This is a genomic window from Rathayibacter sp. AY1E8, assembly GCF_002931415.1.
GTDB lineage: Bacteria > Actinomycetota > Actinomycetes > Actinomycetales > Microbacteriaceae > Rathayibacter.
On record NZ_PSVI01000001.1, the window covers coordinates 1 to 54,179 of the forward strand.

A 54,179-nucleotide genomic window follows, 5' to 3' on the forward strand; every position below is an offset into this window, starting at 1 on the left:
GCGCTCGGGATCCGCGAGTACGCCGGCCCGTTCTGGCAGTTCGTCTTCGCCGTGCCGCTGGTGGGTCTGCCGATCGCGTTCCTCATGATGATCGCGATGAACATGTAGGCGAGCGTGCGCTCCGCGCGTCCGACGCCCGCCGGCTCCTGTGGCTTCACTCGTCAAGGATAGGGCGGCCCCGGTCGACTAAACTGATGGCTGCTTCATTTCCAGGAGGGGTCTGCATGCCTACCGGCAAGGTCAAGTTCTACGACGAGGAGAAGGGCTTCGGCTTCATCAGCACTGATGACGGCCAGGAGGTCTTCCTGCACGCTTCCGCGCTGCCCTCCGGGACCGCGGTCAAGGCCGGCACCCGCCTCGAGTTCGGCATCGCCGACGGCAAGCGCGGGGCGCAGGCGCTCTCGGCGCGCGTCCTCGACGCCCCGCCGAGCCTGGTGAAGCTCAACCGGAAGTCCGCGGACGACATGTCCGTGATCGTGGAGGACACGGTCAAGCTGCTCGACGGGATCGGCGCCGGGCTCAAGCGCGGCCGCTACCCCGACAAGGCCCACGGGCGCACGATCGCGGCGCTCCTGCGCCGGGTTGCGGACGAGCTGGATGCCTGACGCCGACGGCACGACCGACGAGCAGCGCCCGGTCGAGGAGACCGTCGCCGCTCCGACCACGGAGGACGCTCGCGTGGAGCAGTCCTCGGAAGAGGGCGACTCCGGCGAGCCGGACACGACTCCTGCCGAGGAGGACTCCTCCGCCGAGGACGCGAGCGGAGCCGACGAGGAGATCGCCGCTGACGAGGCGGCTCCTGTCGACGAGGCTCCCTCCGGCGAGGGTGAGAGCGACGCCGCCCTCCCGGTGACCGAGGCTCCTGGCGAGGACTCCGCCTCTGCGGAGGAGACTCCTCCGGCCGACGACGTCGCCGCGGAGGCGGGAGTCTCCGGCTCGGGCACGGCTTCTGCTGCAGTGCCGGCTCCTGCTGAGAACGCGGCCACTGCTGACAACTCGACTCCTGCTGACGACGCGGGAACACCTGAGGACTCGGCTCCTGCTCAGGACCTGGCTCCTGCTGACGACTCGGCTCCTGCTGAGGATGCGACTTCTGCTGAGGATTCCGCCCTCGTCATGGACGAACCTTCCGAGGCCGATGGCGCACCGGCGGCGGACGCGACGTCAGCCGACGACGACGCTTCCACGGGGGAGGCGGACGAGGCCGCCGCGGACGAGGCTCCCGAGCCCGTCTACGAGGCGGACGCCGTGCTTGCCGGGTCTCTCGATGTCGCGCGCGCCGCGCTCGCCGAGATCGCCCCCGAGGGGACGATCGGCGAGCTGGTCACGACTCTGGCGCAGGGCGAGCACGTCGTGTCGCTGCAGTTCGCGAACCTCATGCGCGGGTACCCGGGTTGGCTGTGGACGGCGACGCTGTCCCGGATCGACGAGACCGAGGACGTGAACGTCCTGGAGGTCGAGCTGCTGCCGGGTGAGGGCGCGGTCCTCGCTCCGGACTGGGTGCCGTGGTCCGTGCGTCTCGCCGACTACCAGACCGCGCAGGACGCGCTCGGCGAGGAGGTCGAGGACGCGGACGACGACGAGCTCGAGGACGCCGAGGAAGACGACCTCGACGACGAGTCGGACGACGACTCCGACGAGGACGAGGACTCGGACGAGGACGAGGACTCGGGCGACGACTCTGATGACGACGAAGACTCGGACGACGAGGACTCGGACGAGGACGACTCCGACGACGACGACGACGACCCGGACGACGACTCCGACGACGAGGACTCCGACGACGTCGAGCCCGAACCCGCTCCCGCCCCCGCCACCCGTCGCCGTCGCCGTCGCCGCTGATCCGGTCCGGCGCCGCCCGATGAGCATCGACTCCGACACCCGCATCGCCTATCCCGACGGCACCGTGCGCTCCTCCGGGCGCGTGCAGCACGTGGGCCGGCTGCAGGACGGCCGCTTGGCGGTCGTCCTCGATGCGACCTCCGCTCACCCCGTCGACCCGACCTGGCCCGACCAGGGGCCCGACCGCGGTGCGCTGGTCGTGGCGGGGGAGCGGCTTCCCCTCATCGACTGCCTCATCGGGGCGTGGCAGGGCGGCGAGCTGCACGTCGGCGAGCGGCTCCCGGCGCGGCTCGGTACTCCGGAGTGGAGCTTCGTCGTCGTCCACATCGTCGACGACGCCTCCTCACTCCACGTGGACGACGAGGTCGACGTCGAGGTCGACGCGGAGCACCGGCACGAGCTCTCCCGTGGGCACACCGCCTGCCACCTCGCCTCCCTCGCCCTGAACGCCGCTCTGGCCTCGTTCTGGTCGAAGCCGGCGCGCACCGACGCTCTCGGGAACCCGGACTTCGACCAGGCGGCGATCCAGACCTCGCGGATCCGCGAGTCCGGCTCCACCGACGTCTACCGCCTCGGCAAGTCCCTCCGACGCAGCGGAATGGACACCGCCCGCCTGCTGGCGGAGATCCTCGAGGTGCAGGAGCGGGTGAACGCCCTCCTTGCCGAGTGGATCGCCTCGGACGCGGAAGTGCGCATCGAGCGCGATGACGACCTCCTCAGCACGCGGCGGACATGGCGCTGCACCCTCCCCGCGGGGGACACCGCGATCGCGTGCGGCGGCACCCACGTCGAGCGCCTCGGCGAGTTCACCGGCCTGCGCGTCCGTCTCGAGCCCGAGGCCGACGGCACCGCACTCCGGATGGAGACCGACGCGGTCTAGAGGCGGTTGCGGCTGTAGAACAGCCCGATCGTGCCGAGGACCAGTACGATCACGACGGTCGACAGGACGACCGGCTCGACGACGGCTCCGACGGCCGCAGCCACGAGCACGGCCACGAGGGCGACGGCCCAGACGGCGCACCCGACCAGCAGAGCCGTCGCGTCGTCGCTCGCGTAGGGCGGCGGCGCGGGCCGCCGCTCCTCCTCGCGCAGCCACAGCCGCATGGCGTGCCTCAGACCGCCAGGCGCTCGAGGACGTGGTCGATGCAGCCGAGCAGGGAGCGGACGTCGTCCGGCTCGATCGCGACGAACGTCGCCACGCGCAGCTGGTTGCGGCCGAGCTTGCGGTACGGCTCCGTGTCGACGATCCCGTTCGCGCGGAGGATCCTCGCGACGAGAGCGGCATCGACGGAGGCGTCGAAGTCGACGGTCGCGACGACCTGGGAGCGGTGCTCGGGCACCTCGACGAACGGGGTGGCGAGGCTCGAGGCCTCGGCCCAGTCATAGATCGCGGAGGAGGACTCGGCCGTGCGCGCCGACGCCCAGGCCAGGCCGCCCGAGGCGTTCATCCACTCGAGCTGCGACTCCATCAGCAGGAGGGTCGAGAGCGCGGGAGTGTTCAGCGTCTGGTTCAGGCGCGAATTGTCGACGGCGTTCTTGAGGCTGAGGAACTCGGGGATGTAGCGGCCGCTCGCCGCGATGCGCTCGATCCGCTCGATGGCGGCGGGGGAGAAGAGACCGAACCACAGTCCGCCGTCGGAGGCGAAGTTCTTCTGCGGGGCGAAGTAGTAGACGTCGGCCTCGGCGATGTCGACGTCGATGCCGCCCGCCGCGCTGGTGGCGTCGATGACGGTGAGCGCGCCCTCGTCGCCGCGGACCCGGCGGACCGGGGCCATCACTCCGGTGCTCGTCTCGTTGTGGGGCCACGCGTACACGTCGATCCCCTCGACGATCTCGACCTCGCTCCGGGACCCCGCGGGGGCGGAGACGACGTGGGCCGGCTCGAGGAACGGCGCGGAGGCGGCGGCCGCGAACTTCTGGCCGAACTCGCCGAACGTGAGGTTCTCGGCGCGGCGCTCGATGAGGGAGAAGGCGGCGGCGTCCCAGAAGGCGGTCGAGCCGCCGTTGCCCAGCAGGACCTCGTAGCCGTCGGGGATGCGGAACAGCGTGGCGAGGTGCTCGCGCACGCGCCCGACGAGGTCCTTGACGGGCGCCTGGCGGTGCGAGGTCCCGAGGAGGTGCGCGCCCTGCGTCGCGAGGTGGGCGAGCTGGTCGTGCCGCACCTTGGACGGGCCGCAGCCGAACCGTCCGTCGTGGGGGAGCAGCTCGCGAGGAATGGTGAGGTCCGGCATGCGTTAATACTAGGGTTCCCGGCCCGCACCCCTCCTCCGAGCGACGGAGGCCTGCGTCGCGCCGCAGCGCCGATGCTGCGTCGAGGCGACCACTAGGGTGGAGCGCGCCGAGACGGGAAGGCTGAGATGACGGATCTGATCGACACCACCGAGATGTACCTGCGCACCATCCTCGAGCTCGAGGAGGAGAACATCATCCCGCTGCGCGCGCGCATCTCGGAGCGGCTCAGCCACTCCGGGCCGACCGTGTCGCAGACCGTCGGTCGCATGGAGCGCGACGGCCTCGTCGTCGTCTCGGGCGACCGCCATCTCGAGCTCACCTCCGACGGTCGCCGCAAGGCGATCCACGTCATGCGCAAGCACCGCCTCGCCGAGCGGCTCCTCCACGACGTCATCAAGCTCGACTGGGAGTTCGTGCACGAGGAGGCCTGCCGCTGGGAGCACGTGATGAGCGAGCAGGTCGAGCGCCGTCTCCTCGAGATGCTCGACCACCCGACGGAGTCGCCCTACGGCAATCCGATCCCGGGCCTGGACGAGCTCGGCGACACCCCCGCCTCCCGCTTCGCCGACGGCGTCATCAGCCTGCCGCGCTTCGTCGCGGGGTCGAGCGAGCCCCGCCGCGGCGTCGTCCGACGCCTCGGCGAGCCGGCGCAGGTCGATCCGGAGCTCCTCCTCCAGCTCAAGCAGGCCGGGGTCGTGCCCGGTGCCGAGGGCGAGTTCTCGGCCCTCAACGGCTACGTGCTCGCGCGCATCGACGGAGCCGAGGCGGGCATCGAGCTGCCCAACGAGGTCGCTGCGCACATCTTCCTCGTCGTCTGACCCGCGCGTCCCTGGGAGTGGCCCGTACGGGCCCTTACCGCATCCGGTGACCGGAGGCGAACGGGAGAGCGGTCTCTTTCCGCCGAGAAGGTGACAAATCGGTAACGGTCGCTTACGCTCTGTGGAGCCCTGCGGCCGAGCCTCGGTCCCAGGGCGCGGGATCCGACGCCCCCACACCCGTCTCGGATCCTGTGCACACCGATGCTTCGTGCATGAGACGGGACAGCTGCCTGGGCTGAGGGGACGTCGGAGGATCTCCCCCTTGCCCCAGAACCCCCTCACCCCGAACGAGGACGCCGGCTCACCCGACCGGTTCCGCTCCAACCACCCCGACCGCTCCGGCGACGCGACCTTCGAGAACCGGCCCCCGGTCATCCGCGCCCGGATCCACGGGGACGCACCCGTCTCCCGTCGCGCCGTTCCCGCAGCTCCTGCCCGCCGCGCGGACATCACCGACTTCGTGCCGTCGCCGGCCGGGACCCCGCGCAAGCGCCGGGGCCGTGTCGTCGGCAAGGTCGCGATGGTCGGCTTCGCCGGCGCGCTGGTCGCGACCATGGCGCTCCCTGCCTACGCCTTCACTCCGGGCAGCCAGGACGACGGCCTGTTCGCGGCGTCGCGAGCCGACCTCCTCCGCCAGGGCTCCGCGCAGACCGTCGCCGTCGACGGCGGAGTGGTGCAGGCCGCGATCGCCCGCGACGGCTTCTCGGCCGAGGCGGCGCCCCCGCCGCCCGCACCGGAGCCCGAGCCCGTCGTGGTGGCCGAGCCCGTCGTCGACACGAGCGACGTCGCGGAGGCGCGCGCCGAGACCGCCGAGGAGTTCAACTCCTACTCCGGCGCCTCGGCCAGCGAGATCGCGGCCGCCGCCCCGACCACCAGCTACAGCCTCCCGGCGGTGTTCGATACGGCGATGCAGTACCAGGGCGTGCCCTACGTCTTCGGTGGAGCCGACCCGAGCGGCTTCGACTGCTCCGGCTTCGTGATGTACGTCTTCGCCCAGTACGGCATCTCGATGCCGCACTCGGCTGCGGGCCAGGGCGCCATGGGCACCCCCGTCTCGCTCGCCGACGCGCAGCCCGGCGACCTCGTCATCATGGACGGCCACGACGGCTTCTACGCGGGCAACGGCAACATCCTGCACGCGCCGTACGAGGGCGCGAGCGTCCGCGTGCAGCCGCTGTGGACCTCCGACTACCGGATCGTGCGCATCAACGGCTGACCCGGTCGATCCGCTCGAGAGCCCGTCCCCTCCTGGAGGGGGCGGGCTCTCGTCGTCCCGCCGTGTGAACGCCGCGTGACGAATCCGGACCGACCCCTGGTGTTCCGGGCGTGAAGGGTTAACCTGAACCCCAGTCCGCTCGCGTGGCGAGCGGATCGATTCGTCGAGGGACGGAGTGCCGGGATGGCCGAGCGGAGCGGGCGCCACAGCGTGGGGCTGCGCTCGCGCGTGCGGCCGGCCGATTCGATACGCGCGCGGGTCCTCACCGCGGCGGTGCACTCCTCCGACACGCGGATACGACTCCACGTCATCGCGCGGCACTCCGCCGCGGCCTCGCAGGGCGCCGTCATCACGACGGCGCCCTTGCTCGTGGTCGCGGCGCTTTCGCGTGACGGCGTGCGACAGCACGGAGGTCACTGATGCGCACTCTGGTTCTCAACGCCGGCTACGAGCCGCTCGCGGTGGTGTCGTTCAAGCGGGCCCTGGTCCTGCTGATGACGGAGAAGGCGACCGTGATCGCCGCGGACGAGGGCAATCCGGTGCACAGCGCGCACGGCGACCACGTGCGGCCCTCGGTGATCGTGCTGACCCGGTACGTGCGCATCCCGAGCGGCCGGAGCGTGCCGGTGTCGCGCCGGGGCGTGCTCCGCCGGGACAACCACCGCTGCGGCTACTGCGGTCAGCACGCGGCGACGATCGACCACATCCAGCCCAAGTCGCGCGGGGGCCGGGACACGTGGGAGAACCTCGTCGCCTGCTGCCAGCGCTGCAACAACGTCAAGAGCGACCGCACCCCGCACGAGATGGGATGGCGTCTGCGCACCGTCCCCCGGATGCCGCGCGCCGGCTCCTGGCTCGTGCGCGGCGCGGAGCGGACGCAGCCCGACTGGGACGACTACCTGGCTCCCGCCGCCTGACGGGCCGCGGTCGCGCCGCTGGCGGCGTTGTCGTCGGGCGCGATACCGCCGGTATCGCTTCCTCCTCCGCCTTGCCAGCGACACGACCGCGACCCGTCAGTGGAGGGCGTGGTGCGCGACCCGGCGCTATTCGTTGTCGTTGCCGGTGCTCTGGCTGGCGTTGCCGGAGCGCTCGCCGGCCCAGGTCCAGTTCGCGACCTCGGGGATGTCCTCGCCGTGCTCGCGGGTGTAGGCGCGGGCGCGGATGCGGGCGTCCTGCATCTCCTGGCGGAGACCGGCGGCGCGGGCGCCTAGGCCGGGGGTCCGGTCGATGACGTCGATCACCAGCGAGTAGCGGTCGAGGTCGTTGAGCATCACCATGTCGAACGGAGTGGTGGTGGTGCCGTTCTCCTTGTACCCGCGCACGTGCAGGTTGCCGTGGCCGGTCCGCTTGTAGGTCAGGCGGTGGATGAGCCACGGATAGCCGTGGTAGGCGAACACGATCGGGCGGTCGGGAGTGAAGATGGCGTCGAACTCGCGGTCGGAGAGGCCGTGCGGGTGCTCCGACTCCGACATCAGACGCATCAGATCGACCACGTTGACCGTGCGGATCGCAAGGTCCGGCAGCGTCTCGCGGAGGATGCTCACCGCCGCGAGGGTCTCGAGGGTCGGCACGTCGCCCGCGCAGGCGAGCACGACGTCCGGGGACTCGCCCTGCCGCTCGCTGCTCGCCCACTCCAGGATGCCGAGGCCCCGCGTGCAGTGCGCGACCGCCTCCGCCATCGTGAGCCACTGGGGCGAGGGCTGCTTGCCGGCGACGACCACGTTGACGTAGTCCACGCTCCGGAGGCAGTGGTCGTAGGTCGAGAGGAGCGTGTTCGCGTCGAAGGGCAGGTATACGCGCACGACCTCGGGCTTCTTATTGACGACGTGGTCGATGAAGCCCGGGTCCTGGTGGCTGAAGCCGTTGTGGTCCTGGCGCCAGACGTGGCTCGAGAGCAGGTAGTTGAGGCTCGCGATCGGGCGGCGCCACTCGATGTCGCGGGTGCCGTCCAGCCACTTCGCGTGCTGGTTGAACATCGAGTCGATGATGTGGATGAACGCCTCGTAGCAGGTGAAGAGCCCGTGGCGGCCGGTGAGCAGGTAGCCCTCCAGCCAGCCCTGGCACTGGTGCTCCGAGAGCACCTCCATGACCCGCCCGGCGCGGGCCAGGTGGTCGTCGAGGGGGCTGAGCTCGGCGTCCCACTGCTTGTCGGTGGCGGCGTAGACGGACTGCAGCCGGTTGCTCGCGACCTCGTCCGGCCCGAAGAGGCGGAAGTTGGTCGGGTTGGCGCGGATGACGTCGGCGAGCCATTCGCCGAGCACCTTCGTCGCCTCCGCGACGGTGCCACCCGGCTGCTCGACGACGACCTCGTAGCGGCGGAAGTCGGGCAGGTCGAGGGTCTGCCGCAGCAGCCCGCCGTTCGCGTGCGGGGTCGCGCTCATCCGCAGCTCGCCCTCGGGGGCCAGCGAGCGGACGCGGTCGACCACGCCGCCCTCCTCGGTGAAGAGCTCCTCGGGCCGGTAGGAGCGGAGCCAGTCCTCGAGGAGGCGGGTGTGCGCCTCGGTGTCGCGGGCGTTGGGCAGCGGAACCTGGTGCGAGCGGTAGGTGCCCTCCACCTGGACGCCGTCGATCTCGGTCGGGCAGGTCCAGCCCTTCGGGGTCTTCAGCACGATCATCGGCCAGGCCGGGCGTGAGAGGTCGCCGGCGGCGGCGCGCTCCTTGATCGCCGCGATGCGGTCGAGCACCGTGTCCAGGACGTCGGCGAACCGCTCGTGCACGCGCATCGGGTCCTCGCCGTCGAAGCCGCCCTCGACGAGGAACGGCTCGTGGCCGTACCCGCGGAGGAGGCTGTCGAGCTCCTCCTGCGGGATGCGGGCGAGGACGGTCGGGTTCGCGATCTTCCAGCCGTTGAGGTGCAGGATCGGCAGGACGACGCCGTCGGTGAGCGGGTTCACGAATTTGTTGGAGTGCCAGCTGGTGGCGAGCGGGCCGGTCTCGGCCTCGCCGTCGCCGACGACCGCCGCGACCAGGAGGTCCGGGTTGTCGAAGGCCGCTCCGTACGCGTGGCTCAGCGCGTACCCGAGCTCTCCGCCCTCGTGGATGCTGCCCGGGGTCTCGGGGGCGGCGTGGCTGGGGATGCCCCCGGGGAAGCTGAACTGGCGGAAGAGGCGGCGCAGCCCCTCCTCCGACTCGTCGATGTGCGAGTAGATCTCGCTGTAGGTGCCGTCGAGGTAGGCGTTGGCGACCATGCCCGGTCCGCCGTGGCCGGGACCGGTGATGTAGAGGGTCGGCTGGCGGCGCTCGCAGATCGCGCGGTTCAGGTGCGCGTAGATCAGGTTGAGGCCGGGGGTGGTGCCCCAATGGCCGAGCAGGCGGGGCTTGATGTCCTCCCGGCTCAACGGGGTCCTCAGGAGCGGGTTCGCGAGCAGGTAGATCTGCCCGACCGCGAGGTAGTTCGCGGCGCGCCACCAGGCGTCGACCGTGTCGAGAGTGTCCTGGGTCAGCTCGGCGTCGGGGGGTCGCGCGATCCAGCCGTGCTCGGGGACGGGCAGGAGAGACGGAGCGGGGGAGTCGGCCATGTGCCCACGCTGGCATCCGGACGCCCGGGGCGGAAGGGCCTTGCAGGCCCGGCTCCGGAGGGGGTCAGCCGCGCGGCGTCGCCCGGCGGAGGACCAGCGAGCCCACCACCGTCAGCAGCGCGGCGGGGACGAGGAGCAGAGCGGCGGCTCCGGCGGTCCCCGCGCTCTCGAGGACGTCCGCCACGATCGGCCGGCCCCCGGCGAGAGCGACGACGACGACCACCGCGAGTGCCGCCGCTCCGAGGGCGAGGAGGAAGGCCGTCACCCCGCGCTCCCGCCAGCGGAGGAAGACCGCTCCCGCTGCTCCCCCGAGGGCGAAGGCGGCGAGGAGGGAGCAGAGCAGGACGACGAAGCGCTCGTGCCACGGACCGTCGAGGGGGGAGGCGAGGAAGAGCGCGCCACCCAGCCCCCAGCCCCCGGTCGCCTCCTCGAGCACCCCGAGTACCACGACGATCGCCGCCCAGAGCACCGACAGGGCCGCGAAGGCGAGGGCGCTGCCGAGGACGTGGTCGCGCCGGGTCGCTCCGTAGCTCAGCGCCAGCCCGAAGGTGGCCGTCGTGGCCTGGATGGAGCCGATGAAGAGGAAGACGACGATCAGCATCCCCGGCCCCACGAGGAGGATGCCGGAGTCGCCGCCGCCCCGCTCGGCCCCGATCCCGCGGAGGACGAGCCACCCGATCACGAGGTTGCCGGCGAGGACGGCGAGCAGGACGAGCAGCGGCCAGCCGAGGACCGTCCCGGGGTGGGCGAGGTGGAGCCTCAGGACGGAGAGGATCCTCCGCGGGGAGGCGGAGCGGCGGGCGGGGGCGGTCATGGTCGGTCCTCTCGGATCGGTGGCGGTGGTGTCAGCTGCTGCGCGGGGTGGCGCGGCGGAGGATCGCCCAGCCCGCGACTCCGGCGATCGCGGTCGGGATGAGCGAGAGGGCGTAGCCGCCCGCGTATCCGACGCTGCCGAAGAAGGAGCCGACGGCGGGCCAGTTCTCGGTGAGCGTGAGGAGGGTGATCACGGCCAGCAGGAGGGCGCCGAGGATCCCGAAGAAGAGCAGCATCCCGCGCTGGCGCCAGCGCACGTAGACCGCCGCCGTCGCCGCTCCGATGAAGAAGAAGAAGAGCAGGGCGCAGAGCACCGCGACGGCCTGCTCGCCCACGGAGTCCCCGCCGAAGTAGATCGAGCGGAAGAAGCTGCCGCCGAAGCCCCAGCCGTCGGTCGCCCGCTCCACGATCCCGAGGACCACGAAGACGCCGGTGTAGAAGACCGAGAGGGCGACGAAGGTGAGGGCCGTGCCGAGGGAGAAGTCGCGGCGGGTGGCGCCGTAGCCGAGGGCGAGGCCGAAGGTGACGTTCACCGACTGGACGGCCACGACCATCATGTAGACGAAGAGGAAGAAGGACGCGCCGGAGTAGGTCATCCCCTCCTGCGCCTCGAGGCGCTCGCCGGAGTCGAGCCCGCGGAGGATCAGCCACCAGACGACCAGGTTGCCCGACAGGATGACGGCCGTGATGATCAGCGGCGTGTAGAGGATGGTGGCGGGGTTCGCGAAGTGCAGGCGGACGATGCTGCCGAGGCGGCCGGCGGCGGTGTCGTGGCGCGCGGGGGCGCCGGTGAGAGCGGTCATTCCGAGGCCTTCCCGGTGGTGAGCTGGACGACGAGCTGCTGGAGGGGGACGGACTCGAGTTCGAGCCCGTGGCGGGCGGCGGAGGCGCGGCCGGCGTCGTCGAGCCGGGGGAGCGTGGCCGAGGCGCGGCTGCCGAGAGCGGAGCGGGCGATGACCTCGCGGCCGGCGGTGAACGACTCGACGGCCTGCCGGGGTCCGATGACCGTCGCCGCGGCACCCCGCAGCTCCTCCGCGTCGCTGTCCACGACGAGGCGGCCCTGGTCGATGACGAGGACATGCTCGAGCAGGCTGCTGACCTCGTCGATGAGGTGGGTGGAGAGGACGACCGTGCGCGGGTGCTCGGCGAAGTCCTGGAGGAGGCGGTCGTAGAACAGCTGCCGGGCGACGGCGTCCAGCCCCAGGTACGGCTCGTCGAAGAACGTGAGCGGGGCGCGGGAGGCGAGACCGACGATCACTCCGATCGCCGAGAGCTGTCCGCGGGAGAGCTTCTTGATCTTGCGGTCGACCGGGAGGCGGAAGTCCTCGACGAGCTCGCGGGCGAACGCCTCGTCCCAGCCGTCGAAGAACCAGGGGGCGCTGCGCAGGACGTGCTTCACCTTGAAGTCGTCCGGGTACTTCTGGCTCTCCTTGATGAAGCAGGTGCGGGAGAGGACGGCGGCGTTCTCCACCGGCGACTGCCCGAAGACGCGGATCTCGCCCGAGCTGGCGAACTCCTGGCCGGTGAGCAGCGACATCAGCGTCGTCTTGCCCGCGCCGTTGCGGCCGAGGAGGCCGTGGATGCGGTTCTCCTCCAGCGCGAAGCCGATGCCGTCGACGGCGCGCATGCGTCCGTAGTGCTTGGTGAGGTCGTGGACCTCGATGACCGCGCTCATCGCGATCCCCCTTCTGTGATCATGTCGGCGAGCTGCTCGGTGCTGAGGCCGAGCTTGGCGGCCTCGGCGAGCAGCGGAGCGACGAACTGGTCGCGGAACTGCGTGCGGCGCTTCTCGACCAGCCGGTCGCGCGCCCCCTCGGCGACGAACATGCCGATCCCCCTCTTCTTGTAGAGCACCCCGTCGTCGACGAGCAGGTTCACGCCCTTGCCGGCGGTGGCCGGATTGATGCGGTGGAACGCGGCGAACTCGTTGGTCGACGGGACCTGCGACTCCTCCGGCAGCGCGCCGTCGATGATGTCGTTCTCGATCTGCTCGGCGATCTGCAGGAAGAGCGGGCGGGAGTCGTCCACGCGGGCTCCTTCGGTGCTGGGTTGGGTGGTTAGTTGGTGTTGTAACTAACCATGGAGGCGGGAGGCCTTCGTGTCAAGAGGGGTGTGCCGCGCAGTCGCCGCGACGAGGGCCGTGGCGTGCTTCGCTGGCGTTGTGGTGGGGCCCTGTCGTCGCTTCGCGGGGGGCGGGGCACGGCGGGTACACTGGCTCGGCCAGCCTCTGTAGCTCAATGGAAGAGCGACTCCGTCCTAAGGAGCAGGTTGGGGGTTCGAGTCCCTCCAGGGGCACCACGATCCGCAATCGGGATCAGTCCATCGGACGACCGCCGCTTTCGCTCCGTCTGACGCCAGCGTCCGCCCCCCGCCCAGCACTCCGAGCTCTGCTCGTCGAGGCGACGACGGTCCGAGTCCTCGATGGTCCTGCCCGGGTGGGGACTCCTCGGCGGCAGGGAGGCACGACCGAGGAGCTCCTTCGCGGCTTCGCGGCCGTCCTCGTCCTGAGCCTCTCCGTTCAGCGGAACGCGTTCGCGAAAAGCCGACTCGCGGGATTCAGCGCGCTGCTCGCGATAGCCGGTCGCATGGCGGCCGTCCGCAGGCGGTCGCTGTCGGAATTCGAGACCCCCTTCCTCGGCTGGATGTGGCGGGCCGTCCTCCGCCCGCGGTGCGTGCGCGAGCTCCTCGATCAGGCGAGGGCGGAGAGGACATCTTGGAGCGACGCCCACCGCCCGACCGCTCACGGCCTTCTGAGGGCGTCTCGCGGGCCTTCGCTCAGGCGGCGCCGCCATGATCAAGGCTGGTACTCGACGGAAGGTTCTCTGTGAGCATGTTCAAGCGCGTTCTCGGCATGGCGTCGAAGGCGCTCGATTCGAAGAGTGGCTCGGGCTCGTCCTCGAGCGGGACGACCGATTGGCGCGACCTCGTGCGCTCCGCTGCCGACAAGGTGACGGGCGACTCGCGGAGCGGGCAGGCCCAGCCGCCTCAGCAGTACGGGTCGCCGCAGCGCCCCTCCGCGCGCCCTCAGGACGCCCGGCCCGGGCAGCAGCCGGTCGTCACCAAGGAGGACCGCGCGGCGATCGCGCGCTACGACTACCTCCTCCGGACCGCCGACCCGGAGCAGCTCGAGCAGGTGCACCGCGACGCGTTCACGAAGCTGTCGCCGGCTCAGCGAGCCCAGGTCGAGGCGCGGCTCCGCGACGAGCTGCCCGCGAACGAGCAGCCGCGGTCCTCCGCCCCGGACGACCTCGCGCGAGCGGCGACGCGCGGCGAGGCGAACGCCCCGGGGTTCCTCAAGAAGATGTTCTCGAAGCCGGGGACCCGCGGCGCCCTCGCGGGTGCCGGCGTCGGAGCGGCGGCGGGCATCGGGCTCGGCGCGGCGGGCGGACTGCTCGCGGCGGTCGCGGGCGGCGCCGTGATCAGCAGCGTCGCCGGTCCGCTGCTCGCGCAGGCGTCCGGCCTCGGCGTGGACTTCGAGAACCTCGCCGGCGGGTTCGGCGACCTGGGCGACTTCGGCGACATCACGGGCGGCGCGGGAGAGTTCGTCTCCGGTGCGGGTGAGCACGTGTCCGGGCTGGGCGAGCAGGTGTCGGAGTTCGGCTCCGACTTCCAGCTGCCGGGGCTCGGCGACCTCGGGAACCTCTTCGACCGCTAGACGGACGTGACCGGAGCGCGCCGGCGGAGGAGCGGCGACGCGATCGCGAGCGCCGCGCCGACGACGAGCAGCACGGCCCCCACGATCGCGACGGCGGTCGTGGACCAGTCGGGGAGGTCGACCACCGTCGTGCCGTCGAGCAGCGTCCATTCGCACGCCGCGCCCAGCGGCCACCACGACCAGAAGCCGCGGACCAGGTCGCCTGCCTCGGGTGGGACGCCGCCCAGGCTGACGCTGCAGACGTCGTCGAAGCCCTGACGGTCGATGTTCGCGTACTGCAGCGGTACGAGCGCGAGGGCCGCGAGTCCGGCGACGGCGAGGGCGAGGCCGGCGAGCAGGGCGAGACGCGCGGCGGTCAGGCGCTTCCTCGCCGGCGTCGAGGCGGGGGTGGGCGGCGTCTCGGTCATCGTCCGATGGTGGCACGCCTTCGTGGGGAGCAGGCGTGTGCCCGGGATCGGCGCCGAACAGCGCGGAGGCACGGGGCGGATCCGTCGGAGCCGCTCCTCGACCGCAGGCGCCACGGACGTCGGCCGGCACAGCGGCGACGGGGAGCCCTCGGCGTCGTACCCTCGACTGCATGGGGTTCGTCTTCTCGCTGGTGATCATCGTCCTGACCGTGCTCGCGCTGGTCGACGTCGTACGGCAGCCGGACAACGTCATCAAGAACCTGCCCAAGATCGTGTGGATCCTGCTGATCTTCTTCCTCCCGCTCATCGGCGTCTCGCTGTGGTTCCTGCTCGGGCACGACTGGAAGCGTGGCGACGGCGGATCCTTCGTGCCGGGCGGCCGAGTGCCCCGCCGCCGGAAGCAGGCGCCGCCGACGGTGGTGGTGCGGCCCGCTCCGAAGAGCACCGAGGAGCAGCTCGCCGACCTCGAGCGCGAGGAGGCGCACTACGCGCGGCTCGCGGAGGAGCAGCGTCGCCGCCGCGAGGGGGAGCGGCCGCTCGACGCGTGAGCGGCCGCTCCGGAGGCCGCTACTTCGAGAAGTTCGACGCCGTCCACTGGATCGAGGCGATCTTCGCCTGGCCCGCGACGCTCGGGTGGAAGTAGTCGGTGGTCCCGATCAGGCCCTTGGTGACGGGGGTCGCGGTGAGCGCTCCTCCGTCCCAGTCGCAGAGCTGACCGGCGGCGCTGCACGCCGTCTGCAGTGCGGTGTTGTACTGCGTCGTCCGCGTCTTCGCGGCAGCGGCGGAGGCGGCAGCGGCGGTGCTGCTGAGCCTGCGGCCGGTGGAGCTGACGCCGCGCGTGGTCCGGCAGAGGTCGCCGCCCGCCCAGACGAGCGCGCCGACTCCGGTCTTCACGACCGACCACTCGGAGGCCACGTTCGGCATCGACGAGAGGACGATGCGGGCGGAGGGCCACGTGGTGCGGATCTTCGTGATCGCGGCGGAGGCTCCGGTGCGGAACGTGCTCGCCGGGGTCATCGTGTAGCCGTCGGAGGCGACGCGGTTGTCGGGCGAGCAGAGGTCGTTGCCGCCGATGAGCAGGGTGACGACGTCCGGCCGCACGCCGGCGGCGACCGCGGCGTCGATCCGCGAGGGGACCTGCGCGACGACGTCGCCGGTGGTGGCGAAGTTCGCGGTCGTGACGGTGGTGCCGGGGAGCGCGGTCCGCAAGCGCGAGGCGAAGGAGTTCACGGAGGAGCTGGTGCCGGTGGACCAGTTGTTGCGGGGGCAGTCCGCGAAGGAGCCGCAGGTCCCGTAGGCCTGGGTGATGGAGTCGCCGAGGCTCAGCACCGAGAGGGTGGCGGGAGTGGCGGCGGCGGCGGCCTGCGCCGGGAGCAGCGCGGCGGCGAGGGCGAGCGCGGCTCCGACGGCGAGGGCGCGGACGCGGCGGCTCGGGGTCGGCGGGCGGGAGGAGGAGAGGCTCATGGGGGACCGTTCTCGAGGGGGAGGACGGTGGGGGAGCCGTCGGTGCTGACGCTAGGGGAGCGGCGCCCCGGATGACCCCGAACGGGTGACCCCAGAACGGGCCGGATGTGCGCGACGGCAGCGGATCCGGTCGTCCGGCGGGCGGAACCGTCTGGAAGGCGAGCGTCCTCTCAGCCGCCTGCCACCGGCACGATCCGCAGCCGGCTCATCGCCCAGACCAGCGCCCCCGACGCGAGGAACGCGACCGCGATGCCGACGACGAATACCGACACCTGCCCGTACCCGGTCGCGGGATCCAGGAACGGATACGGCACCCAGCCGTCCGTCGCTCCGCGGATCAGCACCACGACGAGCCAGACGATCGGGTAGACCACGACCAGCCAGAGCCTCCGCCACGGCAGCGGAGGGCGATCCGCGAGCAGCAGCCAGTCGAGCAGTCCGTAGACGGGGAACAGCACGTGCATGACGGTGTTGGCCCACGGCAGCGCCACTCCGCCCGCCACATCGGTGAGGAGGGTGTTGTAGACGAGGCCGACGACGATGATGTATCCGGTGAAGGCACCCCGCACCAGTACGAGCCCGTCGGGCGCGGGGCGGCGGCGGAGCGCGAGCACGGCGGTGGCTCCGAGCACGACGGCCAGCACGATGTTGCTCTGGATGGTGAAGAAGCCGAAGAAGTTGAACGGGTTGAGCGGCGTCCGAGAGGCGGTGTCGACGGCCGTCGCGATCACGGCCGCCAGGACGGCGGCGGCCACGAGGAGGCGGAGGAGCGCGACCGGCACGCGGGCCGACTCCGCCCGGGAGGAGGGAGCGGGCGGCGTCATCGCTCGAGCGTAGCGCCGGAGCGCCTACCCTGTCCCCGTGCTCACGATCGGTGTCGACCTCGCTGCGGAGCCGGTCCGCACCGCTCTCGCCGCCCTCGAGTTCTCCGGCGGCCGGGCCGTCGTCCGCTCGCTCGCCCTCGGCGCCGAGGACACGGTGATCGTCGAGGCGGCACGGGACGCGGCGGTCATCGGGATCGACTGTGCGTTCGGCTGGCCGGTGGAGTTCGCGGCGTTCGTGTCCGCGCACACGCGGCGGGAGGTCTCGCCGCGGACGCTCGCGGGACGCGACTGGCGCCGCCGCCTCGCGTACCGCGAGACGGACCGGGTGGCCCGCGAGGTCACGGGTCGGTGGCCGCTCAGCGTCTCGACCGACCGGCTCGGGATGACCGCGATGCGCTGCGCGGAGCTGCTCGACGCCTTCGCCGCGAGCGGAGAAGACGTCGACCGCTCCGGGCGCGGACGGCTCGTCGAGGCGTACCCGGCGGCGGCGCTGCGGCTCTGGGGAGTGGACACCACGGGGTACAAGACGCGACCGGAGGCCGTGGCGCTCGCCGTGGAGTCGCTGCGACGGGCCGCGCCCTGGCTCGATGTGCCGGCGCCCGCGCTCGCGCTGATGAGCCGCTCCGACGACGCGTTCGACGCCGTCGTCGCCGCTCTCAACGCCCGCGCCCACGCACTGGGCGCGACCCTGCCGGTGCCTCCCGAACTGCAGGAGGCGGCGGAGGCCGAGGGGTGGATCGCGGTCCCGACCGGATCGCTCGCGGAGCTCGCGGGTTGATCCGAACCGTTCCGACGGGTGTTCGCTCAGGCCGGGATCTTGGCCCCCAGCAGGCCGGCGGCGACCTCGGCGGCCCGCTCGGCCTCCTCGACGGTCGAGAAGGGTCCGGTGGGGACGAGGGAGGGCGCGGTGGTCAGTCGGGCGTCGATCTCGAGTCGGAACCGGGGCAGCTCCGCCCCGGGAACGACGACGATCCTGACTCCGTTCCGGCTCCATCGCGCGGGTTGGATAGAAGAAATCTGTGTCATGGTGCTCTCCGCTTTCGCGATCATCCGCACGGGTGGCTGACGCCTCGACCGTGCACGCTTCACGCTACGTCCGGTGCCCGTCTCTCCGAACGGGCTTGACCTCTCAGGCTCGTCGGGCGTAGCGCGTCACTGCAGTCGGTCGAGGGTGTCGCTGATCCGCCGCAGGCACTCAATGAGGACCGACACCTGCGCGGCGTCCAGGTCGGCGAGCACCTCGCCCTCGGCGGCGACGAGATTCCGCATCGCCTCGTCGACCCGCTTCGTGCCCCGCGGGGTGAGCGAGACGATCTTGCTGCGCGAGTCGGCGGCGTTCTGCTCGCGGACCACGAGCCCGCGGGCCCCGAGGCGGTCGACGCGGCTGGCGAGGTTGCCGCTGGACAGCGCGAGGTGCGTGGCCAGGGCCGAGGGCGTCATCCCGCCCTCCCCGCGCTGCCGCAGCAGCGAGAGGAGCTCGAACTCCCACGGGGCGAGATCGCTGACGGCGAAGGACTGCCGCCGCACCTCCTGCACGCGCGGGCTGAGCCGGCGGAGGCGGGAGACGACGTCCAGAGGCGCGAAATCGAGGTCGGGCAGGGCCCCGGCCCACGCGTCGATCACCAGATCGACATCGTCGTCTTCGCGCATGCCCCGATTATCCCCGGACGGCGCGGGCGCCGACGACGGGTGGTCCGGGGAGGCCGGCGGGCCTAGCCTGTGCGGACGACGGGCGGACCGGTCAGGCGCGGGCGGCCCGGACGTAGGCGACGATCGCGTTGGCGTGGCCGTGGCCCAGGCCGTGCTCGGTCTTCAGCCAGGTGACGACCTGCATGTGCGGCTCGGAGCGCAGACGCTCGTCGGCGAGGTCGAGCCAGTCCTGGACGGGACGGCCGTAGGTCTTCTCGATGCTCGGGAAGTACGAGGCCGGTCCCTTCGGCTTCGCACCGTCGGCGGGCGGTTCGGGAGCGAGCACGCGGTCGGTCATGCGGTCACGATAGCGAGCCGCGGTCAGGTCGTGTAGGCCGAGGGGTCGAACCGGCCGAGCTCCTCGCGGAAGGCGAAGGCGAAGTCGGGCCAGAGCAGGGTGAGTCGCCGGTTGTCGTCCAGGTACCAGCTCTCGCAGCCGCCGTTGGTCCAGACGGTGTCGGCGCTGAGGGCGTCGAGGCGGGCGACGGAGGCGGCCTCGGCCTCGGCGGTGACCTCGAGCCGGTCGGCGCCGGAGACGGCGAGGTGGTCGAGCGCGGCGAGCACGTAGTCGATCTGCGTCTCGATCATGTGCACCGCGGAGTTGTGGCCGAGGCTCGCGTTGGGGCCGTTGACGACGAAGAGGCTCGGGAACCCGTGGACCGCGGTCGACTCGTACGCGACCATGCCGTCGGCCCAGCGGTCGGCGAGGAGGACGCCGCCGCGGCCGCGGATGCGCCGGGCGAAGGGCGGCCGCGTGGAGTGGAAGCCGGTCGCGAAGACGAGCACGTCGACCCCGTGCGGGACGCCGTCGTCGCCGAGCGCGGCCCCCTCCTCGAGGCGCCGGAGCGGACCGGGGACGACGCGGACGTGCGGCTGCGCGAGAGCGGGGTAGTAGTCGTCCGAGAGGAGCACGCGCTTGCAGCCGATCTCGTAGTCCGGAGTCAGCACGGCGCGGAGCGCGGGATCGATGATCTGCGCCTCGAGGTGGCCGAGCGCCTCCGCCCGCAGCCGATCGATGGCCTCGGGCACGGCGACGCGGCCGGCGAAGCCGAGCTCGGCGCGCCAGAACAGCTCCTCGCGAAGCCTCGCCAGGGCCCCGGGCGCGCGGGAGAGGGCTCGGCGCTCCTCCGGCGGGTACGGGCGGTTCCGGCGGGGGACGACGTACGGGGCCGAGCGCTGGAAGAGCACCACCTCGGCGGCGCGCTCGGCGAGGTGCGGCACGATCTGCACGGCGGAGGCGCCCGAGCCGACGATGCCGATGCGCTTCCCGTCGAGGTCGACGTCGTCCCGCCAGCGTGCGGAGTGGAAGGCGGGACCCGCGAACGAACCCAGGCCCGGGACGGCCGGGAGGCGGGGCTCGGAGAGGCGCCCCGCGCAGACGAGGAGGACCGCGGCGGAGTAGTCGCCCCGGGAGGTGCGCACCCGCCAGCGGTGCGCCTCCTCGTCGAAGACCGCCTCGAGCACCTCGGTCCCCAGCCGGAGCCGCGGCGCCAGGCCCTCCTTCTCGACGACGCGCTCGAGGTAGGCCTGGATCTCGGCCCCGGGGGCGTAGAACGCCGACCAGTCGGCCTCCGGGGCGAAGGAGTAGGAGTAGAGGTGCGAGGGAATGTCGCAGGAGACCCCGGGGTAGACGTTGTCCCGCCAGGTCCCGCCGATCCGCTCGGCGCGCTCCAGCACGACGAACGAGGTCCCGCCGCGGCGCTCCAGGCGGACCGCGGCTCCGAGGCCGGCGAACCCGGCGCCGATCACGACGACGTCGACGTCCATCAGACCGTCGTCCTCGCCAGGACGCTGCCCGCCGGGTCGCGGTGCGGATCGGCGAGGAAGTGCTCGAGGACGGCGAGGAGCTCGGCGGGCCGCTCGGCGAGCACCGCGTGACCGGAGTCGAGGACGGCGTAGCGGGCGTCGTCGATCGCGCCGAGCAGGGCCTCGGCGCCCTCGACTCCTGCGACGGCATCGGCGGAGCAGCCGACCACGAGGGCGGGAACCCGGCAGTCCATAGCGGCCGTAGCGACGTCGGCCCGGGCGGAGGCGGCGAGCATCCTGGCGGCGTCGGCGCCCCACGGGGAGGAGGTGGTGGTCGAGCGGACGGCGAGGAGCCGAACGGCCTCCTCCTGCGCGTCGGGCGGCAGCATCGGCCAGAGGCGCGCCGTGCGGAGGAGGCGCTCCGTCGGGCGCAGCCATCCGGCCACGAGGGCGAGGGCGCGCACCCGCCGATCGCCCGCGGCGAGGGCCACGGCGGCTCCGAGCGAGTGGCCGATCAGGACGGCCTCCTCGGCGCCGAGCGCGTCCAGGGAGGCGCGGACCGCGGCGGGTCCGTCGAGCCAGGGGTCGCCGAGATCGGCGAGCTCGAGCGCGGCGACGCGGTGGCGCCGCGCCAGCATCGGCAGCAGCAGCCCGGTGTCGCTCCGCGCGCCCCGGCCGACGCCGGTCAGCAGCAGGACCGCGCGCGGGCTCTCGGCGCCCGCGGTCAGCAGCCGCACGGTGACGCTGTCCGACTCGATCCGCTCCTCCCGGACCAGCTCGGCCTGGCGCCGCAGGTACTCGGAGCGGGTCATGACGCCCGGCGGGTCCCGCGGACCGGGAGGCGCATCCGTTGCGGACCCGCCGCTGCGACGGGCTCCGCCCGCAGCTCCCTCTCCGGCGCGACCACGCCGTACGTCGTGGTGCGCTGGCGCCAGCCGCGGCCGATCTCGCCGCTCAGCCGGGCGACGGTCGCGATGTCGAGCGAGCGGTAGGCCTCCGCTCCGGCCTCGGGCCGCAGGGCGCCGTCGAGCAGCAGGCCGCCGAGGTCGTCCGCCCCGCCGCGGAGGAGGACCTGCGCCGCGTGCAGTCCGAGCTTGGTCCAGGCGGTCTGCACGTGGGGGATCCGGCCGTGGAGGACGAGCCGTGCGACGGCGTGCACGGCGCGGGTCTCGCGGAGGGTCGGCCCGCCCCGGCTCGCGCGCACCACGGCGGGAGGCGCCTCCGCCGGGACGAAGGGCATCGCGATGAACTCGGTGAAGCCGCCGGTCTCGTCCTGGATCGCCGCGAGCGTGCGCAGGTGCGCGAGCTGCTGCTCGGGGGTCTCGACGTGTCCGTAGACCATGGTCGAGGTGGAGCGGAGGCCGCTGCGGTGCGCGGCCGTGATCGCCTCCCGCCACTCGGCCACGGTCGGGTCCGTCCCCTCGCTCAGGACGGCGCGGACGTCGTCGTCGAGGATGCGGGCGGCGGTCCCCGGGACGGAGTCCACGCCGGCCTCGCGCAGAGCGTCGAGCATCGCGGGCAGGGTTCGGCCCGTGCGCCGGGCGACCTCGAGGATCTCGCCGGGCCGGTAGGCGTGCAGGTGCAGCGAGGGCTGCCGCTGCTTCAGCGTGCGGACGATCAGCAGCAGATCGTCGCCCGGGTGCTCCGGTCCGATCGCGCCCTGGAGGCAGAGCTCGGTGGCGCCGAGCGCGACCGCCTCGTCGGCGAGCTCCTCCAGCCGCTCGACGGTCAGATCGCCGACTCCCCAGAGCGAGGTGTCGATGTTGCGGTTCACGACGACCGAGACCTCGTCGCCGGCGGCGTCGTGCCGCAGGTCGTCCGCCAGAGCGGAGAGGGCGTCGAGGTCGTCGCCGTCGGCTGCGAGCAGGGCGAGGTAGTCGGCGTCCTCGAGACCGGCGGGGTCCGTCTCCGCCCGGGCGAGCACGGCGCCGAGGGCGGGCGCGACCGGTCGGGGCAGGGGGTCGAGCGAGTCGCGGTAGGGCCGGGGGAGGACCGCCGCCGCCTCGTCGGCGAGCCAGGTCCCGCGGTCGGCGAGTGCCTCGACGTAGGGAGCGACGCGCGGATCGATCCAGGTGGCCGAGTCGCGGAGGTACTGCGGGTGGGCGGTCAGCCGCTCGTGCAGCCGGTAGCCGGCCGCCGCGGTGAGCCGCGCGAGGTCGTCGATGTTCGGCCAGGGGCGCTCCGGATTCACGTGATCCGCCGTGAGCGGGCTGACACCGCCCCAGTCGTCGACCCCGGCGCGCAGCAGCAGCCCGAGCTCCTGCTCGTCGGTGAGGTTCGGCGGCGCCTGGATCGTCGCCTCAGCGCCCAGCACGAGGCGCGCGACCGCGACGTTGGCCACGTACTCCTGCAGCTCGAGGTCGACCTCGTTCTGCATGGCCGTCCGCGGCTTCGCGCGGAAGTTCTGGACGATGCACTCCTGCACGTGGCCCCACCGCTCGTGGGACTCGCGGATCGCGAAGAGGGCGTCCGCCCGCTCCGCCGCGTTCTCGCCGATGCCCAGCAGCACGCCGGTGGTGAAGGGGATGCGGCTGCGGCCCGCGTCCTCGAGCACGCGCAGGCGCAACGCCGGGTCCTTGTCCGGGGAGCCGTAGTGCACACCGCCCTTCTCGGACCAGAGGCGCTCGGCGGTCGTCTCGAGCATCATGCCCATCGAGGGCGCGACCGGGCGGAGCCGCTGCAGCTCGGCCCACGACATCACGCCGGGGTTCAGGTGCGTGACCATGCCCGTCTCGCTCATCACCAGGACGGCCATCGCGCGCACGTACTCGAGCGTCGAGGCGTAGCCGTGCTCGGCGAGCCAGGCGCGGGCGATCGGCCACCGGTCCTCCGGGCGGTCGCCGAGCGTGAACAGGGCCTCCTTGCAGCCGAGCGCGGCACCGGCGCGGGCGACCTCGAGGATCTCCTCCGGCTCCATGAAGGTCGACTCGCGCTTGGCCGCGAGCCCGCCCGGTGTCTCCACGAAGACGCAGTAGTGGCACCGGTCGCGGCAGAGCTTGGTCAGCGGGACGAAGACCTTCCGCGAGTAGGTGACGACGCCGGGCCGTCCGCGGCGGGCGAGTCCGTCGTCGCGCAGGCGGCCGGCGGCCTCCAGCAGCAGGTCGAGGTCGTCGCCGCGCGCGCCGAGGAGCTCCTCGGCGGTCTCGCGCGTCAGCGCCTCGCCGCGGTCGAGCCGGGCGAGCAGGGTGGCCGTGGTCATGCGGGAGCGGCCCTTCCGAAGGGGGTCGTGGCGGAGGCGGGAGGTCAGAGCGCGCGCAGCCGCGGCGCGAGGTCGCGCTCGAAGGCGTCGAAGAAGCGCTGCTGGTCGTCGCCCGGGGCGTGGAAGACCAGGTGGGTGAAGCCCGCGTCGACGTAGGGCTTGATCTGCGCGACCGTCTCCTCGGGGTCGGAGCCGACGATCCAGCGCTTCGCGACCTGCTCGATCGGCAGCTCGTCGGCGGCGCGCTCCATGTCGACCGGATCGGTCAGCGAGTGCTTCTGCTCCGGCGACAGCGAGAGCGGCGCCCAGAAGCGCGTGTTCTCGAGCGCGAGCGCCGGATCGGGATCGTAGGAGAGCTTGATCTCGATCATGCGGTCGATGGTCGAGGAGTCGCGATCGGCCGCCGCGGCGCCCTCCTCGACGGCGGGGAGCAGCTTCTCGGTGTAGAGCTCCATGCCCTTGCCCGACGTGCAGATGAAGCCGTCGCCCGCCCGGCCGGCGTACTTGGCGACGACGGGGCCGCCCGCCGCGATGTAGACCGGCACGCCGCTCTCGGGCTTGTCGTAGATCGACGCCTCGTGCGTGGAGTAGTACTCGCCGTCGAAGGTGACGCGGTCGCCCGCCCAGAGCGCGCGCATGAGCCGCACGGCCTCGCGCAAGCGGGCGAAGCGCTCCTTGAAGTCGGGCCAGGTCTGCTCGCCCGCGCCCTGGTAGCCGGTGGCGACCTCGTTCAGCGCCTCGCCGGTGCCGACGCCGAGCATGATCCGCTCGGGGTAGAGCACGCCGAGCGTGCCGAACGCCTGGGCGACGACGGCGGGGTTGTAGCGGTAGTGCGGGGTCATCACGGAGGTGCCGAGGGTGATGGTGGAGGTGCGCTCACCGGCCGCGGCGAGCCAGGCGAGGGAGAACGGCGCGTGCCCGCCCGTGTGCCGCCACGGCTGGAAGTGGTCCGAGACGACCGCGGTCTCGAAGCCGTGCCGCTCGGCGCCGACCGCGAGCTCGACGAGCTCCCGGGCGCCGAACTGCTCCGCCGATGCCTTGTACCCGAGCGTGATCGTCATCTGCAGCCTTCGTGAGAGGTGGGACGGCCCCCGGAGCGGGAGCGGCCCCTCCATTCTGCGCCTGCCGCGGCGCCCGGCGGGACGGGTGGACGCACCCGGGGGAGGCGTGCCCCGATCCCGCGCTGGGGAGGAGCGTCAGGCCGGCGGAGCGGCGATGTTCACCATCCAGCCGACGCCGTAGCGGTCGACCAGCATCCCGAAGCGGTCGCCCCAGGGCGAGGCGACCAGCGGCTCGACGACCGTGCCGCCCTCGGCCAGGCCGTCCCAGTAGCCGCTCAGCTCGGCGTCGTCGTCGCCGAAGAGCGCGATCGTGATGCGGGCGCCGCTCTCGGCCGGGCTCGAGGAGGGGGAGTCGGAGCCCATCAGGATCATCCCGCTCGGCGTGACGAGCTGGGCGTGCATGATCCGGTCCTGGTCGGCCGGATCCGCGCTCATCCCGAAGTCGCCGAAGCGGCTGGAGCTGAGCTCGCCGCCGAGGACGTCCCGGTAGAACTCCATCGCCTCCTGCGCGGAGCCGTCGAAGCCGATGTAGGGGCTCAGTGAAGTGGGCACGGCACGCCTTTCCGTCGAGGTGCGCCCAGTATCTCCGCGTCCCGACGCGAGCACCAGGGGCGTCCTGCAGAAGGTCCGCCCCCGGCCCTCAGAGCTCGTCGCGGGTGGGCGGGTTCGCGCCGGAGCGGGAGGTCGTGATGCCGGCGACGTGCGCGGCGTGACGGCCGATCGCGTGCAGGGCGGGGCCGTCGAGGAGCATCCCGTTCGCGGCGCCGAGGCCGTGGCGGAACGCCTCGTCGAGGATCGCGCCCATCGCGGAGTCGCCGGCGCCGATCGTGTCCGCCACCACGATCCGGGCGGCGGGCACGGTCACCCGCGTGACGGCCGAGGCCAGCAGCAGTCCCTCCGCGCCGCGGGTGACGACCGCGAGCTGCGACCCGAGGGAGAGCAGCCTGCTGAGGACCTCGTCGAGCTGCATCGTCGGGTAGAGCCACTCCGCGTCCTCGTCGCTGAGCTTCACGACCTCGCACGCGGCGGCGATCCGCTCGAAGCGCGCGAGCGCCTCGGCGTGCGCGCCGACCAGAGCCGGACGGATGTTCGCGTCGACGCTCGCCGTCACTCCGGCGGGCAGAGCCTCGAGGAGCCCGAGCACGGCGGATCCGCCCGGCTCAAGGAAGATCGCGATGGAGCCGGTGTGGACGTGGGAGGCGCCCTCCGGGTCCGCCGCCGGCGGGTTCCAGGAGAGGTCGAAGACGTAGCGGGCCGACCCGTCCGCGGCGAGGACCGCCCGAGCGGTGCTGGTGCGCTCCGAGTCGCCGTGCCGGACCTCCACTCCGGAGGCCTCGAGGTGGGCGCTGACGCGGCGGCCGCGCTCGTCGTCGGCGATGTCGGTGACGAGGGTCGCGGGTCGCCCGAGTCGGGCGAGCGTGAGGGCGACGTTGGCCGGGGAGCCGCCGACGTGCTCCGTGGCGCTGCCGTCGCGCTCGACGATGTCGATCAGCGCCTCGCCGATGACCAGGGTGCGGGAAGCCGGGCTGACGCGCTCGTCGGTGGAGGACATGCCGACATCATGCCGGGTGACGGGGTCGCCCCGCGACGCGCGGGGCCGACCGGCGCAAGCGGCTCGCGTCCCGACCGCGGTCTCAGCCCCGGGCGCGCAGGTCCGCCAGCACCGCGTCCACGGTCGTGATCTCGATCAGCGGCGCGTACAGGGACATGGCGTCGAGCGCGCGCTGGTGGTCGGCCTCGGAGGCGCCCGCGCAGGCGTCCGCGGCGACCCTGACCCGCACTCCGGCGTCCGCGGCCGCCAGCGCCGTCGAGAGCACGCAGCAGTCGGTCGAGACGCCGGTGAGCACGAGCTCGCGGGAGTCGTCGAGCTCGGCCTCGAGCTCGGGCCCCCACTTGCCGAAGGTCGTGGCGGTGATCGTGCGATGGCCCTCGAACCCGGCCACGAGCTCGTAGAGCCGGTCGCTCTCGGGGACGAGCGCGAACGGCCACTCGCGGTAGTAGGGGATCCACGCGCCGGCGGGCCGCTCCGGGGCGACGAAGCGGGTGGTCACGACCCGCTCGCCGAACGCCGGGAGGAGCCGGCGGGTCCCCTCGGCCGCGCGCTCGAATCCGCCGGATCCCCACGGCGACTCGGCGTCGGCGAAGACGTGCTGCAGGTCGATCGCGACGAGCAGGCTCACGCCGAGGCCTCCTGGCGGCGGACGGCCCCGCGCGAGAGGGCGAGCGTTCCCGCGAAGCCGATCACGAGCGCCACGAGGACGCCGAGGTTGGCGCCGGCCCAGTCGCCGTCGCGGCCGCCGAGCGGGCCGAGGAGGTAGCCCTCCCACTCGAACCCGGGGGAGTAGTTGACCACCAGGCCCCAGCCGACGACGGCGCCGATCAGCACGAGGGCCACGGGGACCGCCGAGACGCTGCCGTAGCGGCCGCGGGAGTCGTACAGGGCTTCCTGGTCGTAGTCGCGCCGGCGGAGGAGGAGGTCGGCGAGGAACACGCCGAGCCAGGCCGCGATCGGCACGCCGAGGGTGATCAGGAAGCCCTGGAACGGGCCGAGGAAGTCGCCCGCGACGAACACGACGTAGACCGCTCCAAGGACCATCAGCACGCCGTCGATCCCGGCGGCCACCGGCCGCGAGACCTTGAGCCCCGTGCTGAGCAGCGCCAGGCCCGAGGAGTAGATGTCCATCACGGCCCCGCCTATCAGGCCGAGCAGCGCGACAACGATGAAGGGGAGCAGGAACCAGGTCGGCAGGATCCCGGCGAGCGCTCCGATCGGGTCCGCGGCGATCGCGTCCGAGAGCTCCTGCGAGGAGCCGGCCAGCAGCAGGCCGACGACCACCAGCACGACGGGCGCGACCGCTCCGCCGATCGTCGTCCACGCGATCACTCCGCTCGTGCGGGCACCGCGGGGGAGGTAGCGGGAGTAGTCGGCCGCGGCGTTCACCCAGCCCAGCCCGAAGCCGGTCATCATGAACACGAGCCCGCCGATGACCGCGGCGGCCGAGCCCGCGGGCAGGGCGCCGACGGCAGCGAGGTCGATCCGGTCGAGGACGAGCACGACGTAGAACACGGTCAGCACGGCGGTCGCGACGGTGATCGCGAGCTGGAGCCGCATGATCAGGCGGAAGCCCGCGACCCCGGCGATCACGATGAGCGCGGCGACCACGATCAGCGCGACCACCTTGGTGAGCACGCCCCCGTCCCAGCCGAACTCCTCGAACACCGTCGCCGTCGCGAGCACCGCGAGGGAGGCCAGCACCGTCTCCCAGCCCACCGTGAGCAGCCAGGAGATCACCGAGACGAGGCGGTTGCCGTCGACCCCGAAGGCCGCCCGGCTGAGCACCATCGTGGGGGCGGAGCCGCGCTTGCCGGCGACGGCGACCAGACCGCAGAAGAGGAACGAGACGACGATCCCGATCACGCTGACGAGCGTCGCCTGCCCGAAGGAGAGGCCGAAGCCGAGGAGGAAGGAGCCGTAGCTCAGCCCGAGCACGGACACGTTCGCGGCGAACCACGGCCAGAAGAGGTCGCGAGGGCGGCCGTGCCGCTCCGACTCCTGGATCGTGTCGAGGCCGTTGAGCTCGATGCCGCTTGCGGGGCGGGTGCTCGGACGATCGGGGGAGGTCATCGCGTCCTCGTTCTCACGGGTGCCGGCCCTGCGCCGGAGCTGTGACGAACCTACAGCGCCCCGCGCTCGAACAGCAGCCGGAGCGATTCGAGGTCGTCCGCGACCCGCGCGCAGTCCTCGTCCCAGTCGTCGAGACTCATCCCGGGGCGCCGCCGCACGGTGAAGGCCACCTCGGCGCCGTCCCCGTTCACGAGCACCCGGAGCGGATTGTCCACCACCGTCCCGTCGGGGAGCGTGACCTCGTGGTCCGCGACGCCGAACGGGTTCTGCGGGGCGAAACGCACCTCGACCCGGCCCATCGGCGAGTCGGCGAACCAGCGTCCGTCGACCTCTTCGAGCGCGGCGGAGGCGAGGCCCGCGGCCCACCGCGGGAGGTTCGCCGGGTCGGAGACGAAGGCGTACACCTCCGCGGCCGGAGCCTCGATCACGACGCCCACGGGGCGCGATTCGTACAGGGTCATCCGCTCGTCCTTCCTCTGCAGCCGGTCAGTGCTCGTCGCCGAAGCTGGCGACCAGCAGCGCGGCCAGCGCCGTCCGCTCCAGCATGCCCTCGATGCCGATCGCCTCGCTGCGCGCGTGCGCACCCTCGCCCGGGGCGCCGAGCCCGTCGAGGACCGGCAGGCCCAGCGCGGCGACGAGGTTGCCGTCGCTCGCCCCGCCGACCGCGATCTCGCGGAGGGGGACGTCGATCCGCTTCGCGACCCGCTCGGCCCTGCGGTAGAGCGCGGCGACGGAGGCGGTCCGCTCGAAGACGGGCCGCTCCCAGGAGCCGCGCACCTCCAGCCGGATGCGCGGGTCGGCGGCGGCGAGCGCGTCGAGCTCGGCCTCGACGCGGGCGGCCTCGGCGGATCCGCGGATCCTCGCCTCCAGCTCCAGGCGCACGCGGGCCGTCGTCACGTTGACCCGCGAGCCGCCGGAGACCACTCCGATGTTGACCGAGGTGCCCTCCTCCTCCCGCGCGATCGCCAGCACCCGCGGGATCAGCGAGCCGAGCTCGTGGATCGCGCTCGCCCCCTTCTCCGGCTCGACCCCGGCGTGCGCCTCGACCCCGACCACGTCGATCACGAAGCGCCCGATGCCCTTGCGCGCCGTCTTGACCGCGTCGCCGATCGCGCCCTCGAACACCAGGACCGCGTCGGCGCCCGCGCACTGCCGCTCCAGGAACGGGCGTGAGGCGGCGCTGCCGATCTCCTCGTCCCCGCTCATCACCAGGCGGACGGCGGGATGCGGGACGCCGGCGTGGCGGAGCGCGGCCACCAGCCACACCATCTGCACCAGCCCGGCCTTCATGTCGTAGCTGCCCGGTCCGCTCAGGCGGTCGCCGTCGACGGCGAAGGGCCAGGAGCGGGTCGTGCCCAGGGGCCACACCGTGTCGTAGTGGCCGAGCAGCGCCACGAACGGACGCGTGCCCCGGTGCGGTCTCGCGCCGCCGCTCGCCGGGACGGTCCAGCTGGTCGCGGTCGGCGCGTCCTGCGCACGCCGGTGCTGCACGTCGGCGTCGTGCCCGAGCCGCTCTCCCACCCAGTGCACCAGGAAGGCGTGCAGCTCGCCGAGCGCCTCGAGGGAGTCGCTGGGGCTCTCGATCATCACGAGGTGCCGGACGTCGTCGAGCATCCGCGAGCGGTTGTCGCGGAGGAAGGAGCGCACGCGGGCGGCGTCGTCGGCATCGGGGAAGGTCATCGACTCCGGAGTACCAGAGTGGGGCCGCTCGCGCGAACCGGCTGAACCGTTCGGGCCCCCGTTACGTTGGTGGAGGAAGAGGTGGAGATGTCCGAGGATCAGGCCCAGATGCTGCGTGCGCTGCACGACGAGCATGCCAGCGCGCTCTGGCGGTTCGTGCTGCGCCTGACCGGCGACCGCCAGATGGCGGAGGACGTCGTGCAGGAGGCGCTGCTGCGCGCCTGGAAGCACCCCGAGATCCTCGCCCAGGGCGAGGCCGCCGCCCGCTCCTGGCTCTACACCGTGGCCCGGAACCTCGTCATCGACGACCGCCGCAGCGCCCGCTACGCCCGGGAGCTGGGCACGGACGAGGTCCCCGAGCGCCCGACCGCCGACCGCACCGACCAGGTGCTCGACGCCTGGCTGCTCTCGGACGCGCTCAGCGGACTGAGCCACGACCACCGCGCCGTCATCGTGCACGCCTACTACGGCGGCCGCACGGTCACCGAGATCGCCGCGCTGCTGGGGATCGCCCCGGGCACCGTCAAGTCTCGGATGCACTACGGGATGCGGGCCCTCAAGCTCGCACTGCAGGAGCGGGGGGTGACGGAGCTGTGAACCGCGACCCCTCCTCCGACGACCGGCACGACGACCCCTTCCGCGACTGGGACGCCGCGTATCTCCTCGGATCCCTGACCGCCGCCGACCGCCGCGAGTACGAGCTGCACCTGCGCGCCTGCCCCGGCTGCCGCGAGTCCCTCGCCGAGTTCGTCCCGCTGCCGGGCCTGCTGGCCCACCTGCCCCCGGACGAGGCGATGCGCCTGGTCGAGGAGCCGGAGGCGGCCGGCGATCCGGCTCCGGCGGCACTGCTGACCCGCCTCGCCGCGGCCACCGACTCCGTCCGCCGCCGCACCCGGCTGCGCATCGCGGGCCTGGTGCTCGCCGCCGCGGGCGTCTCGGCCGCCGCCGCCGTCGCCCTGCCGCTCGCGATCGGTCCGTCCCTCGCCCCTGTCGAGACCGTCGGCTCGACCGTCTCGCTCGCCGCGGCTCCGGGCGTCCCCGTCGAGGCCTCCGTGCGATTCGTGCCGCAGCAGTGGGGCACGCGGATCGACATGGACTGCAGCTGGGCCGACACGGCCGAGCAGTACGCGGGCTCGGCCGGTTACGTCCTCTACGTCACGGACACCTCGGGCGGCACCGAGGCCGTCGGATCGTGGACGAGCGCGCCGGGGACGACGATGGAGCCCAGCCTCGCCACCGGGCTCCCGCTCTCCGAGATCGCCTCGGTCGAGGTGCGGCTGCAGGGATCGGACACCGTCGTGCTCACCGGCCGCCCCTGAGCGGGCCGCCGGATTCCCAGGTGCGCGCTCCGCGGACTGAGTAGCTTCTCAGTCATGACGATCGCGACCCTCGCCCTCGCCCCCGCCTCCGTGGCGACCGCCTCCTCCTCCGACAGCATCGACGAGCTCTCCGGGCTCGTCGGCGTCGCCGCGCGGGTGATCGCCGCGCTCGGAGAGGCGGGCGTCGGCCTGCTGACGCTGATCGAGACGGTGTTCCCGCCGATCCCGAGCGAGCTCGTGCTGCCGCTGGCCGGCTTCCTCGCCCAGCAGGGCCGGATGAACCTGGTGCTGGTCGTGATCACGGCGACCCTCGGCGCCTACCTCGGCGGCCTGATCCTCTACGCGCTCGGCCACCGCATCGGCACGGAGCGCTCGATCCGCCTGCTCTCCAAGCTCCCGCTGGTCGACCGCGAGGACTTCGAGAAGGCGGTCGGCTGGTTCCGCCGGCACGGCACCTGGGCGGTCCTCTTCGGTCGCCTCATCCCGGGCGTGCGCAGCCTCATCTCGCTCCCCGCGGGGGCCGAGCGGATGAACCTGCTGCTGTTCTCGGGACTGACGATCCTCGGCTCCGGCGTCTGGAACGGCCTGCTGATCGGCCTCGGCGCAGCCCTGGGTACGCAGTACGAGCTCGTCGACCAGTACGCGGGCGTGCTCGACGCGATCATCTACAGCGCGTTCGGCGTGCTGCTGCTCGCGCTCGTGGTGCGCCGCGTGCGGCGGCACCGTGCCGCGGCGCGCACCGGATCGCGCCACTGACCTGCGTCCTCGGGCGGGCGGGCGCAGGGCCCCGCGCCACCCCGCCCCGGTGCCCTAACGTTCGAGGGGTCCGCACTCCCCGACGCGAAGGAACGCCATGTCCGAGACCGCCGCGCCCACGATGTCCCGCACCTCCGTCGAGCGCTGGTGGATCATCGCCGTCTCGCTGATCGCGATCGTGCTCGGCGTCATCGCCGTCCTGATCCCCGGTCCGACGCTGCTGACCGTCGCCATCGTCTTCGGCATCCACCTGATCGCCGCGGGCGTCTTCCGCCTGCTGCTGGCCTTCACCGCCTCGCGGCTCGATGCCCGGGTGCGCTGGCTCGCGGGCCTGCTCGGCGCCCTGATCCTGGTCGCGGGCATCCTGTGCCTGTCGAACCCGTTCGAGTCGCTGAGTGTCCTGGGCCTCGTGATCGGCGCGGGCTGGATCCTCGACGGCGTCTCGAGCATCACCAGCGGCCGCACCGTCGCCGGCCCCGCGTGGCTGCCGATCGCGGCAGGGATCGCCTCGGTCATCGCGGGCGTCCTGACGATCATCATGCCCGTGCTGGCGCTGGCCTCCTTCGTGACGGTCGCGGCCATCCTGCTGATCGTCGTGGGCGTCTCGGGCCTGCTCCTGCTCCCGGGCCGCACGAAGCGCCCCGAGAGCGCCGAGGCGTAGAACGCGCGGATGGCCGATCCCGATCTCGTCCCCGAGCTGCTCGTCGCCGACCTCGACCGGAGCCTCGGGTTCTGGTGCGGTCCCTGCGGGTTCCGGATCCACTACGCCCGACCCGAGGAGGGCTTCGCGTACCTGGTCCTCGGCTCCGCGCACGTGATGCTCGAAGAGGCGGGGAGGGGCCGCAACTGGATCGCGGCACCGCTGGAGCGCCCGCTCGGCCGGGGGATGAACCTGCAGCTGCACGTCGACGACGCCGACCGGACGGCAGCGGCGCTCGCCGAGGCCGGGACGCCGCTGTTCTCGCCGCTCGAGACCCGCTGGTACCGGGTCGGAGCGGAGGAGGCGGGCGTCCGTCAGCTGGTGGTGGCCGATCCCGACGGGTACCTGCTGCGGTTCCAGTCGTCGCTCGGACGCCGACCGGCCCGAGCGGACGTCCCCGTCGCTCCCTGACCGGCCGACCGCGCCACCATCCGCTCGGCTCGGGACGTCATGCCAGCGAGTGACGACCGTGACACTGCGCGGCTGGTTGCCTCGGAGACATGACGCAGCACCCCGCCACCGCGACCCTCCCGCAGGTCCCGCCCGCCGCCCTCTCCGAGCCCGCTATCGAGCAGGCCGCCTCGGCGGAGCACGAGCCCCTCGTCCGTCCGGCGGACCTGGTGTCGGCGCTCACGGGCGTCGCGCTCTGCTTCTTCTCCCTCTTCGTCTACGCCATCGCGCACTGGCAGTACTTCGGCGCGGACGTCGACGAGGTGAGCGTCCTCGGCTGGCTCGCGCCGCTGATCGCCGGCGTCGCCTGCCTGCTGTCGGCCGTCGTGTCCGTCGGGGTCCGCGCCTCCGGGCGCCGCGCCGAGCGGACCGCGGCATGATCCCCGTCCTCGCCGGGCCCGGCCTCGAGGCCGCGGAGCAGCTCCTCGTCCGCGCCGGATGCCTCCGCCGCGAGCACCCGTGGGCGGCCGGTGCCGCCACGGAGGCAGCGCCGCGGATCGACTTCGCCGTCCTCGCCGAGCAGGCGTGCCTCCTCGACCTCTCGGAGGAGGCGGTCGCCCGCATCGCCGTGTCGCTCGCCACCGGCCGTCCCGTCGATCTGCGGAGCGCCTTCGGGCATCTCGCGCGCGACCACGCTCAGCTCGTCATGACCGCGGTCGCCGCTGCCGCCGGGCACGACCGCGTGAGCAGCCGGATCCGCGTGGTCGGCGACGAGCGCCGGGTCGAGACGGCGCCGCCCCTGGCCGTCTGGCCCTCCTGAGCCCCCCGCCCGCCCCGATCGGGCGGGCGCGCTCGCCGATCCGACCCTGGGCTCCGCGTTCCTCCGATGCTCCGGCCCGGTGAGCCGTACGGAGGTGCCGTGCCGCCGACCCGCGTCGCTACGGCCTTTCGGAGGTGCCCGGTTTAGGGTGTCCGTGTGCAACGAGTCGACGATTTCCCAGGAGCCGGACCGGTGGCGACCTCACCCGAATCCGGTGACCAGGGGGAGGCGTCCGCGCATCGGCTCTCCCCGACGGCGACCTCTCCCGTGCAGGTGACGAGCGGCGAGGCCGGCTACCAGGGCGGCAACGTGGCCGATCCGGTGTGGCAGTCGTGGCGCGACGAGCTCGCCAAGGTCGGCGGTCCGTCGCCCCTGCTCCACTTCGTGGACTCGCCCCGGACGCGCATCGAGCTCTCGACCACGCACCCCGGCGGGCTGCCCCCGTTCATCTCGGGCAAGACGACGCTCCTCTCCTCGCTCATCCGCGACGAGCTCGCCCTGCGCACCGCGAAGAACGCCGCGGGCGCGATCACCGACAAGGGGATCGAGCTGCGCTCGGTCCGCGGCATCGAGGGCGTCCACCTCGCCATCGGCCTCGCCCAGTGGCGCGCCGGCGACACGGAGTTCACCGCTCCCGTGCTCCTGCGCCCGCTCGCCATCCGCCGCTACGGCCGCGACTTCGAGCTCAAGCTCAAGGGCCAGCCCTACTTCAATCCGCAGCTCGCGCGCGCCCTCAAGCAGCAGTTCGGCATCACGATCGACCCCGAGCAGTTCGTCGAGCTGGCCGTGCAGAACGGCGTCTTCAAGCCGCAGCCGGTCATCGACCAGCTGCGCGGCCTGACCTCGCACCTGCCGTGGTTCGCCGTGCACCCGCGCCTCGTGGTCTCGAGCTTCGCCGACGTGGCGGGCGACATGCTCCGCGACGCCCGGATGCTCGAGCACCCCGTCCTCGACGCCGTCGCCGGGAACCCGGCCGCCAAGCGGGCGCTGCAGCAGTCGCAGAAGGTGGCGTCGATCATCCCGCAGGACGAGCGTCCTCCGGCGACCGACAACCTCCTCCTCGACGCGGACGCCGAGCAGGAGCAGGTGATCGCGAACATCGCGGCCGGCAACTCGCTCGTCGTGAAGACCCTCCCCGGCACGGGCGGCACCCAGACCATCGTCAACGCGATCGGCGCCCTGGCCGCCCAGCACAAGCGCGTGCTGGTCGTCAGCGCTCGCCGGTCGAGCCTCGACAGCATCCACCAGCGCCTGCTCTCGGCGGGCCTGGGCGGCATCGCGGTCGGGCCCCGCACGCTCCGCCGCGACCTCATCCAGTCGATCGGCCGCAATGAGAAGGCGGCGCGCCCCTCCGTCAGCGAGATCGACGACGCCCTGCTCCGGCTGCGGAAGGTGCTGCTCGACTACCGCGGCGCGCTCTCCCGGCGCGACGAGAGCTTCGGCGTCTCGGCGCTGCAGGCCCTCGAGGAGCTCGCCCGCCTCTCGCAGCTGCGGACGCCCCCGTCGACCGCCGCCCGCCTCGATCGCCGCTCCGTCACCGCTCTCGCGCACAGCCGCCCCGAGGCGACCCGGATGCTGATCGAGTCGGCGCGCCTGGGCGAGTTCCGCTACGGCCCGGGCGACTCGCCCTGGTACGGGGCCCAGTTCGACTCCACCGCCGACGCCGAGATCGCCCACGAGCTGGCCAAGCGCCTGCACCTGCGCGACCTGCCGCGCCTGCTCGACCGCGCCCAGGACGTCATCGGCCAGACGCGGATGCGCCCGTTCGAGTCGGTCGCCGAGCTCGGCATCTACCTGCGTCTGCTGCAGGACGTCCGCGAGACGCTGGACAAGTTCCAGCCGGCCGTCTTCGACCGCTCGATCCAGGACCTCATCGTCGCCACCTCGCCGCGCCGCGAGGCCGCCGAGATGTCGTCCACCAACCGCCGGCGCCTGAAGAAGCTCGCGCGCGAGTACCTGCGTCCCGGCGCGCACGTCACCGACCTCAACGCGGCGCTCCGCCGGGTGCAGCAGCAGCGGACGCTGTGGCAGCGCTACGCGGTCGCCGGCACGATCCCCGAGGTCCCGGTCGGCGTCGCCGACGTGCAGGTTGCCTACCAGCAGGTGACCGACCAGCTGAGCCGTCTCGACGAGCCGCTCGGCCGCCGCGGGACGAACCTGCAGCTCGCCTCGCTCCCTCTCGCGGAGCTGGCCTCGATGGTGTCCGGCCTCGCCGAGGACAGCGAGGTGCTCGCCAACCTCCAGGAGCGGACGACCCTCCTCGCCACCCTCCGCGACTGGGGCCTGGACCCGCTGCTCACCGACCTCTCGCGCCGCCACGTGCCGGCCGAGCTGGTCGCGGGCGAGCTGGACCTGGCCTGGTGGCGCTCGGCGCTCGAGATCATGCTGACCGACGAGCGTGCGCTGCTCGGCGGCAACACGAGCGTGCTCGACCGGCTCGAGGCCGACTTCAAGCTCGTCGACGAGGCGCACGCCGCCTCGAGCGCCGAGCTGCTGGCCTGGAAGCTCTCCGAGACCTGGAAGATCGGGCTCGTCGACTGGCCGCAGGAGCGCGACGCGCTGCGCGCGCTGCTGCGCACCGAGGCGGCGACGACCCCTCAGGAGCTGCAGAAGGCCGCTCCGCACCTCTCGCGCGTGCTCGCTCCGGCGTGGCTCGCCTCTCCGTACGAGGTGCACCGCATCGGCACCGAGACGACCTTCGACGCGGTGTTCCTCGTCGACGCCGGGGCGACCACGCTGGCCGAGAACGTCGGAGCGATCCGCCGGGCGAAGCAGGTCGTCGCGTTCGGCGACCCGGTCACGCAGACCCCCACTCCCTTCGGCCTGCGCGTCGACGAGACGCCGGAGTTCGGCTCCACCGCCTCGCGGACCGACGTGGAGGCGCTGCACGCCCAGTCGGCGCTCGCCCGACTCGGCGAGCTGCTCAACACCGTCACGCTCACCCGCAGCTACCGCGCGGGCGGCGAGGACCTGGCCGAGCTGGTCAACCGCCGCTTCTACGGCGGCCGCATCGACTCCCTGCCCTGGGCCGGCTCCTTCCTCGGACACGACTCGCTCCGCTTCCACTACATCGCGAGCGGGCACGGCATGCCCGAGAACGACTCCGGAGCCGTCGAGTCCGTCGACGCCGAGGTCGCGAAGGTGGTCGAGCTGGTGCTCGAGCACGCCGTGATCCGTCCGCGCGAGTCGCTGATGGTCATCACCGCGAGCCCTCGCCACGCCGTGCGGGTGCAGCAGGCGGTGCTGACGGCCTTCGCCAAGCGCACCGACCTGAGCGACTTCATCCTCGGCGATCGGCCCGAGCCCTTCGCCGTCGTGACTCTGGAGCAGTCGGTCGCGCAGAGCCGCGACCGCGTCATCTTCTCGATCGGCTACGGCCGGACGCCCCACGGCCGCCTGCTGTCGAACTTCGGCGCGCTCGCGGAGCCAGGTGGAGAGCGTCTGCTGGCGGTCGGGATGACCCGTGCCCGCCGCTCGATGGACATCGTCTCGTGCTTCCGCCCGGGCGACATCGACGAGTCGCGCATGCGATACGGCATGGTCGCGCTCGCGCAGGTGCTGCAGGAGGCGGAGGACCGCGTCCAGCCGAGCGATCGCGACGACTACTCGGAGCCGATGCTGGTGGATCTCGCCGCGCGCCTCGAGCGCCGCGGACTCCGGGTCAACATCGGGCACAAGGGCAAGCTGGCCCTCGTCGCCGCGCTCGGGACCCGTGCCGTGGTGGTCGAGACCGACCGCGACGTGAGCACGCAGAGCCTGCGCGTGTCGCTGCGCCTGCGTCCGGAGCTGCTGCGGCGGCTGGGCTGGCACTACTTGCGGGTGCACAACTTCGAGCTGTTCGCCGACCCCGAGGCCGTGGCCGCGCGGGTGGCCGGGCTGATCGGTGCGACCGCGGGGGAGGAGCAGACCCCTGCTCCCGCCGCCGGCGAGGCTGCTGCTCCCACCGCTGCTGCTCCCGCCGCTCCTGCTGCCGCCGCCGCTCCGGCGTCGGGGGAGACGCAGCCCGTCGAGCCGCTGCCGCGCGACTGATCGTGGCGCAGGATCCCGGCGCCCCCGCGGGTGCCGACCGCCCGTTGCGGCGCACCCGCGGCGGCCGGCGGGCGACGCTCCCCGCGAAGCCCGGCACCGATCCGTCCCCGCACGATGCTCCGGTCGCCGACCCCTCCGCGCCGCCCGCGCGCCCCGACACCGGCCCGAACGACGCGCGCCTGCGCCAGGACGTCCCCCCGCACTACTGACGTCAGCCGGACCGGTCGGTGATCCGCGAGTCGGCTCTCGACCCGTCGACGACCTCGGACCTCACCCCGCCGCGCCCCGCCTCGACGAGCGAACGCGTCACGCCGCTGTCCGGCGACCGCTCACGTCGGACCCGGCGACGGTGACCGGCTGCTTCCCGTCCGGTGCCTGCGGACGATCGCGTCCGTCCGGTGCCTAGCTGATCGACCGCTTTCCGCCTCATGCCCGGCGATGTCCGATGAAGGCGTGGACACAGGAACGATCAGTCCCCGCCGGAGACGCTGAAGGCCCCGATAGGCGACCTGCCGAGGGTGCAGGTGTCGTCCGAAACGCGTGCCAGCGTTTCGAACGCACTGTTCGCACACCGCTCCACGGAACGCTCTCCGTCGGGAAGCCGACCGCGGTCTTCTTCCGCCTCCGGCGGAAGAAGACAGGACAACTCAGTCGACGTGCTTGCCGGAGTTCGCGGTGGTGGCGGTGCCGTTGTTGGCGAGCAGGTCGCGGATGTCGGCGAGGAGCTCGAGCTCGGTGGGGGCCTTGTCCTCCGCGGCGGGGGCGTCGGCGGCCTTCTTGGCGAACGCGGCGTTCTTGAGGTGGTTGATCGGCAGGACGAACGCGAAGTAGAGGACGAAGGCGACGATCACGAACTGGATCAGGGCCGAGACGACCGAGCCGTAGGCGATGACGGTCGGGTCCTCGCCGTTCTCTCCCGGTCGGATGGGCCAGACCAGGGCCTCGAGGGAGGAGGCGTCGAAGATCACGCCGATGAGCGGGTTGAAGATCCCCGTCACGATCGCGTTGACGATGGTCGTGAAGGCGGCGCCGATGACCACGGCGACAGCCAGGTCGATGACGTTGCCGCGGAGGATGAACTCCTTGAAGCCGTTGATCATGATTGTTCCGTTTCTGCCGTGAGCGGTGGGTGGTGGGTCAGCTCCCGGAGGAGGAACCCGAGGAGGAGGACCCGGAGGAGCCCGAGGACGACGAGGAGGAGGACGATCCGGAGCCCGAGGACCCCGAGCCGGACGAGGAGCCGCCCGAGCCCGATGAACCCGAGGATCCGGAGGAGGAGCCGCCCGATCCCGAGGAGCCCGACGACGAGTCGGATGAGCCGGAGCCGGATGCGCCCGAGCCGGACGAGCCGGCACCCGAGGAGGAGGAGCCGCCCTCGCTCGACTTCCCGCCGGAGCGGGAGTCGGTGCGGTAGAAGCCCGAGCCGTTGAAGGTCACGCCGACCGCGCTGAACACCTTGCGCAGCGCCCCCTGGCAGCTCGGGCACTCGGTGAGCGTGTCGTCGGTGAACTTCTGCTGGATGTCGAAGGCGTTGCCGCACTGCGTGCAGCGGTAGGAGTAGGTGGGCACAGGGGGCTCCTCGGAGGCGGGTGGGGGAGAAGGAGGACGGGGTCAGTGGCGCAGGTCGACGATGCCGGAGGGAGTGACGACTCCGTCGACGGCCTGGTCGTGGACCTCGCTGGGCACCCGATCGACGAGCTCGCTGTCGAAGACGACGGCGTAGACCGGCGGGCACTTCTCCATCGAGCCGAGGGTCTTGTCGAAGTAGCCGCGCCCCCAGCCCATCCGCATCCCCTGCCGGTCGACGGTGGCGGCCGGGACGACGATGAGGTCGACGTCGTTGATCGCGATGGGGCCGAGCAGCTGCCCGACGGGCTCGGGCATGCCGAACAGGCCCTGGGTCTCGGTGTGGCCGTCGCCGACCGCCCAGTCGAGCAGGCCGTCCTGGCGCGAGACGGGGAAGAGGACGCGGATGCCGTGGCTCTCGGCCCAGCCCAGGAACGGCCGGGTGCTCGGCTCGTCCGGAGCGGAGAGGTAGCACGCGAGGGAGCGGGCCCCCACGCGGGTGGCGAGCTCGATCAGGTGGGCGGTGATCTGCTCCGCGGCCTGGTCGCGAGCGGTCGAGGTCTGCGTGCGGCGGCGCTCGCGCAGCTCGGCGCGCAGCGCCCGCTTCTCGTGCGTGATGTCGGCTGGCATGCGCTCAGTCTAGAACCGGGCCCCGCGCCGGCCTCCGCGCGGACGACCCTGAGGGACGCTCGTCCCGGACCGCCCCGGAACGGGGTCCGGCGCCTTCCGTCGCCGGTCCTGGCGCGAAACTCCCGCGACTTCCCCCGCCGCTAGGATGGCGCCCCATGGGCACTCGAATCCGCAAAGCAGTCATCCCCGCCGCAGGTCTCGGCACCCGCTTCCTGCCGGCGACGAAGGCCATCCCCAAGGAGATGCTGCCGGTCGTCGACAAGCCGGCGATCCAGTACGTGGTCGAGGAGGCGGCGGACGCCGGCCTCCAGGACGTGCTCGTGATCATCGGGCGCAACAAGAACGCGCTCGCCAACCACTTCGACTCGGTGCCCGAGCTCGAGCAGAACCTGTCCCAGAAGAAGGACGACAAGAAGCTCGAGCACGTCAAGTACGCCAGCGACCTCGCCGACGTGCACTTCGTCCGTCAGGGCGAGCCGAAGGGCCTCGGCCACGCGGTCTCCCGTGCGCAGCGCCACGTCGGTGACGAGCCCTTCGCCGTGCTCCTCGGCGACGACCTGATCGACGCCCGCGACCCGCTGCTCTCCCGCATGATCGACGTCGCCGAGCAGCGCGACACCACGGTCGTCGCGCTGCTCGAGGTCGACCCCGACCAGATCCACCTCTACGGCTGCGCGGCGGTCGAGGCGACCGACGAGGACGACGTGGTGCGGATCACCGGGCTGGTCGAGAAGCCCTCCAAGGAGGACGCCCCCTCGAACCTCGCGATCATCGGCCGCTACGTGCTGAAGCCCGACGTGTTCGGCGTGCTCGAGCACACCGCTCCGGGCAAGGGCGGCGAGATCCAGCTGACCGACGCGCTGGAGCGCATGGCCCAGGACCCGGCCGAGTTCGGCGGCGTCTACGGCGTCGTGTTCCGCGGCCGCCGCTACGACACCGGCGACAAGCTCGACTACATCAAGGCCATCGTGCAGCTCGCCTCCGACCGCGACGACCTCGGCAAGGACCTCAAGCCCTGGCTGAAGGACTTCGTCGCCGGCCTCTGAGCCCCGGCGAGCGCGCCTCCGGAACGGACGGGACCCCCTGCTGAGGCGGGGGATCCCGTCCGTTCCTCCGTTCCCCGAGAGCACGGAACGCCGCGGAGTCCAGTCCCCCTCCCGCAGTGCGGTGGAGCAGTAGGGTCGCATCATGCCGCTCCCGATCCCGACGCTCACCGAGGGTCGTGTCACCGTCCGCCCCATCCGCGTGCGCGACGCCCGCCCTCTCGAGCGGGAGCTGATCGCGAACCGGTCGTGGCTGCGCCAGTGGGAGGCGTCCGACCCCCGGGGAGGCGCCGCGTTCGACGTGCGCGCCAGCATCCGATCGCTGCAGCAGAACGCGCGGGCCGGCGGCGGAGTGCCGTTCCTCATCGACTGGGACGGCGAGCTCGCCGGGCAGCTCAACATCTCGAACATCGGGTACGGCTCGCTCTCCTCCGGGTCGATCGGCTACTGGGTGTCCGAGCGCTACGCCGGGCGGGGGATCACTCCGATCGCCGTGGCACTCGCGGCCGACCACGCCTTCCTCGACCTGGGCCTGCACCGGATCGAGATCTGCATCCGCCCGGAGAACCGGCCGAGCCTGCGCGTGGTCGAGAAGCTCGGCTTCCGCTACGAGGGCCTGCGGCGGCGCTTCATCCACATCAACGGCGACTGGCGCGACCACTTCTGCTTCGCCCTCGTGGCGGAGGAGGTGCCCCGCGGCGTGCTCCGCCGCTACCTCGACGGGCAGGTCCCGTCGGAGGTCGGCGTGCCGACCGACGCGGACCTCCGCGCCTCGCGCCGCTCGGGTCTCTCCGGACCCTCCGACGGCGCTGGTGTCCCTCCGACGGGGCCCCGGCTGATCCGCGATCCGCACGGACACACCTACCCGTAATGACGGACGGGAGTGCCCGGTGCTCCTAGCGTTGTCCGCATGAGTAGCGACTGGCTGGGCGGGGGCGTCGTCTGGGCGCTCGCCGCCGTTCTGTGGGTCGCCTACCTGATCCCCACGTGGATGCGCAGGCGGTCGTACAACGCGACCGAGCGCAACGCGGTGAGGCTGCAGCAGACGCTGCGGATCCTCGCCGAGACCGCGGAAGTGCCCGAGCACGTGCGTGCGGAGGCGACGGCCCGCGAGGTGTCGCTGCAGCAGCGACGGCTCCGGGTGACCGAGACACGACGACGAGCCGAAGAGAAGGCACAGGCGATGGAGCTGGCACAGGCGGAGAAGGCGGCGCGCGACGCGCTGCGACGGGCGACCGCGAGCGCACGGCGGAGCACGCGGTCAGGGCCCTCGGTCCTGCGCTGGCGCCAGGGCGCCGCGCTGGCCGTGCTGGTCGGGGCGGTCGCCGCGCTGGTCGGGCTCGTGATGCTGCCCTTCGGCGGCACGGGTGCGGTGCCGCTCGTCGGCCTGCTCCTCGCCGTCGCGGGGCTCGGCACGCTGATCCTGCTGGCTCCGGGTCGCCGGCGCGCGGCCGCTCCGGCCGCAACAGCGACGACGGCCGCCGCGACCGAGCGCCGGCGCGCCGAGGTCTTCGAGGCCGAGCTCGCCGAGGAGGCGGCGGACGACGCCTCCGAGGAGCTCGCCGAGGACCGTGCGAGCTGGACGCCGCAGCCGCTCCCCAAGCCGCTCTACCTCTCCCGGGGCACGGTCGCCGCCTCCGCGATGGCGTCGATCGACGCCGTGGAGCGCCTGCGCACCGCCGCGGCGGAAGCGGAGCTCGCCCAGCGCGCCGCCGCGACCGCTCCCGAGGTGGCGCCGCTGCGCGTCCCGCGTGCTGCCGCTCCCGCTCCCGAGGCGCCGCGTCCCTCCTCCCGCTTCGCCGCGATGGGCGTCGTGGACGGCGTCGACGCGATCGACCTCGACCAGGCGCTGCAGCGCCGCCGCGGGGCCTGACCCGAGTGCGAGGCGCCTGCTCGTCCGTGCTAGTGTGGACGAGTTGTTCGGGCCGGTGACGGCTCGGAAGGCACGGGTCCGTGGCGCAGTTGGTAGCGCGCTTCGTTCGCAATGAAGAGGTCAGGGGTTCGAATCCCCTCGGATCCACCACCACGGAAGGCCCGCTCGAGAGAGCGGGCCTTTCGTGTTCTCCCGGCGGCCGGATCGGGAACCTCGCCTGTTCGGCGGGTCGACCGCCTCGCGGCCTCGACGCGCTCGTCGGCGGAGGAGTGGTCCGTTGGATCGGCTTCGGTACTAGGCGTCTCCGCCGATCCTGGCTCGACCGCCGAGGACGGCGACTCCCGTCGAGACTCCGGCGACTGCGACCATCGCGACGATGCCCAGTGCCCGGAGCACGAACGCCTTGTGCTCCGAATCCTTGAGTGCTTCGTCGTCGATCGCTTCTTTGAACAGCCGAAGGACCGAGTAGCGGTCCGCCGCGCTCAGGGTGTCACGATCCAGTTCGCGGTTCAGGACGGCGCGGTACTCGGCGAAGGCCCTGTGAACCTTCTTCTGACTCTTCCAGTTGGCTCGAACGGCTGAACTCGCCTGATCTCGCACTTCACTGAACGAGTCGAGGACGAGATTCTTGAAATCCGGGAACTGCTCGACGACCTTCAGGGCGAGCTCCTCGCTCATGTTCGGCAGCTCGGATGCGAACGCTATGAACTTCTCTTTCGACAGATTCCTCCAAGAGTCGATACCGATCCTCTGCTTGAGATCGTCCTCGTTCGAGTAGTCCATGCTGATCCCTCTTCCCTCCACGGCGACGGCCGATCATCGCTTCAGAGTATCGAGGAGGAGCCGTCGGTCCACGTGCTCTCCGGGCGGGAGAGCGCGCGGGCCGGTCGTGCAGGTCCTGACGATCGGGCGCCCGAAGCTGTGGGCCGCCCGCCTCCGTGCGTCCTCCGTGTCCCCCATCCGGGCCGCGCCGGACGGGAGCCGCCCTCCTCCGGTCCGTCGGGGGATCCGCGGCGACGTACGCTCGCCCCTCGTGCTCTCGCAGCACGCGAGGCACTCGAATGATGGACGACCAGGGGACGGGACGACATGGGGACCACAGCACACAGGGCACGGCGGAGAGCAGCAGGGGTCGGCGCGGGGGCGATCGCGCTCCTGGCGGGGCTCCTGGCGGCACCGCCGGCGCAGGCGTCCGGGACGCAGACGCTGCTCGCGCTCGGCGACTCGATCACGCGCGCGGCCACGACCTGCGGGGTGAACCGCGACTGCGTCGAGAACTCCTGGGCGACGGGATCGGCGCCCGCGGTCGACTCGATCGCGAACCGGATGGCGGCGGCGGATCCGCGGACGGCGGTCCGCGCGGTGAACTACGCGAAGTCGGGCGCGGTCATCAGCGGAGTCGAGTCGCGGATCGACGCCGCGGTCGCGGCCGGGGAGGAGCCGGACGTGGTCACGCTGCTGATCGGCGGCAACGACCTCTGCTCGCTGAGCCTCTCGCCCGACTCCCGCGACGGCTACGCGATGACGCCCGCGGCCTCCTTCGCCGCGTCGGCGACCCGGATCCTGCGCTCGATCGGCGAGGAGTGGCCGGAGGCGACGGTGCTCGTCGGCTCGGTCCCGGACATCGAGTCGGAGTGGGAGGCCGTGAAGCCGACGCCGGGCGCCGCGATCTGGGCCTGGGGCGGGGTCTGCCGGACCCAGCGCGGAGTCGACGCCACGACCGGAGCCCCGCTGACCGGCTCGGCCTACACCGCCTCGCTCGCGGCGGCGGAGGACCGGGAGGCCGCCTTCAACGAGGCACTCGAATCGGCCTGCGCATCCGCCGCGAACGACTGCGTCTGGGACGGCGGCGCCCTCACGGCGGCTCCGATCTCGCTCGACCAGCTCTCGACGGACGTCGACTACTTCCACCCGAACGTCGCCGGCCAGGCGATGATCGCGGAGGAGCTGTGGACGGCCTGGGGCCTCGGCGACGAACCGGCTCCGACCCCGACCCCGACTCCCACGTCGGCGCCCACCGCGGCTCCTGCTCCGGCACCCACGGGCTCGCCCGCGCCGTCGCGCGACACGACGGCTCCGAAGACCGTCATCACCGCGCCGACGAGCGGATCGACGGTGCGCGGCTCTGTCACCCTGGTCGCCACCGCCAAGGACGACGTCGGCACGACGAAGCTGAGCTTCTGGAGCGGAGCCACGCGGCTGGGCGACGCGACGAGGGCGTCGGACGGCACGTGGCGCCTGACCGTCTCGGCCTCCTCCTACCCGGCCGGGCGGTACGCGATCGTCGCGCACGCCTACGACGCCGCAGGGAACCTCGGGCGGAGCTCTTCGATCACCCTCAAGCGCTGAGCGGCTGAGGGGGCCGTCCGTCACCGGCCCCCTCAGCCCCGCGCGACGAGCAGCACGTCGGGACGATCCCAGTTCTCGACGGTCTGCAGCACCCAGAAGATCCCGAAGAGGGCGAGCGCGACGGCCTCGCCGAGCAGGAGCCACTGCTCGCCGAGCAGCTCCGCTCCCCGCCCCGTGAGCAGCAGGAGCACCAGCGCCGCATCGACCGCGGCGATCAGCACCGCGAGAACGGCGTAGCAGCGGGAGTAGAAGCGCGGCTTCCCCGGCCCGCTCGCTCCCTCCTCGCGCACCGCGACGGCGTGCAGACCGGCGGTGACGGCGATGAGGAGGAAGAAGACGCCGGCGGCGGCGTAGTGGCCGAGCCGCAGGAACGACGGGAGCGTGCTCCAGGCCGCCAGCGCGATCAGGAGGGCGGCGGCGATCGCGGTGCGGACGAGCGCCCAGCGGTCGAGGACCCGGTCGAGGGCGAGCAGGATCACGGAGGCGACGAGGACGGCCGCGGCCGTGACCAGGTAGGCGGGCAGGGAGGCGGCGACCTCATCCGCGGCCGTCGCGGGAAGGCACGACGCCCCTCCCGCCGGGCACGCCGCTCCCTCGAGGCGCTGCAGCTCCTCCGAGGCGAGGGGCACCGGCACGATCGCGATGACCGGCGCCGTCATGCCCGCCAGCAGCAGGAGGAAGCGCCGCACGCTCCTCCCGGCGAGGACGACCAGCGCGACGCCGACCGCGAAGAGCGCCCCGGTGAAGAGGGAGCGGACCGGGGTGTAGTACGAGGCGCTGATCGAGCGCAGCGGGCCTCCGACGACGAGCTGGTGGACGAGGCCGGCCGTGAGGAGCACCACGGCCGCCACCAGGGAGAGGCGGACGTAGCGGTAGGTGCGGAGGGAGGAGACGGCACCGCCCCCGCCCAGCGCGTCGCCGCGGGCCACCCGGCTACTCCGCGCGCAGGCCGGAGGAGGCGAGGGCGAAGTCGACGTCGATGCGGATGGCGACGCGGAGGGAGTTCGGGCGCGGGGTGCGGTAGCGCTGGGAGTAGAGCTCGACGGCGTGCTGCACGGCGTCCGGCTCCTCCTCGATCGTCGCCGGACCGCCCAGGCTCAGCCACCGGATGCCGTCGACCTGCCCGACCGTCGCGGTGCCGCCCCGCCGGACGTTGAGCACCTTCTGGCTCTCGCGGGAGGTGATGACGCGGACGACGCCGTCCTCGTAGGTGAAGCCCACGGCGACCACGTGCAGGCGGCCCTGGCGGCCGGGGGTGGAGAGGGTGGCCAGGTGGCGCTCGGTGACGAAGGCGAGGCCGTCGGCGCTCAGGATGCTCATCCCGCGAGCGTAGCCGGAGGCGCCGACGCGCTCCTGGGGGCGGACCGCCGGTCAGCCCTCGAGGATCAGCGCCTCGCCCTGGCCGCCTCCGCCGCAGAGCGCGGCGACGCCCAGACCGCCGCCCCGGCGCCGGAGGGCCAGCGCCAGGTGCAGGGCCAGCCGTGCTCCGGAGGCGCCCACCGGGTGGCCGAGCGCGATCGCCCCGCCGTCGGGGTTGACCGCCTCGGGCTCGACGCCGAGATCGTCCGCCGACTGGAGGACGACGGAGGCGAACGCCTCGTTGATCTCGATCAGGTCCAGGTCGGACACCGCTGCACCGCGGCGGCCGAGCGCCCGGAGGATCGCCGCCGACGGCTGTGAATGCAGGGAGTTGTCCGGTCCGGCGACCTGCCCGTGCTCGGCGACGGTCGCGAGCCAGGGCAGTCCGCGCTCGCGGGCCCAGCCGCGGGACACGACGACCAGCGCGGCGGCGCCGTCCGTGATCGGGGACGAGCTGCCCGCCGTGATCGTGCCCTCGGGCGAGAACGCGGGGGCCAGCCGGGCGAGCGTCTCGACCGTGCTGTCCTCCCGGATCCCGTCGTCGGCGGACACGACGAGGTCCGGTCCGCGCCGCTGCGGAACCGCGACCGGCACGATCTCCTCGGCGAGCACGCCGGTGGACCGTGCCGCGGCGGCCCGCTGGTGCGAGAGCGCGGCGAAGGCGTCCTGGCGCTCGCGGCGGATGCCCCGCGCGGCGTTGCCGTCGTCGGTCACCCTCCCCATCAGGCGGCGGTCGAACGGATCGAGCAGGCCGTCGTGGAGGAGTGCGTCCTCGAGCGGACGCGGACCGACACCCAGGCCCGAGCGGGATCCGAGCAGGAGGTGCGGCGCGTTGGTCATCGACTCCTGCCCTCCGGCGACGACCACCTGCGCCTCGCCGAGCCGGATCATCCGCGCCGCGTCGATCACCGCGGTGAGACCCGACAGGCAGAGCTTGTTGATCGTGACCGCCGGGACGTCCCAGCCCAGGCCCGCGAGGACCGCGGCCTGCCGGGCGGGGCCCTGACCGGCGCCGGCCTGGATCACCTGGCCGAGCACGACCGCGTCGACGTCGGCCGCGGAGGCGCCCGAGCGCTCGAGAGCCCCTCGGATGGCAGCGGCGCCGAGCTCGACGCCCGAGAGCGGCGCGAAGGCTCCGGAGAAGCGGGCGAACGGGGTGCGGGCGCCCCCCAGGATCACGGGGGTGGTGTCGTCAGTGGACACGGGGACTCCTTCTCGACGGTGAGAGCGGGGGAAGCGGTGGGGAGACGGATGCCGGATGCCGGCCCGGGTCAGGGAACGAGCAGGATCTTCCCGCGGACGTGGCCGTCCTCGCTGAGCCGATGCGCCTCGGCGGCCTGCTCGAGCGGGAGGCGCGGACCGGTCGCGACCGCGAAGCGCCCCTCGCTCGCCAGCCGGGCGGCGAGCGGCACGCCCTCGCGGCGGAGGCGCTGCTCCTTTTCGGTCAGCGGCACGGGACTGCCGCCGCTCCAGGCCCGGACGCCCAGCTCTGCCGCACGAGGGCCGGCGACCACCGTTCCGACGTGCTGCGGATCCGCCACCAGCGCGAGCGAGGCGGCGAGCGCCTCGTCCGTCCCGGCCGCGTCGAGCACGCGGTCGACGCCCTCGGGCGCTGCGGCGCGCAGCCGCTCAAGCAGCCCGGGCCCGTAGGCGACCGGCACCGCTCCGAGCGCGCGCAGCGCCTCGTGGTTCGCCGGGCTCGCCGTGGCGATCACCCGGGCTCCGCGGTCGACGGCGAACTGGATCGCCGCCCGTCCTACCGCGCCGGCGCCCGCGTGGACCACGAACGTCGATCCCTCCGCGACGCCGAGCGAGACCACCGCCTGGTAGGCGGTGGAGACCGGGATGCCGAGCGCGGCCGCCTCCTCGAAGCCGAGTCCGTCGGGGAGCGGGTCGAGGGAGTCGGGGGAGACCGCGACGGCGGTCGCGTAGGTGCCGGTGGCGCCGCTGACGATCACCCGGTCGCCGACGCTCCAACCGGTCACTCCCGGACCGACGGCGGAGACCACGCCGGAGCCGTCCGACCCGAGCCTTCGCGGACCGTCGAACGGCGGGCTCGGGCGCAGGCCGGAGCGCACCTTCCACTCGATCGGGTTCACGCCGGCCGCGCGGACGGCGACCACCACGGTGCCGGGCCCCGCCTCGGGCTCCGGCGCCTCGACGGTCTCGAGCACCTCGGGCCCGCCGATCCGCTCGTACTGCACGATCCTCGCCATGTCGTCCTCCTCCTCGCGGGCCACCGCCCGCTCCGGTCGCCTCAGTCCAGCAGACTCTCGCGCACCTGGCGGCGTAGCACCTTGCCGATCAGCGAGGTCGGCAGCTCGTCCACCGGGACGATCCGCTTGGGTACCTTGTAGGGCGTCAGGTGCAGCCGGCAGAAGTCGCGCAGCGCCTCCGGATCCACGGCCGTCCCGGCCCGCAGGACCACGGCCGCCGCGACGCTCTCGCCGCCGTCCTCGCGGGGGAGCCCGACGACGGCCGCGCGCGTCACGTCCGGGTGCGACTCCAGCACTCCCTCGACCTCGGAGGGGGAGACGTTGAAGCCGCCGGTGATGATGAGCTCCTTGGCCCGGTCGACGATCGTCACGAAGCCGTCGGCCGAGACGGTCGCGATGTCGCCCGTGCGCAGCCAGCCGCCGGGGAGGAGGGCCTCGGCCGTCTCCTCCGGCCGCTTCCAGTACCCCTGGAACACCTGCGGCCCCCGGAGCAGGAGCTCGCCGGACTCGCCCGGGCCGCGGTCGACCGACGGATCGGCGGGGTCGACGAGGCGGATCGTCGTGCTGGGGAACGGCACGCCCACCGTGCCGGGCCGGCGGGTCGGGCCGACCGGGTTGCCGAGGGCGACCGGCGAGCTCTCGGTCATGCCGTAGCCCTCGACCAGGAGTCCCCGGCTCGCGCGCTCCCACCGGTCCACCGTCGCGACCGGCAGGCTCATCGCTCCCGAGATCGCGAAGCGGATGCCGCGCAAGTCGAGCTCGTGGCGCTCGGAGGCGCGGGCCAGCGCGTCGTACACGGGCGGCACCGCGGGGAGGAAGGTGGGCGGCGACGACTTCGCGGCCGCCTTCACGAGGCCGACGTCGAAGGTCGGGAACAGCACGACCTTCGCGCCGATGCTGATCGCGAAGGTCAGGCACAGCGTCAGCCCGTAGGCGTGGAACAGGGGGAGCACCGCGTAGAACGTCTCGTCGCCCTCGCGCAGGCCCGGCACCCAGGCGCGGCCCTGCAGGGCGTTCGCGCGGAGGTTCGCGTGCGAGAGGATCGCGCCCTTGGGCGTGCCGGTGGTGCCGCTCGTGTACTGCAGCAGGGCCGTGTCGCCGAGGACCGGGCGGGGGTGCGAGCGCGCGATGCGGCGGTTCTTCAGCAGCGACGCGAAAGGCACCAGGGAGCGGCTGCGGGGGGTCGCGGTCAGCTTCTCGCGCGACCGGCGCACCGACGGCAGGGGGAGCCGCAGCGCCAGGCGCTTGCCGAGCGGGAAGGAGCGGGTGAGGTCGACGGAGACGACGCGCTCGATGCCCAGGTCGGCGGGCATGGTCGCGACGACGTCGGCGATCTTGTCCCAGACGACCGCGAACCGGGCGCCGTGGTCCTCGAACTGCCGCCGCAGCTCGCGCGGCGTGTAGAGCGGGTTGTGCTCGACCACGATCGCTCCGAGGCGGAGAGCCGCGTAGAACGCGACGACGTGCTCGGGGCAGTTCGGGAGCACCAGCGCGACGCGGTCGCCGGCGCGCACGCCGAGGCGCCGCAGGCCCTCCGCCGCGCGCGCGACCTGCTCGCCGAGCTCGGCGTAGCTGGTCTCGGCGCCGAAGAACTCGAGGGCGGTGCCGCGGCGGTACCGCGCTACCGAGTCCTCGAGCAGGTCGACGAGGGTCTGGGTGGGAGGGTCGATCTCGGCGGGCACGCCCTCCGCGTAGGAGGTCAGCCACGGCTTCGTCGCCAGGTTCGAGGATCCGGAGGTCACGGGCCGAGTATCGGGCACCCTCCTCCGCACTTCCTCCGAGGCGCGCGGAGGGGGTGCCGCGCCGGGCGCGGGAGCGGCAGGCTGGCGGCATGAGCGCAGCCATCGACCTCCTCCGCGACGCCTTCGGCCGGGTGCACGAGAACGTGCACGCCGTCCTCGACGACAGCACCCCCGATCAGCTCGCGTTCCGCGCGGACGCCCGCTCGAACTCGCCCGCCTGGCTCGTCTGGCATCTCGTCCGGGTGCAGGACGACCACCTCGCCCCGCTCGCCGGCCACGAGCAGGTGTGGACGGCCGACGGCTTCCACGGCCGGTCCGGCCTGCCCTTCGGGCCCGACGAGACCGGCTACGGGCAGGAGGCAGCCGAGGTGGCGGCGCTCGCCGCGGTGCCGGCCGCGCTGCTCGCGGAGTACGCCGACGCCGTGCACCGGCAGACGCTCGCCCTCCTCGACACGCTCGGCGACGAGGACCTCGAGCGCGTCGTCGACGAGCAGTGGGATCCGCCGGTGACCCTCGGGGTGCGGCTGGTCTCGGTGATCGACGACGACACGCAGCACGTCGGCCAGGCCGCGTACGCGAAGGGTCTCGCCGAGCGCTCGGCGCGCTGAGCCCGGCCTCTACGCTGGCGGGATGCGCGCGCTCCGGACCCTGCCCGCGAGCGCGGTCCTCGCCCTCGCCACCGCGCTGACCCTCGTCGACTCCTGGATCCCCTCCTACTGGAACGACGAGGCCGCGACCCTCCGCCTGGCGCGGCTCCCGGTGGGCGAGCTCCTCGCCTTCGTGCAGGAGAAGGACGCGGTGCACCTGGTCTACGGCCTGCTGATGCACGGCTGGATCGCGATCGCCGGTGAGTCGGAGCTCGCGGTGCGCGCGCCGTCCGCTCTCGCCACGGGAGCGGCGGCGGCGGGCGTCGTCGTCCTGCTGCGCTCGTTCCACCGGCCCCGGGCGGCACTCCTCGCCGCCGCGGTGCTCGTGCTGCTCCCGCGGTCCTCGTTCTCGGGGACCGAGGCGCGATCCTCCGCTCTGGCCACCGCGCTCGTGGTGGGAGCGGCGGTCCTCGTCGTGCGGGCGGCCCGCTCCGGAGGCGCCCTGCGCTGGACCGCGTTCGCGGCCGTCGCAGGTCTGGCGAACGCCGTGTTCCTCTACTCCGTGCTGGTGCTGCCGGCTCTCGTCGCTCTCGCCGCGGCCGCGGCGCCCCGGGGTGCCGTGCGGGCTCTCCCGGCGAGCGCCCTCTCGGCACTGGGCGCCGTGCCGGTGCTGCTCCTCGCCGCAGGGCAGAGCGGCCAGGTCGGCTGGCTCCGCTTGCAGCCCGTGACCGCGTTCACCGTCCTGGTCGAGCCGTTCTTCGGATCCGCGTGGTGGCTGGCCGGGATCGCCGTCGCGCTCCTCGCGGTCGCCGCGGTGCGGGGCGGCCTGCGCGGGCCGCTCCTGCCGGCCCTCGTCCTCTGGATCGTGCTGCCGACGGCGGTGCTGGTGCTCGGGACCCTCCTCGTCGAGCCGATGTTCACTCCGCGCTACCTCGCGTCGAGCACGCCCGCTCTCGCGGTCCTCCTCGGCCTCGCGCTCGACTCGTTCAGGGCCCGGACGGGCGTCGCCCTCCTCGCCCTGATCGCGGTGGCCGCCCTGCCGGTCCTGGTGCAGATGCGCACGGTCACCGGGAAGCCGGCCGGGCAGGATCTCCGCGGTCTGGCGGCCGCCGTCGAGGAGCGGGCCCGTCCGGGCGACGCCGTCCTCCTCGGCTCCTCCGGGACGGTCTCGCTCCGGCCCCGGCTGGCGCTCGCCGCCTACCCGGAGGCGTTCGCGGGCGTGGACGACGTCGCCCTCGCCGCTCCGTACGGGACGACGGGGACGTACTCCGACGTGCTCCTGGAGGGCGAGGCCCTGCTCGCCGCGCTCGCCGGGGAGGACCGGGTCTGGCAGGCGCTGCCGGAGGGCGAGGCGGACACGGTGCTCGCTGAGGCGGGGTTCGTCGCGCGCGAGCGGATCCGGGTGCCGACAACGGTGCTGACGCTGTGGGAGCGCCCGGAGGGCCGCTGATCCGGAGCGCTCGGGGCGTCGCAGCCCCGGAGTGGAGAGACGCCGGAGTGCCCGGAGCCCCGCCGACGGGGAGCCGCTACCCTTGTCCCCGGCGCCGTCGCAGAGCGGTGGCGTCCGCGGAGCGAGGACCGCGCCACCGAGAGGACCCGAACGTGACGTTGCCCGAGACCACCACCACCGCCATCGCGAAGCGGAAGGGGCGCGACGTCGCCCCCGAGATCGCGCGCTCCTGGCTGCTGGTGAACGCCACCCGCACCGAGACGTTCGACGCCGCGCACGCGTCCCGCGCCGACCAGATCGTCCTCGACATCGAGGACGCGGTCGACCCCAAGGCGAAGCCCGACGCGCGGACCGACGTCGCGGAGTGGCTGACCGGCGAGAAGCGCGCCTGGGTCCGCATCAACGACCACTCCACCCCGTTCTGGTCCGACGACGTCGACGCGCTGAAGGGCCTGCCCGGCCTCGCCGGCGTCATGCTCGCCAAGACCGAGGCCGCTGAGCACGTCACCGAGACCTTCGATCGCCTCGGCGGCTCCACCCCGGTGCTCGCCCTGGTCGAGTCCGCCCTCGGCATCGAGGAGGCGGTCTCGATCGCCCGCGCCCGCGGCACCTTCCGCCTCGCGTTCGGCAGTGGCGACTACCGCCGCGACACGGGCACCAGCGCCGACGACCTCGCGATGGCCTACCCGCGCTCGCGCCTGGTCGTCGCCTCGCGCATCGGCGACCTGCCCGGCCCGATCGACGGCCCGACCGTCTCGAACAGCCACCCCGTGCTGCGCGAGCAGTCCGCGCTCACGGTCTCGCTCGGCCTCACCGGGAAGCTCTGCCTCGACACCGAGCAGCTCGCCGTGATCAACGAGGTCATCAGCCCGACGCCGTCCGACGTCGCCTGGGCCCGCGACTTCCTCGACGACTTCGAGGCCCGCGGCCGCGTCATCCGCGACGGCAGCGACCTGCCCCGGCTGGGCCGCGCCAAGAAGATCGACAAGCTGGCCACGGCGTTCGGCGTCAACCCGCTGTGATCCGTCGCGGGGAGGGCGCCACCGCGGCACACTGAGGGAGCCGCGGAGACCCTCCCGCGCAGGACGGAGACTCCGATGGGCGCGGTCAGCACCTTCCTCTGGTTCGACGACGGCGCGGGGGAGGCGGCGCGCTTCTACACGGAGCTGGTGCCGAACTCGCGGATCACCGGAAGCCAGGTGCTGCCGGAGGGCTCCCCGTCGCCCGGCGAGGTGCTGTCGGTGACGTTCGAGCTCGACGGGCAGCGGTTCCAGGCGATCAACGCCGGGCCGCGGTTCCCGTTCACCGAGGCCGTCTCGATCGTCGTGACCGTCGGCGGCCAGTCCGAGCTCGACCGGCTGTGGGACGCCTTGATCGCGGACGGCGGCGAGGAGAGCCGGTGCGGCTGGCTCCGCGACCGCTGGGGGCTGTCCTGGCAGATCGTGCCGGAGGTCCTCCCGCGTCTGCTCGGAGGCGCCGACCCCGAGGCGTCCGCGCGCGCTCTGCAGGCGATGCTCGCGATGAGCCGCCTCGACATCGCGGAGCTGGAGCGGGCCCATGC

At 73.0% G+C, this 54,179-nt stretch carries 59 protein-coding genes and 2 tRNA genes (2 of these 61 only partly in view); 29 read left to right on the forward strand and 32 right to left on the reverse strand.

Annotated elements, in window-relative coordinates; all coding sequences use genetic code 11:
- The first annotated feature begins 224 nt into the window (after positions 1–224).
- From C5C74_RS00005 to C5C74_RS00015, 3 genes are read left to right on the forward strand one after another with little or no spacing between them, the layout of a single operon-like run.
- On the forward strand, positions 225–605 hold the full coding sequence (locus tag C5C74_RS00005; RefSeq protein WP_104224602.1) for a cold-shock protein: 381 nt from the start codon (positions 225–227) through the stop codon (positions 603–605).
- Entirely contained in the window at positions 598–1,842 is a 1,245-nt protein-coding gene (locus C5C74_RS17735; protein ID WP_258064063.1) for a DUF3027 domain-containing protein, read from the forward strand. The genes C5C74_RS00005 and C5C74_RS17735 overlap by 8 nt, the downstream gene beginning before the upstream one ends.
- Before the next feature lie 19 nt (positions 1,843–1,861).
- Entirely contained in the window at positions 1,862–2,722 is an 861-nt protein-coding gene (locus C5C74_RS00015) for a metal-dependent hydrolase (RefSeq protein ID WP_104350750.1), read from the forward strand.
- Here C5C74_RS00015 and C5C74_RS00020 read toward each other — a convergent pair.
- Positions 2,719–2,946 carry a DUF2530 domain-containing protein gene (locus tag C5C74_RS00020; protein WP_104350751.1) on the reverse strand — a complete coding sequence of 76 codons (228 nt, stop codon included), beginning with the start codon at positions 2,944–2,946 and terminating at the stop codon, positions 2,719–2,721. The two genes, C5C74_RS00015 and C5C74_RS00020, sit on opposite strands and share 4 nt — an antisense overlap.
- A gap of 8 nt (positions 2,947–2,954) precedes the next feature.
- Complete coding sequence (gene serC / locus C5C74_RS00025; RefSeq protein ID WP_104226476.1) at positions 2,955–4,073, reverse strand: phosphoserine transaminase; 1,119 nt, start codon at positions 4,071–4,073, stop codon at positions 2,955–2,957.
- A gap of 126 nt (positions 4,074–4,199) precedes the next feature.
- Here serC and C5C74_RS00030 point away from each other — a divergent pair, with 126 nt between their 5' ends.
- From C5C74_RS00030 to C5C74_RS00045, 3 genes are all read left to right on the forward strand, one after another.
- A complete protein-coding gene (locus C5C74_RS00030) occupies positions 4,200–4,892 on the forward strand; it encodes a metal-dependent transcriptional regulator (protein ID WP_104224606.1) in 693 nt (230 codons plus the stop codon).
- Positions 4,893–5,154: 262 nt separating this feature from the next.
- Positions 5,155–6,108, forward strand: a complete 954-nt coding sequence (locus C5C74_RS17195; RefSeq protein ID WP_258064064.1) for a C40 family peptidase — start codon at positions 5,155–5,157, stop codon at positions 6,106–6,108.
- A gap of 419 nt (positions 6,109–6,527) precedes the next feature.
- Entirely contained in the window at positions 6,528–7,025 is a 498-nt protein-coding gene (locus tag C5C74_RS00045; protein WP_104224608.1) for an HNH endonuclease, read from the forward strand.
- A gap of 126 nt (positions 7,026–7,151) precedes the next feature.
- On the opposite strand, the gene C5C74_RS00050 is transcribed toward C5C74_RS00045, so the two are convergent.
- The 5 genes from C5C74_RS00050 to C5C74_RS00070 form a co-directional block, all read right to left on the reverse strand.
- Positions 7,152–9,626 (reverse strand): phosphoketolase, encoded by a 2,475-nt coding sequence (locus C5C74_RS00050; protein WP_104350752.1) that lies wholly within the window; start codon positions 9,624–9,626, stop codon positions 7,152–7,154.
- Between the two features lie 64 nt (positions 9,627–9,690).
- A complete protein-coding gene (locus C5C74_RS00055; RefSeq protein WP_104350753.1) occupies positions 9,691–10,440 on the reverse strand; it encodes a hypothetical protein in 750 nt (249 codons plus the stop codon).
- A 31-nt stretch (positions 10,441–10,471) separates the two neighbouring features.
- Positions 10,472–11,242: an ABC transporter permease gene (locus tag C5C74_RS00060; RefSeq protein WP_104258198.1), complete on the reverse strand. Its 771-nt coding sequence runs from the start codon at positions 11,240–11,242 to the stop codon at positions 10,472–10,474.
- Positions 11,239–12,114: an ABC transporter ATP-binding protein gene (locus C5C74_RS00065; protein WP_104224612.1), complete on the reverse strand. Its 876-nt coding sequence runs from the start codon at positions 12,112–12,114 to the stop codon at positions 11,239–11,241. The genes C5C74_RS00060 and C5C74_RS00065 overlap by 4 nt, the downstream gene beginning before the upstream one ends.
- Complete coding sequence (locus tag C5C74_RS00070) at positions 12,111–12,467, reverse strand: GntR family transcriptional regulator (protein ID WP_104224613.1); 357 nt, start codon at positions 12,465–12,467, stop codon at positions 12,111–12,113. The genes C5C74_RS00065 and C5C74_RS00070 overlap by 4 nt, the downstream gene beginning before the upstream one ends.
- A gap of 195 nt (positions 12,468–12,662) precedes the next feature.
- Between C5C74_RS00070 and C5C74_RS00075 the strand changes: the two genes are divergently transcribed.
- Both C5C74_RS00075 and C5C74_RS00085 read left to right on the forward strand, forming a co-directional pair.
- Positions 12,663–12,737, forward strand: a tRNA-Arg gene (locus tag C5C74_RS00075).
- 532 nt (positions 12,738–13,269) lie between these two features.
- Positions 13,270–14,094: a hypothetical protein gene (locus C5C74_RS00085; RefSeq protein ID WP_258060438.1), complete on the forward strand. Its 825-nt coding sequence runs from the start codon at positions 13,270–13,272 to the stop codon at positions 14,092–14,094.
- Here C5C74_RS00085 and C5C74_RS00090 read toward each other — a convergent pair.
- On the reverse strand, positions 14,091–14,501 hold the full coding sequence (locus tag C5C74_RS00090) for a hypothetical protein (RefSeq protein WP_104350755.1): 411 nt from the start codon (positions 14,499–14,501) through the stop codon (positions 14,091–14,093). The genes C5C74_RS00085 and C5C74_RS00090 overlap by 4 nt on opposite strands.
- A gap of 170 nt (positions 14,502–14,671) precedes the next feature.
- On the opposite strand from C5C74_RS00090, the gene C5C74_RS00095 reads away from it, so the two are divergent.
- Entirely contained in the window at positions 14,672–15,049 is a 378-nt protein-coding gene (locus tag C5C74_RS00095) for a PLD nuclease N-terminal domain-containing protein (RefSeq protein WP_104255426.1), read from the forward strand.
- A 19-nt stretch (positions 15,050–15,068) separates the two neighbouring features.
- Here the strand turns inward: C5C74_RS00095 and C5C74_RS00100 are convergent, their stop codons facing one another.
- Together C5C74_RS00100 and C5C74_RS00105 are read right to left on the reverse strand one after the other, a co-directional pair.
- A complete protein-coding gene (locus C5C74_RS00100) occupies positions 15,069–15,965 on the reverse strand; it encodes a GDSL-type esterase/lipase family protein (protein WP_104350756.1) in 897 nt (298 codons plus the stop codon).
- Positions 15,966–16,135: 170 nt separating this feature from the next.
- The gene (locus C5C74_RS00105) at positions 16,136–16,789 is read right to left on the reverse strand and encodes a Pr6Pr family membrane protein (RefSeq protein ID WP_104350757.1); all 654 of its coding nucleotides are present in this window, start codon (positions 16,787–16,789) and stop codon (positions 16,136–16,138) included.
- Between the two features lie 37 nt (positions 16,790–16,826).
- Here C5C74_RS00105 and C5C74_RS00110 point away from each other — a divergent pair, with 37 nt between their 5' ends.
- Complete coding sequence (locus C5C74_RS00110; protein WP_104349326.1) at positions 16,827–17,567, forward strand: DUF429 domain-containing protein; 741 nt, start codon at positions 16,827–16,829, stop codon at positions 17,565–17,567.
- Between the two features lie 26 nt (positions 17,568–17,593).
- Here the strand turns inward: C5C74_RS00110 and C5C74_RS00115 are convergent, their stop codons facing one another.
- The 13 genes from C5C74_RS00115 to C5C74_RS00175 all read right to left on the reverse strand — a co-directional run bounded on the left by C5C74_RS00115 (position 17,594) and on the right by C5C74_RS00175 (position 29,789).
- Positions 17,594–17,815: a hypothetical protein gene (locus tag C5C74_RS00115; protein WP_146076606.1), complete on the reverse strand. Its 222-nt coding sequence runs from the start codon at positions 17,813–17,815 to the stop codon at positions 17,594–17,596.
- A 126-nt stretch (positions 17,816–17,941) separates the two neighbouring features.
- Complete coding sequence (locus C5C74_RS00120) at positions 17,942–18,439, reverse strand: MarR family winged helix-turn-helix transcriptional regulator (protein ID WP_104225059.1); 498 nt, start codon at positions 18,437–18,439, stop codon at positions 17,942–17,944.
- 91 nt (positions 18,440–18,530) lie between these two features.
- Positions 18,531–18,776, reverse strand: a complete 246-nt coding sequence (locus C5C74_RS00125; protein WP_104225060.1) for a DUF4287 domain-containing protein — start codon at positions 18,774–18,776, stop codon at positions 18,531–18,533.
- 23 nt (positions 18,777–18,799) lie between these two features.
- Complete coding sequence (locus C5C74_RS00130; protein WP_104350758.1) at positions 18,800–20,245, reverse strand: NAD(P)/FAD-dependent oxidoreductase; 1,446 nt, start codon at positions 20,243–20,245, stop codon at positions 18,800–18,802.
- The gene (locus C5C74_RS00135; RefSeq protein ID WP_104350759.1) at positions 20,245–21,036 is read right to left on the reverse strand and encodes an alpha/beta fold hydrolase; all 792 of its coding nucleotides are present in this window, start codon (positions 21,034–21,036) and stop codon (positions 20,245–20,247) included. Before C5C74_RS00135 ends, C5C74_RS00130 begins: the two co-directional genes overlap by 1 nt.
- Positions 21,033–23,423, reverse strand: coding sequence for a 7,8-didemethyl-8-hydroxy-5-deazariboflavin synthase CofG (gene cofG, locus C5C74_RS00140; RefSeq protein WP_104350760.1), 2,391 nt, complete (start codon positions 23,421–23,423; stop codon positions 21,033–21,035). Before cofG ends, C5C74_RS00135 begins: the two co-directional genes overlap by 4 nt.
- A gap of 44 nt (positions 23,424–23,467) precedes the next feature.
- The gene (fgd, locus tag C5C74_RS00145; RefSeq protein ID WP_181134628.1) at positions 23,468–24,484 is read right to left on the reverse strand and encodes a glucose-6-phosphate dehydrogenase (coenzyme-F420); all 1,017 of its coding nucleotides are present in this window, start codon (positions 24,482–24,484) and stop codon (positions 23,468–23,470) included.
- Between the two features lie 135 nt (positions 24,485–24,619).
- The gene (locus tag C5C74_RS00150) at positions 24,620–25,036 is read right to left on the reverse strand and encodes a VOC family protein (protein WP_104246718.1); all 417 of its coding nucleotides are present in this window, start codon (positions 25,034–25,036) and stop codon (positions 24,620–24,622) included.
- Positions 25,037–25,124: 88 nt separating this feature from the next.
- Positions 25,125–26,036, reverse strand: a complete 912-nt coding sequence (locus tag C5C74_RS00155; protein WP_104350761.1) for a carbohydrate kinase — start codon at positions 26,034–26,036, stop codon at positions 25,125–25,127.
- A gap of 82 nt (positions 26,037–26,118) precedes the next feature.
- On the reverse strand, positions 26,119–26,664 hold the full coding sequence (locus C5C74_RS00160; protein WP_104232866.1) for a cysteine hydrolase family protein: 546 nt from the start codon (positions 26,662–26,664) through the stop codon (positions 26,119–26,121).
- A complete protein-coding gene (locus C5C74_RS00165; protein ID WP_104350762.1) occupies positions 26,661–28,109 on the reverse strand; it encodes a cytosine permease in 1,449 nt (482 codons plus the stop codon). The genes C5C74_RS00160 and C5C74_RS00165 overlap by 4 nt, the downstream gene beginning before the upstream one ends.
- A gap of 50 nt (positions 28,110–28,159) precedes the next feature.
- Positions 28,160–28,570: an SRPBCC family protein gene (locus C5C74_RS00170; protein ID WP_104246714.1), complete on the reverse strand. Its 411-nt coding sequence runs from the start codon at positions 28,568–28,570 to the stop codon at positions 28,160–28,162.
- 25 nt (positions 28,571–28,595) lie between these two features.
- Entirely contained in the window at positions 28,596–29,789 is a 1,194-nt protein-coding gene (locus tag C5C74_RS00175; protein ID WP_104225069.1) for a M20/M25/M40 family metallo-hydrolase, read from the reverse strand.
- Between the two features lie 87 nt (positions 29,790–29,876).
- On the opposite strand from C5C74_RS00175, the gene C5C74_RS00180 reads away from it, so the two are divergent.
- From C5C74_RS00180 to C5C74_RS00220, 9 genes are all read left to right on the forward strand, one after another.
- Positions 29,877–30,386, forward strand: a complete 510-nt coding sequence (locus C5C74_RS00180; RefSeq protein WP_104225070.1) for a sigma-70 family RNA polymerase sigma factor — start codon at positions 29,877–29,879, stop codon at positions 30,384–30,386.
- Positions 30,383–31,108 (forward strand): anti-sigma factor, encoded by a 726-nt coding sequence (locus C5C74_RS00185; RefSeq protein WP_104350763.1) that lies wholly within the window; start codon positions 30,383–30,385, stop codon positions 31,106–31,108. The genes C5C74_RS00180 and C5C74_RS00185 overlap by 4 nt, the downstream gene beginning before the upstream one ends.
- A 54-nt stretch (positions 31,109–31,162) precedes the next feature.
- On the forward strand, positions 31,163–31,864 hold the full coding sequence (locus tag C5C74_RS00190; RefSeq protein ID WP_104225072.1) for a DedA family protein: 702 nt from the start codon (positions 31,163–31,165) through the stop codon (positions 31,862–31,864).
- Between the two features lie 97 nt (positions 31,865–31,961).
- A complete protein-coding gene (locus C5C74_RS00195) occupies positions 31,962–32,525 on the forward strand; it encodes an HdeD family acid-resistance protein (protein ID WP_104225073.1) in 564 nt (187 codons plus the stop codon).
- A 9-nt stretch (positions 32,526–32,534) separates the two neighbouring features.
- Positions 32,535–32,975: a VOC family protein gene (locus C5C74_RS00200; protein WP_104225074.1), complete on the forward strand. Its 441-nt coding sequence runs from the start codon at positions 32,535–32,537 to the stop codon at positions 32,973–32,975.
- A gap of 89 nt (positions 32,976–33,064) precedes the next feature.
- Complete coding sequence (locus C5C74_RS00205; RefSeq protein WP_104288088.1) at positions 33,065–33,394, forward strand: hypothetical protein; 330 nt, start codon at positions 33,065–33,067, stop codon at positions 33,392–33,394.
- On the forward strand, positions 33,391–33,774 hold the full coding sequence (locus tag C5C74_RS00210; protein ID WP_104350764.1) for a hypothetical protein: 384 nt from the start codon (positions 33,391–33,393) through the stop codon (positions 33,772–33,774). Before C5C74_RS00205 ends, C5C74_RS00210 begins: the two co-directional genes overlap by 4 nt.
- Positions 33,775–33,966: 192 nt before the next feature.
- Positions 33,967–37,803, forward strand: coding sequence for a DEAD/DEAH box helicase (locus C5C74_RS00215; protein ID WP_374953477.1), 3,837 nt, complete (start codon positions 33,967–33,969; stop codon positions 37,801–37,803).
- A gap of 2 nt (positions 37,804–37,805) precedes the next feature.
- Entirely contained in the window at positions 37,806–38,012 is a 207-nt protein-coding gene (locus tag C5C74_RS00220; protein ID WP_104273097.1) for a hypothetical protein, read from the forward strand.
- A gap of 438 nt (positions 38,013–38,450) precedes the next feature.
- On the opposite strand, the gene mscL is transcribed toward C5C74_RS00220, so the two are convergent.
- Genes mscL through C5C74_RS00235 form a run of 3 tightly spaced genes read right to left on the reverse strand, consistent with a single transcriptional unit; the run spans position 38,451 to position 39,999 of the window.
- A complete protein-coding gene (gene mscL / locus C5C74_RS00225) occupies positions 38,451–38,903 on the reverse strand; it encodes a large conductance mechanosensitive channel protein MscL (protein ID WP_181027096.1) in 453 nt (150 codons plus the stop codon).
- 37 nt (positions 38,904–38,940) lie between these two features.
- Positions 38,941–39,372 (reverse strand): FmdB family zinc ribbon protein, encoded by a 432-nt coding sequence (locus C5C74_RS00230; RefSeq protein WP_104223220.1) that lies wholly within the window; start codon positions 39,370–39,372, stop codon positions 38,941–38,943.
- Between the two features lie 42 nt (positions 39,373–39,414).
- The gene (locus tag C5C74_RS00235; protein ID WP_104223219.1) at positions 39,415–39,999 is read right to left on the reverse strand and encodes a 5-formyltetrahydrofolate cyclo-ligase; all 585 of its coding nucleotides are present in this window, start codon (positions 39,997–39,999) and stop codon (positions 39,415–39,417) included.
- Between the two features lie 155 nt (positions 40,000–40,154).
- Here C5C74_RS00235 and galU point away from each other — a divergent pair, with 155 nt between their 5' ends.
- The 4 genes from galU to C5C74_RS00255 all read left to right on the forward strand — a co-directional run bounded on the left by galU (position 40,155) and on the right by C5C74_RS00255 (position 43,065).
- Entirely contained in the window at positions 40,155–41,045 is an 891-nt protein-coding gene (gene galU / locus C5C74_RS00240) for a UTP--glucose-1-phosphate uridylyltransferase GalU (protein WP_104223218.1), read from the forward strand.
- 142 nt (positions 41,046–41,187) lie between these two features.
- Positions 41,188–41,913 carry a GNAT family N-acetyltransferase gene (locus C5C74_RS00245; protein WP_104223217.1) on the forward strand — a complete coding sequence of 242 codons (726 nt, stop codon included), beginning with the start codon at positions 41,188–41,190 and terminating at the stop codon, positions 41,911–41,913.
- Positions 41,914–41,952: 39 nt separating this feature from the next.
- Entirely contained in the window at positions 41,953–42,915 is a 963-nt protein-coding gene (locus C5C74_RS00250; RefSeq protein ID WP_104350765.1) for a hypothetical protein, read from the forward strand.
- Between the two features lie 74 nt (positions 42,916–42,989).
- Positions 42,990–43,065 (forward strand) — tRNA-Ala (locus tag C5C74_RS00255).
- 144 nt (positions 43,066–43,209) lie between these two features.
- On the opposite strand, the gene C5C74_RS00260 is transcribed toward C5C74_RS00255, so the two are convergent.
- On the reverse strand, positions 43,210–43,698 hold the full coding sequence (locus C5C74_RS00260; RefSeq protein WP_104226443.1) for a hypothetical protein: 489 nt from the start codon (positions 43,696–43,698) through the stop codon (positions 43,210–43,212).
- Between the two features lie 306 nt (positions 43,699–44,004).
- Between C5C74_RS00260 and C5C74_RS00265 the strand changes: the two genes are divergently transcribed.
- On the forward strand, positions 44,005–45,264 hold the full coding sequence (locus C5C74_RS00265; RefSeq protein WP_104297209.1) for a GDSL-type esterase/lipase family protein: 1,260 nt from the start codon (positions 44,005–44,007) through the stop codon (positions 45,262–45,264).
- Positions 45,265–45,296: 32 nt separating this feature from the next.
- Here the strand turns inward: C5C74_RS00265 and C5C74_RS00270 are convergent, their stop codons facing one another.
- The 5 genes from C5C74_RS00270 to C5C74_RS00290 all read right to left on the reverse strand — a co-directional run bounded on the left by C5C74_RS00270 (position 45,297) and on the right by C5C74_RS00290 (position 50,581).
- Positions 45,297–46,193, reverse strand: coding sequence for a hypothetical protein (locus tag C5C74_RS00270; protein WP_104350766.1), 897 nt, complete (start codon positions 46,191–46,193; stop codon positions 45,297–45,299).
- A gap of 4 nt (positions 46,194–46,197) precedes the next feature.
- Positions 46,198–46,584, reverse strand: a complete 387-nt coding sequence (locus tag C5C74_RS00275) for a pyridoxamine 5'-phosphate oxidase family protein (protein ID WP_104226440.1) — start codon at positions 46,582–46,584, stop codon at positions 46,198–46,200.
- 51 nt (positions 46,585–46,635) lie between these two features.
- On the reverse strand, positions 46,636–47,826 hold the full coding sequence (locus C5C74_RS00280) for an acetyl-CoA C-acyltransferase (RefSeq protein ID WP_104232853.1): 1,191 nt from the start codon (positions 47,824–47,826) through the stop codon (positions 46,636–46,638).
- Positions 47,827–47,894: 68 nt separating this feature from the next.
- Complete coding sequence (locus C5C74_RS00285; RefSeq protein WP_104317898.1) at positions 47,895–48,839, reverse strand: NADP-dependent oxidoreductase; 945 nt, start codon at positions 48,837–48,839, stop codon at positions 47,895–47,897.
- Between the two features lie 41 nt (positions 48,840–48,880).
- Positions 48,881–50,581, reverse strand: a complete 1,701-nt coding sequence (locus tag C5C74_RS00290) for a long-chain-fatty-acid--CoA ligase (RefSeq protein ID WP_104246706.1) — start codon at positions 50,579–50,581, stop codon at positions 48,881–48,883.
- Between the two features lie 89 nt (positions 50,582–50,670).
- Here C5C74_RS00290 and C5C74_RS00295 point away from each other — a divergent pair, with 89 nt between their 5' ends.
- A complete protein-coding gene (locus C5C74_RS00295; RefSeq protein ID WP_104317888.1) occupies positions 50,671–51,189 on the forward strand; it encodes a DinB family protein in 519 nt (172 codons plus the stop codon).
- Positions 51,190–51,211: 22 nt separating this feature from the next.
- The gene (locus tag C5C74_RS00300; protein WP_104350767.1) at positions 51,212–52,618 is read left to right on the forward strand and encodes a glycosyltransferase family 39 protein; all 1,407 of its coding nucleotides are present in this window, start codon (positions 51,212–51,214) and stop codon (positions 52,616–52,618) included.
- 158 nt (positions 52,619–52,776) lie between these two features.
- Entirely contained in the window at positions 52,777–53,640 is an 864-nt protein-coding gene (locus C5C74_RS00305) for a CoA ester lyase (RefSeq protein ID WP_208543400.1), read from the forward strand.
- 75 nt (positions 53,641–53,715) lie between these two features.
- On the forward strand, positions 53,716–54,179 hold the 5' portion of the coding sequence (locus C5C74_RS00310) for a VOC family protein (RefSeq protein ID WP_104223207.1). It continues 10 nt past the right edge of the window; 464 of the gene's 474 nt are visible here — the first part of the coding sequence; the start codon lies at positions 53,716–53,718; its stop codon lies off the right edge, out of view.
- On the forward strand, positions 54,176–54,179 hold the start of the coding sequence (locus C5C74_RS00315) for a triacylglycerol lipase (protein ID WP_104249466.1). Its footprint extends 692 nt past the window's final position; only the first 4 of its 696 coding nucleotides appear in the window; it begins with the start codon at positions 54,176–54,178; its stop codon lies off the right edge, out of view. The genes C5C74_RS00310 and C5C74_RS00315 overlap by 14 nt, the downstream gene beginning before the upstream one ends.

Coding starts and splice junctions, on each gene's coding strand:
- C5C74_RS00105 (WP_104350757.1), bottom strand. CDS start 16,789: ATGACGCCGCCCGCTCCCTCCTCCCGGGCGGAGTCGGCCCGCGTGCCG.
- C5C74_RS00250 (WP_104350765.1), top strand. CDS start 41,953: ATGAGTAGCGACTGGCTGGGCGGGGGCGTCGTCTGGGCGCTCGCCGCC.
- C5C74_RS00175 (WP_104225069.1), bottom strand. CDS start 29,789: ATGACCTTCCCCGATGCCGACGACGCCGCCCGCGTGCGCTCCTTCCTC.
- C5C74_RS00005 (WP_104224602.1), top strand. CDS start 225: ATGCCTACCGGCAAGGTCAAGTTCTACGACGAGGAGAAGGGCTTCGGC.
- C5C74_RS00060 (WP_104258198.1), bottom strand. CDS start 11,242: ATGACCGCTCTCACCGGCGCCCCCGCGCGCCACGACACCGCCGCCGGC.
- C5C74_RS00190 (WP_104225072.1), top strand. CDS start 31,163: ATGACGATCGCGACCCTCGCCCTCGCCCCCGCCTCCGTGGCGACCGCC.
- C5C74_RS00085 (WP_258060438.1), top strand. CDS start 13,270: ATGTTCAAGCGCGTTCTCGGCATGGCGTCGAAGGCGCTCGATTCGAAG.
- C5C74_RS00245 (WP_104223217.1), top strand. CDS start 41,188: ATGCCGCTCCCGATCCCGACGCTCACCGAGGGTCGTGTCACCGTCCGC.
- C5C74_RS00120 (WP_104225059.1), bottom strand. CDS start 18,439: ATGCGCGAAGACGACGATGTCGATCTGGTGATCGACGCGTGGGCCGGG.
- C5C74_RS00200 (WP_104225074.1), top strand. CDS start 32,535: ATGGCCGATCCCGATCTCGTCCCCGAGCTGCTCGTCGCCGACCTCGAC.
- C5C74_RS00300 (WP_104350767.1), top strand. CDS start 51,212: ATGCGCGCGCTCCGGACCCTGCCCGCGAGCGCGGTCCTCGCCCTCGCC.
- C5C74_RS00055 (WP_104350753.1), bottom strand. CDS start 10,440: ATGACCGCCCCCGCCCGCCGCTCCGCCTCCCCGCGGAGGATCCTCTCC.
- C5C74_RS00050 (WP_104350752.1), bottom strand. CDS start 9,626: ATGGCCGACTCCCCCGCTCCGTCTCTCCTGCCCGTCCCCGAGCACGGC.
- C5C74_RS00170 (WP_104246714.1), bottom strand. CDS start 28,570: ATGACCCTGTACGAATCGCGCCCCGTGGGCGTCGTGATCGAGGCTCCG.
- serC (WP_104226476.1), bottom strand. CDS start 4,073: ATGCCGGACCTCACCATTCCTCGCGAGCTGCTCCCCCACGACGGACGG.
- C5C74_RS00100 (WP_104350756.1), bottom strand. CDS start 15,965: ATGAGCCTCTCCTCCTCCCGCCCGCCGACCCCGAGCCGCCGCGTCCGC.
- C5C74_RS00020 (WP_104350751.1), bottom strand. CDS start 2,946: ATGCGGCTGTGGCTGCGCGAGGAGGAGCGGCGGCCCGCGCCGCCGCCC.
- mscL (WP_181027096.1), bottom strand. CDS start 38,903: ATGATCAACGGCTTCAAGGAGTTCATCCTCCGCGGCAACGTCATCGAC.
- C5C74_RS00015 (WP_104350750.1), top strand. CDS start 1,862: ATGAGCATCGACTCCGACACCCGCATCGCCTATCCCGACGGCACCGTG.
- fgd (WP_181134628.1), bottom strand. CDS start 24,484: ATGACGATCACGCTCGGGTACAAGGCATCGGCGGAGCAGTTCGGCGCC.
- C5C74_RS00195 (WP_104225073.1), top strand. CDS start 31,962: ATGTCCGAGACCGCCGCGCCCACGATGTCCCGCACCTCCGTCGAGCGC.
- C5C74_RS00210 (WP_104350764.1), top strand. CDS start 33,391: ATGATCCCCGTCCTCGCCGGGCCCGGCCTCGAGGCCGCGGAGCAGCTC.
- C5C74_RS00165 (WP_104350762.1), bottom strand. CDS start 28,109: ATGACCTCCCCCGATCGTCCGAGCACCCGCCCCGCAAGCGGCATCGAG.
- C5C74_RS00095 (WP_104255426.1), top strand. CDS start 14,672: ATGGGGTTCGTCTTCTCGCTGGTGATCATCGTCCTGACCGTGCTCGCG.
- C5C74_RS00265 (WP_104297209.1), top strand. CDS start 44,005: ATGGGGACCACAGCACACAGGGCACGGCGGAGAGCAGCAGGGGTCGGC.
- C5C74_RS00180 (WP_104225070.1), top strand. CDS start 29,877: ATGTCCGAGGATCAGGCCCAGATGCTGCGTGCGCTGCACGACGAGCAT.
- C5C74_RS00275 (WP_104226440.1), bottom strand. CDS start 46,584: ATGAGCATCCTGAGCGCCGACGGCCTCGCCTTCGTCACCGAGCGCCAC.
- C5C74_RS00295 (WP_104317888.1), top strand. CDS start 50,671: ATGAGCGCAGCCATCGACCTCCTCCGCGACGCCTTCGGCCGGGTGCAC.
- C5C74_RS00205 (WP_104288088.1), top strand. CDS start 33,065: ATGACGCAGCACCCCGCCACCGCGACCCTCCCGCAGGTCCCGCCCGCC.
- C5C74_RS00045 (WP_104224608.1), top strand. CDS start 6,528: ATGCGCACTCTGGTTCTCAACGCCGGCTACGAGCCGCTCGCGGTGGTG.
- C5C74_RS00260 (WP_104226443.1), bottom strand. CDS start 43,698: ATGGACTACTCGAACGAGGACGATCTCAAGCAGAGGATCGGTATCGAC.
- C5C74_RS00065 (WP_104224612.1), bottom strand. CDS start 12,114: ATGAGCGCGGTCATCGAGGTCCACGACCTCACCAAGCACTACGGACGC.
- C5C74_RS00235 (WP_104223219.1), bottom strand. CDS start 39,999: ATGCCAGCCGACATCACGCACGAGAAGCGGGCGCTGCGCGCCGAGCTG.
- C5C74_RS00125 (WP_104225060.1), bottom strand. CDS start 18,776: ATGACCGACCGCGTGCTCGCTCCCGAACCGCCCGCCGACGGTGCGAAG.
- C5C74_RS00030 (WP_104224606.1), top strand. CDS start 4,200: ATGACGGATCTGATCGACACCACCGAGATGTACCTGCGCACCATCCTC.
- galU (WP_104223218.1), top strand. CDS start 40,155: ATGGGCACTCGAATCCGCAAAGCAGTCATCCCCGCCGCAGGTCTCGGC.
- C5C74_RS00135 (WP_104350759.1), bottom strand. CDS start 21,036: ATGACCCGCTCCGAGTACCTGCGGCGCCAGGCCGAGCTGGTCCGGGAG.
- C5C74_RS00155 (WP_104350761.1), bottom strand. CDS start 26,036: ATGTCCTCCACCGACGAGCGCGTCAGCCCGGCTTCCCGCACCCTGGTC.
- C5C74_RS17735 (WP_258064063.1), top strand. CDS start 598: ATGCCTGACGCCGACGGCACGACCGACGAGCAGCGCCCGGTCGAGGAG.
- cofG (WP_104350760.1), bottom strand. CDS start 23,423: ATGACCACGGCCACCCTGCTCGCCCGGCTCGACCGCGGCGAGGCGCTG.
- C5C74_RS00090 (WP_104350755.1), bottom strand. CDS start 14,501: ATGACCGAGACGCCGCCCACCCCCGCCTCGACGCCGGCGAGGAAGCGC.
- C5C74_RS00285 (WP_104317898.1), bottom strand. CDS start 48,839: ATGGCGAGGATCGTGCAGTACGAGCGGATCGGCGGGCCCGAGGTGCTC.
- C5C74_RS00115 (WP_146076606.1), bottom strand. CDS start 17,815: ATGACACAGATTTCTTCTATCCAACCCGCGCGATGGAGCCGGAACGGA.
- C5C74_RS00130 (WP_104350758.1), bottom strand. CDS start 20,245: ATGGACGTCGACGTCGTCGTGATCGGCGCCGGGTTCGCCGGCCTCGGA.